General features: G+C 63.5%; 53 protein-coding genes (1 of these 53 only partly in view). 15 read left to right on the top strand and 38 right to left on the bottom strand.

Features of this window, described 5'->3' with window-relative positions:
• The 6 genes from addB to H2509_RS07555 form a co-directional block, all read right to left on the bottom strand.
• Positions 1-2,065, bottom strand: partial view of a double-strand break repair protein AddB gene (gene addB / locus H2509_RS07580; RefSeq protein WP_182163955.1) — the 5' portion only. The gene continues 1,046 nt to the left of window position 1, outside the view; only the first 2,065 of its 3,111 coding nucleotides appear in the window; it begins with the start codon at positions 2,063-2,065; its stop codon lies off the left edge, out of view.
• 73 nt (positions 2,066-2,138) lie between these two features.
• Positions 2,139-2,873, bottom strand: a complete 735-nt coding sequence (locus H2509_RS07575; RefSeq protein ID WP_209001862.1) for a nucleotidyltransferase family protein — start codon at positions 2,871-2,873, stop codon at positions 2,139-2,141.
• 5 nt (positions 2,874-2,878) lie between these two features.
• Positions 2,879-4,396, bottom strand: a complete 1,518-nt coding sequence (tsaE, locus tag H2509_RS07570) for a tRNA (adenosine(37)-N6)-threonylcarbamoyltransferase complex ATPase subunit type 1 TsaE (RefSeq protein WP_328805014.1) — start codon at positions 4,394-4,396, stop codon at positions 2,879-2,881.
• Between the two features lie 107 nt (positions 4,397-4,503).
• Entirely contained in the window at positions 4,504-6,927 is a 2,424-nt protein-coding gene (locus tag H2509_RS07565) for a sensor histidine kinase (RefSeq protein ID WP_182163951.1), read from the bottom strand.
• A 317-nt stretch (positions 6,928-7,244) separates the two neighbouring features.
• Complete coding sequence (gene ahcY, locus H2509_RS07560) at positions 7,245-8,642, bottom strand: adenosylhomocysteinase (RefSeq protein WP_182163949.1); 1,398 nt, start codon at positions 8,640-8,642, stop codon at positions 7,245-7,247.
• Between the two features lie 328 nt (positions 8,643-8,970).
• On the bottom strand, positions 8,971-9,453 hold the full coding sequence (locus H2509_RS07555) for a fasciclin domain-containing protein (RefSeq protein WP_182163947.1): 483 nt from the start codon (positions 9,451-9,453) through the stop codon (positions 8,971-8,973).
• 402 nt (positions 9,454-9,855) lie between these two features.
• On the opposite strand from H2509_RS07555, the gene H2509_RS07550 reads away from it, so the two are divergent.
• On the top strand, positions 9,856-11,043 hold the full coding sequence (locus tag H2509_RS07550; RefSeq protein ID WP_182163945.1) for a lytic murein transglycosylase: 1,188 nt from the start codon (positions 9,856-9,858) through the stop codon (positions 11,041-11,043).
• Between the two features lie 10 nt (positions 11,044-11,053).
• Here the strand turns inward: H2509_RS07550 and H2509_RS07545 are convergent, their stop codons facing one another.
• The 6 genes from H2509_RS07545 to H2509_RS07520 form a co-directional block, all read right to left on the bottom strand.
• Complete coding sequence (locus H2509_RS07545) at positions 11,054-11,353, bottom strand: HPr family phosphocarrier protein (RefSeq protein ID WP_182163943.1); 300 nt, start codon at positions 11,351-11,353, stop codon at positions 11,054-11,056.
• A gap of 4 nt (positions 11,354-11,357) precedes the next feature.
• Positions 11,358-11,762 carry a PTS sugar transporter subunit IIA gene (locus H2509_RS07540; protein ID WP_182163941.1) on the bottom strand — a complete coding sequence of 135 codons (405 nt, stop codon included), beginning with the start codon at positions 11,760-11,762 and terminating at the stop codon, positions 11,358-11,360.
• 216 nt (positions 11,763-11,978) lie between these two features.
• Entirely contained in the window at positions 11,979-12,443 is a 465-nt protein-coding gene (locus H2509_RS07535; protein ID WP_182163939.1) for an HPr kinase/phosphorylase, read from the bottom strand.
• Positions 12,440-14,254 (bottom strand): stimulus-sensing domain-containing protein, encoded by a 1,815-nt coding sequence (locus tag H2509_RS07530; RefSeq protein WP_182163937.1) that lies wholly within the window; start codon positions 14,252-14,254, stop codon positions 12,440-12,442. Before H2509_RS07530 ends, H2509_RS07535 begins: the two co-directional genes overlap by 4 nt.
• Positions 14,255-14,318: 64 nt before the next feature.
• The gene (locus tag H2509_RS07525; RefSeq protein ID WP_182164121.1) at positions 14,319-15,017 is read right to left on the bottom strand and encodes a response regulator transcription factor; all 699 of its coding nucleotides are present in this window, start codon (positions 15,015-15,017) and stop codon (positions 14,319-14,321) included.
• A 159-nt stretch (positions 15,018-15,176) separates the two neighbouring features.
• A complete protein-coding gene (locus tag H2509_RS07520) occupies positions 15,177-16,550 on the bottom strand; it encodes an MATE family efflux transporter (protein ID WP_182163935.1) in 1,374 nt (457 codons plus the stop codon).
• A gap of 521 nt (positions 16,551-17,071) precedes the next feature.
• Between H2509_RS07520 and H2509_RS07515 the strand changes: the two genes are divergently transcribed.
• The 7 genes from H2509_RS07515 (at position 17,072) to H2509_RS07485 (ending at position 23,503) form a co-directional block, all read left to right on the top strand.
• Positions 17,072-18,685, top strand: a complete 1,614-nt coding sequence (locus H2509_RS07515; RefSeq protein WP_182163933.1) for a phosphoenolpyruvate carboxykinase — start codon at positions 17,072-17,074, stop codon at positions 18,683-18,685.
• Positions 18,686-18,875: 190 nt separating this feature from the next.
• Positions 18,876-19,226: an XdhC family protein gene (locus H2509_RS07510; RefSeq protein ID WP_182163931.1), complete on the top strand. Its 351-nt coding sequence runs from the start codon at positions 18,876-18,878 to the stop codon at positions 19,224-19,226.
• Between the two features lie 3 nt (positions 19,227-19,229).
• Positions 19,230-19,925, top strand: a complete 696-nt coding sequence (locus H2509_RS07505; RefSeq protein WP_182163929.1) for an XdhC family protein — start codon at positions 19,230-19,232, stop codon at positions 19,923-19,925.
• Entirely contained in the window at positions 19,925-21,535 is a 1,611-nt protein-coding gene (locus H2509_RS07500) for an NTP transferase domain-containing protein (RefSeq protein ID WP_182163927.1), read from the top strand. The genes H2509_RS07505 and H2509_RS07500 overlap by 1 nt, the downstream gene beginning before the upstream one ends.
• Positions 21,536-21,723: 188 nt before the next feature.
• Complete coding sequence (locus tag H2509_RS07495) at positions 21,724-22,371, top strand: L,D-transpeptidase (protein ID WP_182163925.1); 648 nt, start codon at positions 21,724-21,726, stop codon at positions 22,369-22,371.
• Positions 22,372-22,495: 124 nt separating this feature from the next.
• Positions 22,496-22,930: an OmpA family protein gene (locus H2509_RS07490; protein ID WP_182164118.1), complete on the top strand. Its 435-nt coding sequence runs from the start codon at positions 22,496-22,498 to the stop codon at positions 22,928-22,930.
• Positions 22,931-23,296: 366 nt separating this feature from the next.
• Positions 23,297-23,503: a hypothetical protein gene (locus H2509_RS07485; protein WP_182163923.1), complete on the top strand. Its 207-nt coding sequence runs from the start codon at positions 23,297-23,299 to the stop codon at positions 23,501-23,503.
• Between the two features lie 163 nt (positions 23,504-23,666).
• Here H2509_RS07485 and H2509_RS07480 read toward each other — a convergent pair whose 3' ends face one another.
• From H2509_RS07480 to H2509_RS07455, 6 genes are all read right to left on the bottom strand, one after another.
• Entirely contained in the window at positions 23,667-24,074 is a 408-nt protein-coding gene (locus H2509_RS07480) for a F0F1 ATP synthase subunit epsilon (RefSeq protein WP_182163920.1), read from the bottom strand.
• Positions 24,075-24,102: 28 nt separating this feature from the next.
• Complete coding sequence (gene atpD, locus H2509_RS07475; protein ID WP_182163918.1) at positions 24,103-25,527, bottom strand: F0F1 ATP synthase subunit beta; 1,425 nt, start codon at positions 25,525-25,527, stop codon at positions 24,103-24,105.
• A 24-nt stretch (positions 25,528-25,551) separates the two neighbouring features.
• Positions 25,552-26,421, bottom strand: a complete 870-nt coding sequence (locus H2509_RS07470; RefSeq protein WP_182163916.1) for a F0F1 ATP synthase subunit gamma — start codon at positions 26,419-26,421, stop codon at positions 25,552-25,554.
• Positions 26,422-26,456: 35 nt separating this feature from the next.
• Entirely contained in the window at positions 26,457-27,986 is a 1,530-nt protein-coding gene (gene atpA, locus H2509_RS07465) for a F0F1 ATP synthase subunit alpha (RefSeq protein ID WP_182163914.1), read from the bottom strand.
• Entirely contained in the window at positions 27,986-28,546 is a 561-nt protein-coding gene (locus H2509_RS07460; protein WP_182163912.1) for a F0F1 ATP synthase subunit delta, read from the bottom strand. Before H2509_RS07460 ends, atpA begins: the two co-directional genes overlap by 1 nt.
• A gap of 277 nt (positions 28,547-28,823) precedes the next feature.
• Positions 28,824-31,028 carry a primosomal protein N' gene (locus H2509_RS07455; protein WP_328805013.1) on the bottom strand — a complete coding sequence of 735 codons (2,205 nt, stop codon included), beginning with the start codon at positions 31,026-31,028 and terminating at the stop codon, positions 28,824-28,826.
• 255 nt (positions 31,029-31,283) lie between these two features.
• Here H2509_RS07455 and fsa point away from each other — a divergent pair, with 255 nt between their 5' ends.
• From fsa to H2509_RS07430, 5 genes are all read left to right on the top strand, one after another.
• Positions 31,284-31,937, top strand: a complete 654-nt coding sequence (gene fsa, locus H2509_RS07450; protein WP_182163908.1) for a fructose-6-phosphate aldolase — start codon at positions 31,284-31,286, stop codon at positions 31,935-31,937.
• A 72-nt stretch (positions 31,938-32,009) separates the two neighbouring features.
• Positions 32,010-32,960, top strand: a complete 951-nt coding sequence (locus H2509_RS07445) for a tyrosine recombinase XerC (protein ID WP_182163906.1) — start codon at positions 32,010-32,012, stop codon at positions 32,958-32,960.
• A 133-nt stretch (positions 32,961-33,093) separates the two neighbouring features.
• Entirely contained in the window at positions 33,094-33,495 is a 402-nt protein-coding gene (locus tag H2509_RS07440) for a hypothetical protein (protein ID WP_182163904.1), read from the top strand.
• A gap of 301 nt (positions 33,496-33,796) precedes the next feature.
• Positions 33,797-34,042 carry a hypothetical protein gene (locus H2509_RS07435; RefSeq protein WP_182163902.1) on the top strand — a complete coding sequence of 82 codons (246 nt, stop codon included), beginning with the start codon at positions 33,797-33,799 and terminating at the stop codon, positions 34,040-34,042.
• A 280-nt stretch (positions 34,043-34,322) separates the two neighbouring features.
• A complete protein-coding gene (locus H2509_RS07430; protein WP_182163900.1) occupies positions 34,323-34,907 on the top strand; it encodes a hypothetical protein in 585 nt (194 codons plus the stop codon).
• A 73-nt stretch (positions 34,908-34,980) separates the two neighbouring features.
• Here the strand turns inward: H2509_RS07430 and lpdA are convergent, their stop codons facing one another.
• The 11 genes from lpdA to H2509_RS07375 all read right to left on the bottom strand — a co-directional run bounded on the left by lpdA (position 34,981) and on the right by H2509_RS07375 (position 48,144).
• A complete protein-coding gene (lpdA, locus tag H2509_RS07425) occupies positions 34,981-36,390 on the bottom strand; it encodes a dihydrolipoyl dehydrogenase (RefSeq protein ID WP_182163898.1) in 1,410 nt (469 codons plus the stop codon).
• 83 nt (positions 36,391-36,473) lie between these two features.
• A complete protein-coding gene (locus H2509_RS07420) occupies positions 36,474-37,238 on the bottom strand; it encodes an SDR family oxidoreductase (protein WP_182163896.1) in 765 nt (254 codons plus the stop codon).
• 41 nt (positions 37,239-37,279) lie between these two features.
• Positions 37,280-37,642 (bottom strand): tautomerase family protein, encoded by a 363-nt coding sequence (locus H2509_RS07415; protein ID WP_182163894.1) that lies wholly within the window; start codon positions 37,640-37,642, stop codon positions 37,280-37,282.
• Between the two features lie 20 nt (positions 37,643-37,662).
• Positions 37,663-39,165: a 2-oxoglutarate dehydrogenase complex dihydrolipoyllysine-residue succinyltransferase gene (gene odhB / locus H2509_RS07410; RefSeq protein ID WP_182163892.1), complete on the bottom strand. Its 1,503-nt coding sequence runs from the start codon at positions 39,163-39,165 to the stop codon at positions 37,663-37,665.
• A 130-nt stretch (positions 39,166-39,295) separates the two neighbouring features.
• Positions 39,296-42,280, bottom strand: a complete 2,985-nt coding sequence (locus H2509_RS07405) for a 2-oxoglutarate dehydrogenase E1 component (RefSeq protein WP_182163890.1) — start codon at positions 42,278-42,280, stop codon at positions 39,296-39,298.
• A 212-nt stretch (positions 42,281-42,492) separates the two neighbouring features.
• Entirely contained in the window at positions 42,493-43,401 is a 909-nt protein-coding gene (sucD, locus tag H2509_RS07400; RefSeq protein ID WP_182163888.1) for a succinate--CoA ligase subunit alpha, read from the bottom strand.
• Positions 43,401-44,600: an ADP-forming succinate--CoA ligase subunit beta gene (sucC, locus tag H2509_RS07395; RefSeq protein ID WP_182163886.1), complete on the bottom strand. Its 1,200-nt coding sequence runs from the start codon at positions 44,598-44,600 to the stop codon at positions 43,401-43,403. The genes sucD and sucC overlap by 1 nt, the downstream gene beginning before the upstream one ends.
• A 137-nt stretch (positions 44,601-44,737) precedes the next feature.
• The gene (mdh, locus tag H2509_RS07390) at positions 44,738-45,700 is read right to left on the bottom strand and encodes a malate dehydrogenase (RefSeq protein WP_182163883.1); all 963 of its coding nucleotides are present in this window, start codon (positions 45,698-45,700) and stop codon (positions 44,738-44,740) included.
• 166 nt (positions 45,701-45,866) lie between these two features.
• On the bottom strand, positions 45,867-47,045 hold the full coding sequence (zapE, locus tag H2509_RS07385) for a cell division protein ZapE (RefSeq protein WP_182163881.1): 1,179 nt from the start codon (positions 47,043-47,045) through the stop codon (positions 45,867-45,869).
• An 87-nt stretch (positions 47,046-47,132) separates the two neighbouring features.
• A complete protein-coding gene (locus H2509_RS07380; protein ID WP_182163879.1) occupies positions 47,133-47,558 on the bottom strand; it encodes a carboxymuconolactone decarboxylase family protein in 426 nt (141 codons plus the stop codon).
• A 52-nt stretch (positions 47,559-47,610) separates the two neighbouring features.
• Positions 47,611-48,144, bottom strand: coding sequence for a protease inhibitor Inh/omp19 family protein (locus H2509_RS07375; protein ID WP_182163877.1), 534 nt, complete (start codon positions 48,142-48,144; stop codon positions 47,611-47,613).
• A 434-nt stretch (positions 48,145-48,578) separates the two neighbouring features.
• On the opposite strand from H2509_RS07375, the gene H2509_RS07370 reads away from it, so the two are divergent.
• Entirely contained in the window at positions 48,579-49,139 is a 561-nt protein-coding gene (locus tag H2509_RS07370; RefSeq protein WP_182163875.1) for a GNAT family N-acetyltransferase, read from the top strand.
• Between the two features lie 12 nt (positions 49,140-49,151).
• Here H2509_RS07370 and H2509_RS07365 read toward each other — a convergent pair whose 3' ends face one another.
• On the bottom strand, positions 49,152-49,673 hold the full coding sequence (locus tag H2509_RS07365; RefSeq protein WP_182163873.1) for an arsenate-mycothiol transferase ArsC: 522 nt from the start codon (positions 49,671-49,673) through the stop codon (positions 49,152-49,154).
• Positions 49,674-49,857: 184 nt separating this feature from the next.
• Positions 49,858-50,205, bottom strand: a complete 348-nt coding sequence (locus H2509_RS07360; protein WP_182163871.1) for a carboxymuconolactone decarboxylase family protein — start codon at positions 50,203-50,205, stop codon at positions 49,858-49,860.
• Positions 50,206-50,389: 184 nt separating this feature from the next.
• On the opposite strand from H2509_RS07360, the gene H2509_RS07355 reads away from it, so the two are divergent.
• The gene (locus H2509_RS07355; protein WP_182163869.1) at positions 50,390-50,767 is read left to right on the top strand and encodes an MAPEG family protein; all 378 of its coding nucleotides are present in this window, start codon (positions 50,390-50,392) and stop codon (positions 50,765-50,767) included.
• 5 nt (positions 50,768-50,772) lie between these two features.
• On the opposite strand, the gene H2509_RS07350 is transcribed toward H2509_RS07355, so the two are convergent.
• From H2509_RS07350 to H2509_RS07320, 7 genes are all read right to left on the bottom strand, one after another.
• Positions 50,773-51,156 (bottom strand): VOC family protein, encoded by a 384-nt coding sequence (locus H2509_RS07350; RefSeq protein WP_328805019.1) that lies wholly within the window; start codon positions 51,154-51,156, stop codon positions 50,773-50,775.
• 146 nt (positions 51,157-51,302) lie between these two features.
• A complete protein-coding gene (locus H2509_RS07345; RefSeq protein WP_182163865.1) occupies positions 51,303-52,085 on the bottom strand; it encodes a succinate dehydrogenase iron-sulfur subunit in 783 nt (260 codons plus the stop codon).
• A gap of 130 nt (positions 52,086-52,215) precedes the next feature.
• Positions 52,216-54,033, bottom strand: coding sequence for a succinate dehydrogenase flavoprotein subunit (gene sdhA / locus H2509_RS07340; protein ID WP_182163863.1), 1,818 nt, complete (start codon positions 54,031-54,033; stop codon positions 52,216-52,218).
• Positions 54,034-54,038: 5 nt separating this feature from the next.
• The gene (gene sdhD, locus H2509_RS07335; RefSeq protein WP_182163861.1) at positions 54,039-54,422 is read right to left on the bottom strand and encodes a succinate dehydrogenase, hydrophobic membrane anchor protein; all 384 of its coding nucleotides are present in this window, start codon (positions 54,420-54,422) and stop codon (positions 54,039-54,041) included.
• Positions 54,423-54,433: 11 nt separating this feature from the next.
• Positions 54,434-54,832 carry a succinate dehydrogenase, cytochrome b556 subunit gene (gene sdhC / locus H2509_RS07330; protein WP_182163859.1) on the bottom strand — a complete coding sequence of 133 codons (399 nt, stop codon included), beginning with the start codon at positions 54,830-54,832 and terminating at the stop codon, positions 54,434-54,436.
• Between the two features lie 262 nt (positions 54,833-55,094).
• A complete protein-coding gene (locus H2509_RS07325) occupies positions 55,095-55,781 on the bottom strand; it encodes a sulfate transporter family protein (protein ID WP_182163857.1) in 687 nt (228 codons plus the stop codon).
• Positions 55,782-56,075: 294 nt separating this feature from the next.
• Complete coding sequence (locus H2509_RS07320; RefSeq protein WP_182162602.1) at positions 56,076-57,080, bottom strand: IS30 family transposase; 1,005 nt, start codon at positions 57,078-57,080, stop codon at positions 56,076-56,078.
• Between the last annotated feature and the right edge of the window lie 46 nt (positions 57,081-57,126).

The following is a 57,126-nucleotide window of genomic DNA, read 5'->3' as shown; positions in this document are numbered from 1 at the left end:
GTATGACCCGGGTCGCGCCCATGCCTTCGCAAAAGTCATGCGCTGCGGCACCGATACGCCGCTCCGGCGGTTCCAGTCCGATATCCCGCTTCATCGGCCGATTGAGCCAGGGATCGTTGCGCATGCGCTGCGGCCAGGTCCCCTCGTTGAGGCCGCCGAGAATGACGATATCGGGCCGCTGCAGGCGCGCTTCCAGCGGGCCGAGGATCGCGATCCTCGGATCGCCCGGCAGCCGGCGGCGCACGTTGATGCCGGAAATCAGCGCGGCGAAGACGGCGGGCCACTCAACTGCGGGAACCGTAAGGCCGGTGTCGCCGGCCTCGAGCAGCGAGGACATGGCAAGCGCGAGCGCGTCGCCGGCCTCGCCGGCATAGACCTCCGCATCGCTGCCCGTTTCGTCGCGCCCGATCCGCGACAGACACTCCAGATGCGCGCGCACAAGCTCTTCGACCGGCAGTTCCCCCGAGGCGGCAAGCAGCGTTTCGAGTGGAGACAATGCGTTCGCCAGGCGGTCGGCGAGTTCCTCGACAGCGAGCCAGTCGTCATCGACCAGTTTCTTCCAGCGCGGCGTATGCCGATCCTCGATCGCGCTGCGAGCCGCCGCGATTGCCGCCTTCAGGCCCGCCGTGCCGGGACGGGCGCGCGGCCCGCGCAGGACGCCACGCTCAAGCGCGCGCGCTGCGGCTCTCACCTCCTTTGCCTGCCAGCCGAAGCGCGCAAGCGGGTGTTTCAGGAGAGCGAGCAGATCGACCGGCTCCATGCCGCCGAGCGCCAGCCCTGCGGCAAGGGTAGCCAGGATCGCCGGAGGCGTCTGGTCGAGCGGGCGACCTGCGGAATCGTCGACGTTTATTCCCCAACGCGCGAGATCGACGGCCACGCGCCGGGCCAGGGTACGATCGGGCGAAACAAGCGATACCGTCAGGCCTGCTTCCACCGCTTCGCGCAGCGCCACAGATACCGCCAGCGCTTCCTCCGCCTCGTTGCGTGCGACGAGCAGGGAAACGTCCCCGAAGGCTCTGCTGCGCTCCGCCACCGGCACGCTCTTCAGAAAGCCGGGCCAGGCATCGGTCGTCTCCGCGGGAAGGAGCGCCTTCGACACCAGATTTTCGCGGCTGGCGAGCGGCGCACTTTCCGCCGTCGCGAGCGGCATCACATCGGCCCGCGTGGCTCCCAGCGCGGCAAGAAGCTGTTTCAGACTGTATTGCGGGTGACCGGGAACGGCGATTTCCTCGCCCGGGGCGCCCAAGGCCTCGTAGCTTCTGTCATCCAGGCCGAGATCGAGGCCGGGCAGGACAATTGCCCCTGTCGGCAAACTGGCGACAGCCTTCAGCAACGCCGCCGTCGCGGGAATGGAGCCTGTGGTTCCGGCCACAATGACGGGCCCGCGCGGAGGCGTGGCGGCGAGCCGCTCCGCCTCCCTGCGAATGAGCGCCGAGCGCCGCGCCTTCGGGTCCATCGCCCCGTGCTCTGTGAGATATGCCGGCCATGCCTCCATGGCGATCTTCAGGAAGTCGAGCGTGATCTGCCAGTAGCGGGCGTGGTCGTCCGGCACGAGCGAAAGAAGACCGGCCCAGCCCGCCTCTTCGGTTGCAACCTCGTCCATCAGCGACAGCAGGTCGCCGGCAAGCCACGCCGCATCGGCGGCGGAGGCTGGAAGGCGCAGCGGCTCGTCCGGCGATAGGCCAAGCACGTCCCTGCGCAGTGCCCCCTTCCAGCCGCGCACCAGCCGCGTCATCGCGAGCAGACGTTCCATCGGCGGGATGGGCGGCGGCAGGCCGGTCGCGTCCGGTGCGGCACGCAGCACATGCTCATCCTCATCCACGTCGCCGAGCGGTCGGATGACGGGGAGCAGGCTGGCCGATGTTCCAAGCCTCCGACGAAACAGGTCCGGCAGGGCGCGCGCCGCGCGCCGGGTCGGCAGGTAGAGCGTCACATCCGCGAGCGAGAGGGGATCGGATTTCGGATCGAAGCCCGGCACCAGGCGCCCCTCGACAAGGGCATCGACCAGCGTTTCCAGGAATGGTGCGGTCGGCGGAATGGTGAAAAGGCTCGGGCGTGCTGGCATCGGCTCTAATGAATAGATTCGTTCAGCCATTCTGACCGGAAAGCCGCCAGCCTCCAATGCCCGCGCAAAAAGATCAGTCGGCGCTTTCCAGGATCGCGCGCTCGGCCTCCGTAATCGCTTCCGGCGTGCCGACATGGAGCCAGACACCTTCCATCTGAACGCCATGAAGCCTGCCGGCCTCGATCGCCCGGTCGAAAAGCAGGTTCAGCGAAAAAGCCCCCTCCGGCGTATCGGCGAAGATGCGCGGATGCAGGATTGCGGCGCCCGCATAGGCAAACGGCGTCACTGAGCGTTCGATCCGGCGGGACAGCTTGCCGTCCTTTGCCATGTCGAAGTCGCCGCGTCCGTCATAGCCGACGCTTGCCACGATTTCCGAAAGCAGCAGGAGGATGTCCATTCTTTCCTCATCCCACTGATGGATCAGATGCTCCAGGTTGGGCGTCACGCCCTCGATCCAGGTACTGTCGGAATTCAGCAGCAGAAAAGCCTCTTCGCCGAGCAGTGGCAGCGCTTTCCGGATGCCTCCGCCGGTTTCGAGCAGGCTGTTCCGCTCATCGGAAATGACGATGCGCGGCATCTCGCGCTTCGCCATATGCACTTCGACCAGGTCGGCGAGATAATGGACATTCACCACGCACTGCCCGATGCCGGCGGCCTGTAGCTTGTCCAGCCCGTGGTCGATCAACGCCTTGCCGCCAATCTCGATCAAGGGCTTGGGTGTGGTCGCCGTCACCGGCCGCATCCGTTTGCCGAGGCCGGCTGCCAGCATCATCGCCCGCTTCGGGCGCCAGGAAGTCGCATTTGTCATGTGCTTCATCCGATCGAGGGGATGTTCAGACCGCGCGCCCGATACCAAGCCCGCAATTCTTCCAACAGCGGATGGGACAGCGCCTTGGCCATATAGGCCTCAAGACGAGGGAGATGGGCGAGATAGCCGGGCTTTCCGTCCCGCCGCGCCAGGCGTACGAAAATCCCGAAAATCTTCGACAATCGCTGGGCGGACAGAATGGCGTAGTCGCGCGCGAAACGATCCGCGTCGAAATCCGCATCGTGCAGACGTCGCCCGGCGACATAGCGCGCGAATAGCTCCCGCTCCAGCGGTGCGGGAACCGTCACCCTCGCGTCGAAAAGAAGGGAGCCGAGATCGTAGGCCGCCGGGCCGATCACGGCGTCCTGAAAGTCGATGAGGCCCAGGCGGCCGTTTCCGGTTCTTTCTTCCCGCCAGATCAGGTTCGGGGAATGGTAGTCGCGCAGCACCCAGGTCGTGTCGCTATCCGACATCATGGCCAGGGCGTTCCGCCAAAGCGCGATGAATTCCGCACGCAATCCTTCGTCCGGCGCGGCACCGGCATAGGGAAGGTACCAGTCGAAGAAAAGCTCAGCCTCGAAAAGCAGCGCCCGTTGGTCGTAGCGAGGCAGGCGGTAGAGCGTGCCATCAGGCAGCGGCGTTTCCTCCGGCATCGCAATGGCATGAAAATCCGCAAGGAGATCGACGGCCGCCGCATAGCGTTCGGCAATCGGCGCGCCTTCGCGGACCACACCTTCACGGCCCAGATCCTCCAACAGCAACAAGCCCGCATCGAGATCGGCGGCGTAAATCTCTGGCGCCGCGAAGCCCGCACGCCGAAGCCCTTTGCCAACGGCAACAAAGGGGCGCACGTCCTCCGCCAGATGCACGAGGCGACTATAGGGTAGTCCGTCGCGCACCGGAGGGCCGTCCGGCCTTGCCGGTGCGTTCATCAGGACGGCCGTTTCGCCGTTGCGATGGACCGTCTCGTAGGCCCGTGACGAGGCGTCGCCCTGCAGGGGCACGCGCCGGGCCGCAGGCCAACCGGCTTGGTCCAGAAATTCGCGAATTTCACGGCTGCGCGCGACGCGGCCGGCGAAGTCGTCGTCGGGCATGTGCAGTGAAATCCGCCGTCCTGTCGGATGGTCGAGCGGCTCGATGCGGATCACCGTGGCACGGGCCGGCAGATGCCCGCTTGCCCGCTCCGGCCACTCGATCAGCGCCGCACCGCCCTCCAGGGCTTCATCCAGCGCCAGTTCCTCGATTTCCTCCGCCTCTTCCAGACGATAGAGATCGAAGTGTGCAATGGGCAGCCGTGCGAGATCGTAGGTCTGGACCAGAGTGAAGGTCGGGCTCGGCACTTCCAGATCATCGTCGCCGGCAACCGAGCGGATCAGGGCGCGCGCGAAGGTCGACTTCCCCGCGCCCAGATCACCGACGAGAAGCAGGCAATCGCCCGGCTTCAGGACGGCTGCAAGGTCCTGCGCCAGACGCCCGGTTGCAGCCTCGTCTGCACAGTCGAAGTGTAGCGAAGTGTCGGTCACGAGAAGATGTGCTCCGGCGGAATTTCCCTGACCCGACATAGCCCAATTCCCCGAAGGACGCGAAGGCATTTGCACGGGTTTTCGCAGGAAACGGCTTTTCCGCACCCTTATTCGGCGGCGTGCCGGAGCGCCTGGGGCGACAGCAGGAACCGACAGATGACCTCCGTCCCCTCGCCTTCGGTGGAAGCGATGTCCACCGTCCCGCCGTGCAGTTCCACGAAGCTCTTGATGATCGACAGTCCCAGGCCGGCACCGCGGCGGCGATTGCCCGCGTCGCGACTGACAAACCTGGAAAAGACCTGATCCAGCAGATCCGCCGGAATGCCGCAACCATGATCGCGGACACGGAATTCCACGGCATCTGTCAGACGCTCGCAGGTGATATCGACCAGCCCGCCTTCATCCGAGTAGCGGACGGCATTGGAGAGCAGATTGTAGAGCACCTGCCGCAGGCGCCGCTCATCCGCCTGCAGCGTGCCGATATTCTCCGGCACATGCGAGCGAAGCGTGATGTGTGCTTCCGTCAGTCTGTCCTTGAGCCCTTCCACCGCCGCCGCAACGGTCTTGGCGACGTCAACGTCCGACAGATCGAGTTCCATGATTCCGGCGTCGATCGTCGCGAGATCTAGAATATCGTTGATAATCGCGAGAAGTGCCGAGGAAGATGACAGGATGTAGTTTGTGTATTCTGACTGCTTTGGCGTCAGCTCGCCAAATTTCGTATCGCCAAGCAACTGCGCGAAGCCGATGATATTGGTGAGCGGCGAGCGCAACTCATAGGAAATATGCTGGATGAAGGCGTTCTTCAGCTGATCCGCCTGCTCCAGCGCATCGTTCTTCTCAAGAAGCGCCCGTTCCACGTTCACCGAGTCGGTGACATTCACGAAAGTGACGAGCGTGCCGCCGTCAGGCAGCGGCACAGTGGCATAGTCGATCACCTCACCATCCGCGCATTCCATCCTGCCGTGGACGGGTTCGCGATTGTCGGCAAGGCCGGTCACGGCAAAGGCAAGCTCGCGCCAGATATCGACCACGCCTTCGTCGCCTTCGATCCAGTCGACGATGGCGTTGATATGCGGGCTGTCGCCGAGATTTTCCTCGGAAAGGTTCCAGATCGAACTGAAGGTCGGATTCCACAGCCGCAACCGGCCATCCGATCCGAACACGGCCACAGCTTCAGACAGGTGGTCCAGCGTTTCGCCCTGCACCCGGATCAGCGCGTTGTAGCGGCTCTCCAGGTCGAGGCGCTCGGTCACATTCTCATAAATGTAAGTGACGCCGCCCTGCGGATGCGGATTGGCAATGACCCGCAGCGTGCGGCCGTCGGGTAGATGCCACCAATGTTCGCTTGCATCGAGGGAGCGGTAACTTTCCAAGTTTTTCGCGCGCCAGCTTCGATAATCCGCCTGCTCGGGCAGCTTGCGCGCCGCGCGCAACTGGTCGAGCAACGCGCCGTCTTCAGGCTGGCTTTCCAGGAACGCGGGATCGAGATCCCAGAGGGCCCGGAAAGCCGCGTTGTAGAACTGAAGCCGCCGGTCGGGTCCGAAAATGGCAACCGCCGTCGCCAATTGGTCGAGCGTACGCGCGTGGAATTCAGCCGTACGCTTCAACTCTCGCTGAATCCGCTCCAGTTCGCTCACGTCGATGGCAATTCCGACACTGCCGCCGTCGGAGGATGCTTCCGTAACATCGAAAATGCGCCTTTCGCCTGCGGTCACGACGGGCAGGCGTGCGCTGGCCATACCCGCCATGTCACGCTGGCGTGCGACGCCCTTGCGACCGCTGTCGTCCAGGAACTCCGAGCCAGAAGCAACGACTTGCGCCGGATTGCCGGCATCGACCGCCGCAGCATAGGCGCCGTTGACCCAGACGAGCTTGCCGTCCGCGTCACGCTGCCATGCCGGCGCGCCCAACGCTTCGAAAAGGCGTTTCATGGCTTCGAGTTCGCGCGACAGTTCCTGGTGCCTTGCGCTCAGCGCAGCCTGCGCGCGACGCTCGCCGGTCAAATCACGCAGCCGCAGCACCGCCGCGCCCGCCGAGGTCCGGCCGCTCGCCTCGATCATGCCTCCCGATCGCGTCGCGAGGACAAGGGTAAAGCCTTCGCCTCGCTCTCGAAGATCGGCAAGGGACCCCTCGATTTCGCCCGCCGAACGGCCGTCGAGCCAGGTGCCAAAGGACAGCAGCTGTGAAGCAGAGCGCGGCACGCCACTTCCTTCGCCCATGGCGCCTGCCACCATCGGCGTCTCGTCTCCACCGCCCCAGATGACGATCCGGTGGTCTTCGCTGTCGAGGAGGCCTTCCAGGCGGTCAAGGCGCGCCTTGAGGCTCGCATTCTGCCCCATGACATCCTTGAGCGTCCCGGCGGACTTCTTGCGATTCGCAACCAGGACGGAAGCGGTCGTCACCGCGAAGGCAACGGCGCCAACCATTGCCGAGAACCAGACAACTCTGAAGGGATCAACTGAAGATGCCGCGTCGGCGATCGTGTCCATCGCAACGGCCGGCAGCGACCCGGCTGCCAATGCCAGCATGCTCACTCCGGCAAGCTCCAGAGCCTTTCGACTCCTTCTCCGCCATGACGCGCCAATGCGCGCATGTTGCAAGCCGCCAGACGGCATTCCCAATCCCCTATCGCCGCAATCCAACCTTCAGAGCGAAGGTTCACCGATCATTTCTGCCTCATGAAACGACCGATTCGCAAAACCATACCGCGTTTGAGAATCGCGAAAAAGAGTCTCTTGACAAAAAGTAAACGGGAGCCGTGTCGTCCACAGCTCCCGCCTAATCGGGCAAATATCGCCCGATATAGTATCAAAATACTATATGATGTAGCCGATCGACCTACACATCAGTACCTGTAGTGGTCCGGCTTGTACGGGCCGGCGGAATCGACACCGATATAGGACGCTTGATCGTCGCTCAGCTTCGTTAATTCCACACCGAGTTTGGCGAGGTGAAGGCGGGCAACCTTTTCGTCGAGGTGCTTGGGCAGGACGTAGACATCCTTGTCGTATTGCCCGCCCTTGGTCCAGAGCTCGATCTGCGCCAGCACCTGATTGGTGAAACTTGCCGACATGACGAAGCTCGGATGGCCGGTCGCATTGCCGAGATTGAGCAGTCGACCCTCCGACAGAAGCAGGATCCGCTTGCCGTCGGCGAACTCGATCATGTCGACCTGAGGCTTGATGTTGGTCCACTTGTAGTTGCGCAGGGCGTCAACCTGGATCTCGTTATCGAAATGGCCGATATTGCCGACGATCGCCATATCCTTCATGGCGCGCATATGGTCGAGCGTCACCACGTCGCGGTTACCTGTCGCGGTGATGACGATATCCGCGTTCGGAGCCGCCTTTTCCAGTGTGACGACCTCGAAACCGTCCATCGCCGCCTGCAGCGCGCAGATCGGATCGACTTCGGTCACCTGCACGCGCGCGCCGGCACCCTGCAGGGAAAGCGCCGAGCCCTTGCCCACGTCGCCATAGCCGCACACCACGGCTACCTTGCCAGCCATCATGACGTCGGTGCCACGGCGGATGCCGTCGACAAGGCTTTCCTTGCACCCGTACTTGTTGTCGAATTTCGACTTCGTGACGCTGTCGTTGACGTTGAAGGCCGGGAAGGGCAACTGACCCTTCTTCTTCAACTGGTAAAGACGATTGACGCCGGTCGTCGTCTCTTCGGAAACGCCACGGATCGCATCACGCTGCTTGGCAAACCAGCCCGGGCTCTGTTCCATGCGCTTGCGGATCTGGGCGAAAAGCACCTTTTCTTCGTCGGATTGCGGAGAAGACAGTACGTCTTCGCCGGCTTCCGCGCGCGCGCCAAGCAGGATGTAGAGCGTTGCGTCGCCGCCATCGTCGAGGATCATGTTGGCCGTACCTTCCTCGAAGTGGAAAATCCGGTCGCAGTAATCCCAATATTCCTCGAGCGTCTCGCCCTTTTCGGCGAAGACCGGAACACCGGCAGCGGCAATCGCGGCGGCCGCATGGTCCTGCGTGGAGAAAATGTTGCAGGAAGCCCAGCGAACGTCCGCGCCCAGCGCCACCAAAGTCTCTATGAGCACTGCCGTCTGGATCGTCATGTGAAGCGAGCCGGCGATCCGCGCTCCCTTCAGCGGCTTGGAAGTGCCGAATTCCTCGCGGCAGGCCATCAGGCCCGGCATCTCGGTTTCGGCGATCGCGATTTCCTTACGGCCGAAATCGGCAAGTGAAATATCCTTGACGTAGTAGTCCTTGGCGATCGTCATTTTGGTCCTTCCGATCGATGTCCGGCCGAGAAATGCAGCAGAAAACCGCCGCCTGGCACTGAAGGTTGCCGCCTTCGACCCTGTCGGGCGCGGCGCCTGCGAATTGAAGTGGGACAGGGGGCCAGAGCCGCCATCCGGGTGGCCTTATATCGCGGGGCGCGAAGTGAAACAATAACGATATAAAGATTTCTTTATATCTGCAGGATAGGTCTCGGCGCGCGCCCGGTTTCTGCTTGCCCGCGCCGCCCTGGGAATGCCGCAGGAATTTCAAAACGAAACAGAAGAGGGCGCCATTCGGCGCCCTCTTCGGCAGTCATGACTGTCCGGTTCAGTTGGACGGCAGGATCACCTTGTCGATGACATGAATGACGCCATTGCTCGCCTCGATATCCGCACTGATCACCCTGGCTCCGTCGACCGTAACGCCGCCGCTGCCCTTCTCGACGGTGATGGTCGTATCTCCATCGGCCTTGAGAGTTGCGACGTCCGTCGATCCGCTGGCGATTTGTCCGGACATGATCTTTTGCGGCACGACATGATAGCTGAGAATGGCGACCAGCTGCGCCTTGTTCTCGGGCTTCAGCAGATTGTCCACCGTGCCGGCCGGCAGCGCGGCGAAGGCTTCATCCGTCGGCGCGAACACGGTCAGATTATCCTGGCTCGACAAAGCATCGGCAAGGCCTGCCGCCTGGGCCGCAGCAAGCAGCGTATTGAACGTTCCTGCACCCTGCGCCGTTTCGACGATATTCGCCGCATACGCGGACGTCGCGAGCATAGTTGCCGTAGCTGCGACCAGAGCAAATTTCCTCATTATCTTCTCCCGTTTTGATCAGGACAGCGGCTTTCTTTTCGATCAACGCCTCATCGCCTTGAACGTGAGATGCTTTGCGCCGTCTGATGTGACTATCTACGTTTCGCTGAATGGGAGGATCACGCGGGAAAGATCACAAATAATTTTTTGAAAAATCGGAGAAGCATAAAATCCGCACGGCGATATTTCTCGTACCTGATCTTCTTTCGCGATAGGTCGGCCTTTATTGTCTGACACTGATTTTCAGACGAGGAACATCGAAAACCATATTCTTCTCGCTGCCATCATATTGCGTCACAATTTCAGGCTAGTCCCTATGGCCCTGCTTTAATTCATCCGTCGGTAACCGGAATGCAGGATTTTCCACGCATCGATATTGAGAGGCAATGCGAGAGGCGAACCATGAAATTCGGCAAATGGATCATAAGCGCGTGCAGCCTGCCCCTCCTGCTTTCCGTCCATCCGGCGAACGCCCGGGACTGCGGAGGAGACTTTAACGCATTCCTGAACGGCGTCGCGAAAGAGGCCCGCGAACAAGGACGGAGCCAAGCCGCTATCCGCGAAACCCTCTCGGGTGCGGCGGTCGATCCGAAGGTCCTGCGCCTCGATCGGGGGCAGGGCGTCTTCAAGCAGACCTTCCTTGAATTCTCCAGGCGCTCCGTCAACGGCTACCGTCTCAAGCATGGCGCTGCCAACATGCAGAAATACGCGTCGAGCTTCGCCCGCGCCGAACGTGAATACGGCGTCCCGGCCGCCGTGATCACCGCTTTCTGGGGCCTGGAGACCGACTACGGCGCCGTGCAGGGCGACTTCAACACGGTCAACGCCCTTGCGACCCTTGCCTATGATTGCCGGAGGCCTGACCTCTTCCGCCCGCAGCTTCTGGCCGCAATCGAGCTTGCCGAGCATGGAGACCTGGACCCGCGCCAGACAACCGGCGCCTGGGCTGGCGAGATCGGCCAGGTCCAGATGCTGCCGCGCGACATTATCGACTTCGGGATCGACGGCGACGGCGACGGACACGTCAGGCTGAAAACAAGCGCGCCGGACGTCATTCTCACCGCCGCCCATTTCATCTCCAGTCTCGGCTGGCGGCCCGGCGAGCCCTGGCTGCAGGAAATCGTCCTGCCTGCAGATCTTCCCTGGGAAGAAACGGGCCTTGCCTCCAAAAAGACGGTGGCCGAGTGGGCGAGGCTCGGCGTGCGGGCGCGTTCAGGCGGATTGCCGGAGGGCAATCTGCAAGCTTCCGTCCTGCTTCCCCAGGGCCGGAAGGGGCCGGCCTTCCTCTCCTATCCCAACTTCGGCGTTTATCTGGAGTGGAACCAGTCTTTCATTTACACCACGTCCGCCGCCTATTTCGCGACACGACTGGCAGGCGCGCCTGCCTATAATCCAGGCCAGCCCGAACCCGGTCTCTCCGATGCATCGATGAAGGCACTTCAAAAGAAGCTCAGCGAGCGCGGCCACGATGTCGGCAAAATCGACGGAATTCTCGGCAGCGGCACGCGGGCTGCCGTTCGCGCCGAGCAACTGCGGCTCGGCCTTCCCGCCGATGGCTGGCCGACAGAGGTCCTGCTCTCGCGACTGTAGCGTTGGTTGTTCAGTCCGTTTCGCCGAAGCCGTCGCCCACAAGTGCGGAAAGCGCGTCAACGACGGCTTCCGCCTGCGGCCCGCGCGCCTCGACCAGGATGGAACAGCCCGGCGACGCCGCAAGCATCATCAGTCCCATGATCGACGTGCCGCCGACGCTCTGGCCGTCCTTGGAGATTGTCACATCCGCGTCGAAGCCCTCGACGAGCTTGACGAACTTTGCCGATGCCCGCGCATGAAGGCCGCGCCGGTTGACGATCATCAACTCGCGCCGCAGCACCGCGCCTTCGTCATTTGCAGTCTTACCCATCGCCTCAGCCCTGCCCGGAGAGAACCTGGCTGGCCACGGAAATGTATTTCTGTCCGGCCTTTCGGGCTTCGTCGACCGCATCGGCTAACTTCAATTCCCCGCGCACGCTGGCGAGCTTGATCAACATCGGCAGGTTTACGCCAGCCACGACCTCGATTGACATGCCGTCCATCACGGAAATGGCCAGGTTGGAGGGAGTGCCGCCAAACATGTCCGTCAAAAGCACGACACCGCTGCCGTCATTCACAGCCTCAACCGCATTGAGGATATCCTGGCGCCGCTGCTCCATGTCGTCGTCCGGGCCAATGCAGATCGTCGCAATCTGGCTCTGGGGACCGACCACATGTTCGAGCGCGGCCTGAAATTCCTGTGCCAACTGGCCGTGGGTGACGAGTACCAGACCGATCATGCCCTGTCCGTGTCTTCCTCAACGCGCTTCTTGCGAGCGCTTTCGCGGCAGCGCGCGCTGCCTTGCCTGAATTGTGGCCGCTTATGCCCGGTCGAAGGTTAATCCGGCGTCAAGCCGCTGCTGCCTGGATCGAGCCCGCTCCCGGCCCTGCATGTCAGCGCACACTGTCGGCAAGGCAGCGCTGCAGTGCAAGGAAAATCGGCGCACTTTTCGCGATTATCCGCCAATGACAGCATGCGTGTCCTCGAAGACACGCGACAAGGCTCGGGTCGCGGCCAGTGAAATCTCACCCATCGGCACCCGGATCAACGGCAAGCCGATGCCACTGATCTCAGCTATCGGCACATCTTCCTCCGGCAGCCTCTCGATCTCTGCAATCGGCAGGATATCGATCACCAGACGCAAGACTGCGCGCGCCTCCCCCTGCACCCTGACAATCCCCGCGCCGCGCCTTTCCCAAAGTCCTGCAAGGGGCGACGGCGCTTCGGCAATCAGCCGCCCATGAGATTTGCCGGCAATGACGCGATCATCGGCGACATATGCCGCGAAGTGGCCCTGCGCCTTCGCCCTCGCCACCAATTCCTCGCCGAGAGAAGATTTGCCGCTGCCCGAAGCACCACGTATCAATATGCCGGAGCCTGCAATCACGACGCAGCTAGCATGGAGTGTACCGGCCGTCATTTCACGGTCTCCGCCGGCAGGCTGACGATGAAACGTGCCCCCTTTACGCAGATCTTGCCGGTGTTCGGATCCCGCTCTTGCCTGTTTTCAGCGGTAATCGAACCACGATGGGCCTCGATGATCTGCCGCGTGATCGACAGGCCGAGACCGGAATTGTTGCCGAAGCCCTCGCCATCCGGTCGGTCGGTATAAAAGCGCTCGAAAATGCGTTCCAACGCTTCCGGCCGGATACCGGGACCGTCATCCTCAACCGTGACGACGACCTTGTCGCCAGTCCGTTTCGCGATGATGCGGACATTGCCCCCCGCCGGCGAGAAAGAGCGGGCATTGTCGATCAGATTGTTGACCACCTGAGCCAGACGGCTGTCATGTCCGAGGATCCGGTAGGGATGCGGCTGCCGGGACGGCTCGACCGCAAGCTTGACCGGCGCAGCCTCGGTTCCGGCGCGCTCATTGGCAAAATCCGTGACCGTGCGAAGCAGCGTTGCAACATCGACCGGCGCGGCATCCGCCCGGGCAAGTTCGGCATCGAGGCGGGACGCGTCGGAAATATCGGTGATCAGCCGGTCAAGACGGCGCACGTCATGCTGGATCACCTCCAACAGCCTTTCGCGGGAATTCTCCGATTTGGCAAGCGGAAGCGTCTCGACCGCGCTTCGAAGGGAAGTCAACGGATTCTTGATTTCATGCGCTACGTCCGCCGCGAATGTCTCGATTGCGTCCATCCGGTTGTAGAGCGCGTTGGTCATATCCCGAATGGTGCCGGCCAAATGGCCGATTTCGTCCTGACGGTCGGAGAAATCGGGGATTTCCTCGCGCGACTTGATGCTGCGCCGAACCCGTTCGGCACCTGCCGCCAGGCGGCGCACGGGCCCGGCGATCGTGCCCGCCAGCAGGATCGAGAGCACCACCGTTACAACGGCGGCCACGAGAAAGACGCGCATGATCGCAAGTCGCTCTGCGCGCACGATGGCGTCGATATCGCCGCCCTGCGTGGAAAGCAGCAAGGAGCCGAGAACGGCCCGGAAGCGCTGGATGGGAACGGCGACGGAGACGATCAGTTCGCCGCGCGGCGATACGCGCACCACGCTTGCCGGCGACCCGGCAAGAGCGGCCTCCACCTCCGGATAGGCGCGGCCGTTGCCGGCCCCCACCTCCTCGTAGAGCGGCAGGTCGCCCCGCCGGAACCAGAGTTTCAGATCGGCCCAGATCTTGTCCATCAGGCCTGGTTCCTCGGCCGTCGGCGGCGGCAGGTCGAAGCGCAGGATCTGCCCGCGCGCATAGAGATGCCGCGAGTCGAGGATCAGAATGCCTTCCGGGTCGTAGATACGCGCCCGCGTCTTGGTTGGCGAGATCAGCCGCCTGAGAACCGGCGCGACCCTTTCCGGATTGATCGGGAAATCGAAAAGCCGTGCGTCGTCCGTCGGCGACAGGCTTTCGCCAGCCTGCAACTGCAGCAGCTTTTCCGGATCGACGGTCAGTCCGTCGGTTTCGACATTGGCGGAAGCGGCAATCGCACCGGCAATGATTTCGCCTTGCGTGAGCAGACTCTGGACACGCGCATCGATCAGCCCGGCACGGAACTGGTTGAGATAGAGAATGCCCGCCACCAGAGCGCAGAGACCGGCAAGGTTGAGGATGACGATACGCTTCGTCAGCGACGAAAAGACATAGGTGCCGAGAAACATGCCGATCCGTTTGAAGAAACGGCGCCGCATGCGCGGATTGCCGAGCCGGCGCAGCGCAACTGGCCGGTCGGCGGCAGGTTCTCCTTGCCGGCCTTCCACCTCGATTTCGGTCTCTATTGCCATTCCCTTGTCTCGCGCCGCCCCGTCAGGCAGCTTGCGCGATATCGCCACGCCGACCGTGCAAATCTCACGCCTCGCGGAAGCGATATCCCACGCCGTAGAGGGTTTCGATCATGTCGAAATCGTCGTCGACGACCTTGAACTTCTTCCTCAGCCTCTTGATGTGGCTGTCGATCGTCCTGTCGTCAACATAGACCTGATCGTCATAGGCGGCGTCCATCAGCGCATTGCGGCTCTTGACCACGCCTGGCCGCTGCGCAAGGGCGAAGAGGATGAGGAATTCGGTAACTGTCAGCGTCACCGGCTCGCCTTTCCAGGTGCAGGTGTGACGTTCCTGATCCATGACCAGTTGCCCGCGCTCCAGCACCTTGTCGCCCTGAGGCTTGGCGACCGTCGCATCGCGCGGCTGGATACGGCGCAGGACCGCGCGCACCCGCTCCACGAGGAGGCGCTGGGAGAAGGGTTTGCGGATGAAGTCGTCCGCTCCCATCTTCAGGCCGAAGAGCTCGTCAATCTCGTCGTCCTTGGACGTGAGGAAGATCACCGGCAGGTCGGATTGCTGACGCAGGCGGCGCAGCAGTTCCATGCCGTCCATGCGCGGCATCTTGATATCGAAGATGGCCAGATCCGGCGGATTGGCCGTCAAACCGTCGAGGGCCGAGGCGCCATCGGTGTAGGACTGCACGCGATACCCCTCATTCTCCAGTGCAATGGAGACGGAAGTGAGGATGTTGCGGTCGTCATCGACGAGGGCGATGGTCGGCATGGTGCGGGCCTTCGGTTTGGATCCAGTCATCGTCTTCGGTTGTTTGCCTTTGGCCCTTCAATTGCGCGCAAAATATGGCAGCGCTCCCGCTGAAGACTAGTCCTTCCCGCGCCCGTCAGCAACGTTGCGGCTCCCGAGATGCCGGCTCCCTGCTGTCGGCTATCGGGAGATGGAGAGAAAACGCCAGACGAGGGCGGCGAAGGAGACGTACACACCAGCCAGCAATCCGCCGATAAGACCTGGAGCGCCGATGCCAAGCCTGAGGCCGAACATATAGGCGGTCGGAACCGCCACGAGCCAGAAGGCCGCGACCTGAAGTAGCGTCGGCACCCAGACGTCCGCAAACCCGCGCAGCGCCCCGACCGTCACCCCCATCGCCGCATCCGCCGACAGCATGAAGGCGGCCACAATAAAGGCACCGGCGGCAACGGCGGCAACCTGCTCGTTGTCGGTCACGAATCCGGCAGCCGTTTCCGGAGACAGCAGGAAGAGACCGGCGATCGGCAACGGCAGCAAGGCGCCGAGCGCAATACCGGCAAAGCCTGCACGGCGGGCGCCCTGTCTGTCGCCGGCGCCGATAGCTCGCCCGACGCGGATCGCAGTCGCGCCGCCGGTGCCCACCGCCATCATGAAGGTCAGCGAAACCAGTGCCAGCACTGCCTGATAGCCGGCGAGTTCCATCGCCCCCAATCGACCGGCCATCAATACCACGGTCGCGAAGGCCGCGCTTTCAACGCCCTGCGCCAATCCCATCGGCAGGCCGAGGCGGCGCAGTTCACGGCCAATGTCTCCACCGAATGTCGCCAGGCTGAGCAGCCACGGCCGCCAGCCGCTCAGCAGGCCGTAGCGATCCTGTCCGAAGCTGGAGCGGGCGATCTCGCAGGCGATCAGGAGGCCTGCGACCGTTCTGAGGACGGAACTTCCCAGCATCGCTCCCTCGGCACCCATGGGGTCGACGATCCCGCCCCAGCCAAGCGCCAGAATGCCGTTCAACGGCACGTTCAGGAGATTGGCGACGATCATGATCGTCATGCCGACATGCGGCCGCCCGGTCGCCTCAAGGAAGAGGTTGCCGGCGATGAACAGGAGCATCCCGGGCATCCCGAAGCCGAAGATGACCGAAACCCCGGCAGCACCTTGCGCAAGATCAGGGGCCTGCCCGGTCGCCAGAAAGAAGTCCTCCGCAACAAACGAAAGACAGAGCACCACGACGCCAAGCGCGATGCCGTTGAAGAGCGAGGCACGCAACACGTCTCCCGCCCGTTGTTCGTCTCCGCTGCCTGCCGCCTGCGCCGTCATCACGACGGTCGCCTGAAGCGCACCGATTGCAATCATCATCAGCGTCAGTTGCGCCGCGATGCCGAGGCCGAAATAGGCGAGTTCCCGGGCGCCGGCCCAGCCGGTCATGATGGTGTCCACCGTCAGCATGACGACGATGGCCGCGCGCGACAGGATGATCGGCAGCGCGAGCTGGAATGTCCGCATCAGGTGATAGCCGATCGGCATCGGCATTTCGCTGGCGACCGCCGTCATTTCCGTTTCCGCCTCTTCCAGACCGGCCTTCCCATTTGCGCCGGAGGCTATTGCCTTTAGTAATTTCAGAAGCTTCCGGCAATTCAACACCACCTGTAACGGAATGCTGCGGAAGAGATTCACGAGAGATTTCTTCAGCCGGCCGCAAGCCTTTCCACGCAAAAATACTGAGTCACCGGCGGGAAACCCGTCTCCGTAGGCGACGAAGTTTACTTTCGCGGCTGAAAAATCGCGGCAAAGCAAGAAAAACGATGAGGTACGTATAGCAATACCTCAGGGGGCTTGCGAATTAAGGCAAAGCTTGGATTCCAATGGGCGAGGCGACCCGCTTTTCCGGCAAGTTAATCGATTGAATGGGCAGAATCGGCCCTTTGGCGACCTTGTTGGTCTGACGGCCATCCCGTAGGTTCGCCGGACTTCCAGTCAAGGAATCGTTCGGGCAAGTATGTGCCGACCTTTCGGGAAGTGGTCAGGGAGAACCGGCAAGAGACCGGTCGGGCGAAAACAGGGATTTGCGGGACATGAAAGAATATGGCGTGCGTAACCCCTCTGCAGGGGTTGAATCAGTTGGTCTCACCGGGCTTGCAGCCATCAATTTCAACTTGAGCGAGCCTGAACTTTACGAGCATGCCATCAAGCGCAACGAGGGCACCATTGCCGCAGGCGGTGCACTTGTCGTCGACACAGGCGTTCACACCGGACGCTCGCCGAAGGACAAGTTCGTCGTCCGCGACAGCCTCACCGAAGATGCCGTCTGGTGGGACAACAACGCCGAGATGAGCCTCGAAGCCTTCGAGCTTCTTCGCGCCGACATGCTTGCCCATGCCCGCGGGCGCGAGCTCTACGCGCAGGATCTCCACGGCGGCGCGGACCCCGCAGCCCGGATCGCCGTTCGCGTCTTTACCGAGTTTGCCTGGCACTCCCTGTTCATCCGCAACCTGCTAATCCGTCCGGAGGCAGGCGAACTTGCTTCCTTCGTGCCGGAAATGACCATCATCGACCTGCCGAGCTTCAAGGCCGACCCTGCGCGGCACGGCTGCCGCTCGGAAACGGTGATCGCCTGCGATTTCAGCCGCAAGATCGTGCTGATCGGCGGCACGTCCTACGCGGGCGAGATGAAGAAGTCCGTTTTCACCTTCCTCAACTTCCTACTGCCGCAGGCTGGCGTGATGCCGATGCACTGCTCGGCCAATGTCAACGATGCCGGCGAAACGGCGATCTTCTTCGGCCTCAGCGGCACCGGAAAGACGACACTCTCCGCCGACCCGACCCGCACGCTGATCGGCGACGACGAGCACGGCTGGAGCCCCGATGGCGTCTTCAATTTCGAAGGCGGCTGCTACGCCAAGACCATTCGCCTGTCACGCGAAGCCGAGCCTGAGATCTACGCCACGACCGAGCGCTTCGGGACAGTGCTTGAGAACGTCGTCATCGATCCGCGAACCCGCCTGCCCGACTTCGACGACGGCTCGAAGACGGAAAACACGCGCTGCGCCTATCCGATCCACTTCATTTCCAATGCCAGCGCGACGGGCCGGGCGCCCCAGCCGAAGAACATCATCATGCTGACGGCCGATGCCTTCGGCGTCATGCCGCCGATCGCCAGGCTGACGCCGGCCCAGGCTATGTACCACTTCCTGTCGGGCTACACCGCTAAGGTGGCCGGCACCGAGAAGGGTGTCACCGAACCGCAGGCGACTTTCTCCACCTGCTTCGGCGCGCCCTTCATGCCGCGCCACCCGTCGGAATACGGCAACCTGCTGCGCGACCTCATCGCCGAGCATGGCGTGGACTGCTGGCTGGTGAATACCGGCTGGACCGGCGGCGCCTTCGGCACCGGCCATCGCATGCCGATCAAGGCAACGCGGGCGCTGCTCTCCGCCGCTCTCGACGGGTCGCTGAAGGACGCGGAGTTCCGTACGGACCCCTATTTCGGCTTCGCGGTGCCTGTGGCTGTTCCAGGCGTCGACGGCAGCATTCTCGATCCCCGTTCGACGTGGGCGGACAAGGCGGCCTACGATCGTCAGGCCGCCCGGCTGGTGGAAATGTTCGTCGGCAATTTCGAGAAGTTCGAAACCCACGTGGACGGCACCGTCCTGCAGGCCGCGCCTGCCTTGAAGGCCGCCGCCGAATAAGGCGGAACATTTCCGGACGAAGTGCAACGGCCCCGGATCGCTTCCGGGGCCGTTGCCTATTACGATTTCGGACATACCTTTCACCCGACCCCGTCGCCGGCGCAAAATTAGCGTGCCGTCCCTGTCGCCGCCTGCGCTTGATGCCTATAATTCAAGGCAGATTGTCAAATCACCGAGACAGGACCGCGACATGCCACATGTAAACAGCGGACAGGACAACGAGGCGGTGCGGCTCGACCCGCTGAAGATCGCCGAAGCCTGGTCACGTGCGGGCCGCAAGGTGGCCCTTGCAACGGTCGTCGAGACTTGGGGCTCCGCCCCTCGCCCGGTCGGCTCGCATCTCGTCATAGACGAGGAAGGAGATTTCGAGGGCTCGGTTTCCGGCGGCTGCGTGGAAGGCGCCGTCGTCTCCGAGGCGCTCGACGTGATCGCCAGCGGCAAGCCGGCGATGCTGGAATTCGGCGTTGCCGACGAGACCGCCTGGCGCGTGGGACTTTCCTGCGGCGGCCGTATCCGCGTCTATGTCGAGCCGGTGGCCTGATCGATGGACCTCTCCCTGCTTGAAACGCTGAACGCCGACCGTGACGCCCGCCGGGCGGCGATCCTCGTCACCGATCTGGAGACGGGCGCCCAGCGGCTGGTCCGCCAGGGCGACGATCTCGCGGACGATCCGCTTGGCGAGGACCTGAAGAAGCGCTTCCGCTCTGCGAAGTCCGGTATCGTCGAGGATGCGGCGGGCAAGGCGCAGTTTCTCACCGTCAGCGTGCCGCCGCCGCGCCTCGTCGTCATTGGTGCGGTGCATATCTCGCAGGCTCTGGTGCCGATGGCGGAGGTCGCCGGCTTCGACGTCACCGTCATCGACCCTCGCACCGCATTCGCGACGCCGGAACGCTTTCCGGAGCGGGTGCTGAAGCCCGACTGGCCGCAGGACGTACTGAAGGCCGCCCCGCTCGACGGCTATACGGCGCTGGCTGCCCTCACCCACGACCCGAAGATCGACGACTATCCGATCCAGGCCGCGCTGGAGGCCGGGTGCTTCTATGTCGGAGCGCTCGGCAGCCGCAAGACGCATGGCAAGCGCCTCGACCGGCTGAAGGAGGCAGGCGTTGCGGACACAGTCCTGTCTCGCATCCAGGCACCGATCGGCCTCGATATCGGCGCCGCGTCGCCGGCGGAAATAGCCGTCGCCGTGCTCGGCGCCGTCATTGCCGCGTTGAGGAAAGAAGCAGAGACACGCTGATGCGTTTTGGCCGCACCCCCGTTTCGGAAGCCGAGGGGGCACTGATCGCCCATTCGGTCCGCCTGCCCGACGGTGCCCTTAAGAAGGGGCATTCGATTACGGCCGCGGATGTGGCCAAGCTCACGGAGGCTGGAATATCGCATGTCATAGCGGCGCGGCTGGAAGCCGGCGACCTGCACGAAGACCACGCGGCGGAGCGGCTGGCGCGCGCGGCCGACGGCGGCAATCTGCACCGCGAACCGGCTTTCACCGGCAGGGTGAACCTCTTTGCCCGCGAAGCCGGCGTCCTCGTCGTCGACAAGGCAGGCATCGACGCGGCCAACCGCATCGACCCGGCGATCACCTTCGCCACGCTGCCGAACTATGCTTCGGTGGCCAGAGGGCGGATGGTGGCGACAGCCAAGATCATTCCCTTCGCAGTCGCCGAAAGCCTGATCGAGGAAGCGGAAACGACGATCCTCGACGCAGTGTGCATCCATCCCTTCCGCCCACGCCGCGTCGGCCTTGTGGCAACGGAACTTGGCCACCTGAAGCCGTCGGTTATGGACAAGACGCGCCGGATCACAGAGGAACGGCTGGCGGCCTCCGGATCTTCGATCTTCCGCGAACTGCGCGTGCCGCATGACGAGGTGGCGGTGGCAAGCGCCTTTACCCGTCTGCATGCGGAGGGCGCGGAACTGATCATCGCCTTCGGCGCCTCCGCGATCGTCGATATCCAGGACGTCGTTCCGGCGGCGGTCGTAGCCGCCGGCGGACGTATCGTCCATTTCGGGATGCCGGTCGATCCCGGCAACCTGATGCTGCTTGGCGAGTTCGGCGGCGTGCCAGTGGTCGGCGCACCGGGCTGCGCCAGGAGCCCGAAGGAGAACGGCTTCGACTGGGTGCTCGACCGCCTGCTCGCCGACCTTTCCGTAGCGCCAGAGGATATCACCGGCTTCGGCGTCGGCGGCTTGCTGATGGAGATCGGCACCAGGCCACAGCCGCGCGAAGGCAAGGCAAAGCCCATCGACACGCCAGCCAACGTCGCCGGTATCCTGCTTGCGGCAGGTCAGTCCCGCCGCATGGGAAGCGGCAACAAGCTGCTTGCGACAATCGACGGCCGACCACTGGTGCGTATTGCTGCCGAGAACGCACTGGAAAGCGGACTTTCGAGCGTGCAGGTCGTGACCGGCCACATGCAGGCCGAAGTGGAAGCCGCTCTCTCGGGGCTCGGCCTTGCGACAACGCACAATCCCGACTTCGCCGACGGCATGGCGGGCTCCATCCGCGCCGGCATCCTCGCCCTCCCGGAGGACGCGGATGCTGCACTCATCCTGCTCGCCGACATGCCGGGCATCACGGGCGACGTGATCAACCGGCTGATCGCCGCCTTCGATCCGACTGAAGGAAGAACGATCGTGGTGCCGACCATGTCCGGCAAGCGCGGTAACCCGGTGCTGTGGGACCGGCGCTATTTCCCCGACCTGCTGCGGCTGGAAGGCGACACCGGCGCGCGCCACCTGATCGCCCGGCATGCCGACCAGGTGGCGGAAGTGGAAATCGGCGAGGCCGCGCGTCTCGATCTTGACACCCCGGAAGCGCTGGCCGGCGCGGGCGGTACGTTGCCCTGAACCGATTTATCGAAGCTCTCGCCGCGCCGGCTCGGAGGTGAGCCAGACGGCCATGTTGCCTCAAGGCAACAGGCTTGGCATTCCAGCAACAGGTGGATTGACGTTAGGTAAATTTTAACGGCTAATACAGACGCGGCTGGGGGGCCGCTCATTTATTTAAAAAAGACTGTCGCGAGGTGAAACCGGCCATGGATTTCACACGCCGATCCTTGATGGCGGGCACGGGCGCATTTGCAGCCGTCTCACTTTTGACCACGGCCGCAGGCGCCAACACCGAGTCGAAATGGTTCGCCGGAGTTGCCGAAGACAACGGCTTTGCCTATCGCCAGACCAATTTCAGCGTCATCAAGCCGCAATGGCGGCGGCAGATGGTCAAATACTATAGCGAGGAGCCGGCCGGCACCGTCGTGGTCGATACGCGCAACCACTTCCTCTACTGGGTCTGGGAGAACAACACGGCGCTGCGCTACGGCGTGGGCGTCGGCAAGGAAGGCTTCCAGTGGTTCGGCCGCGCGACGATCGACCGCAAGGCGCTGTGGCCGCGCTGGGTTCCGCCGCCCGAGATGATCCAGCGACGCCCGGACCTCCCGCGCCTGGTGGAAGGCGGCGCCGCCGACAACCCTCTCGGTCCCCGCGCCCTCTATCTCTACCGGGACGGCAGCGACCTCGGTTACCGGCTGCATGGGACACTGGAGCCATGGAGCATCGGCAACGATGTCTCCTCCGGCTGCATCCGCATGTTTCCGGAAGACGTGATCGACCTTTACCAGCGCTGCCCGGTCGGCACCAAGGTGCTGGTGCTTGAGCATCTGGGCGCCGGCAGCAACAACGGCTGACCGCCAACGTTACCTGAGGCAGAAATACGGGAGGCCGCACGTGCAGGCACTGTCATGGCGGGGGCTGATTGCAGGTCCGATTGCACTCGCAGCACTCGGACTGTCGCTTGGCGGCTGCAATACGATGGAGGCGGTCGCAACACCGGACGTGACGAATGCGGTTGCTCCGGGCTTTGCCTCGATCTCTTCTGGCAGCGAAGAAGATTTCATCATCAATATCGGCCGGCGGACCTATTTCGCCGCCAGTTCCGCGACTATCGACGACACCGCCAGGATGACATTGGACAAACAGGCGGAATTCCTGCGTGCGAACCCTGACTGGTATGCCAAGATCCAGGGCTTCGCCGACGATCCGGGTGATACGGCCGCGAACCGCAAGCTTTCACAGCAGCGCGCCGACGCGGTGATGGCCTACCTGGTCTCCAAGGGCGTGGAGCGCAACAGGCTCTGGGCCAAGGGATATGGCGAAGACCGCAAGGTACGCGATTGCGCCGAACTCGAATGCAAGGCGCAGAACCGGCGCGTCGTCACCAACCTGCGCGAGGAACGAGACAGCTGATCGGCCTCCCCCCGAAATTCCGGGGGAATAGGGCATGCAAGAGCGCGGCGGGCAAAGGATCTCCGCAGGAGATTATTGCAGTGCAGCATTTTCATATCACTTATGTGTGCACTGCAATTGCATTCAACGCATACGCTGTCTATAGTCCGCGCCGAGCAATTCAGCGCTCCGACCCGCCTCGCAGCCAATCGGGCTTGAGGCGGTTGCGAACCGCGGTGGGGACCATTCCCGGCATCTCGCAGGCTCCTGCGGGTCGGAGCCCGGCTCTTCCCGGTTCGGCGTGGGCGCGGCCACGCATCAGACAAGCAAAAACCACCCGCCGGCCGGCCATCCATCGGGCCAGGCACGGACAAGAAGGATATTGACATGAGCATGATCAGCCTGCCGCGCAGCGGCCAGTGCAAATGGGCCGAAGGCACTGGCGGAAATTACTATTTCCCCTGCAAGAACCGCGTGACGCCTGGCGTTTCCTACTGCGACGAACACCGTGCGCTCGTCTACATCTCGCCGGAAGAGCGCCGCCGGCAGCGCAGCGAAGCTCCGCAGCTGGTACAGCGCAAGGCTGCCGCCTGACCTGCCAGCGCCTTTCGCGGGACCATGAAGACCACGCCCCGGCCGTCGCGCCGGGGTTTCTTTTTGCGCGCAGCCTTCCTGCCCGTTTACTTCGATCCATCAACTCCAAAACAAAAAGCCCGGCTCGCGCCGGGCTTCACTGTTCGAAATCCTCGCAGCAGGTTCAGGCGGCCTTGATAGCCATCTCGACCTCGCGGAGTTGGCTCAGCACCGTCTCCGCCTTCTGCTTCATCTCATCGTCCTTGGCGTCAGCAACGTCTTCTTCGGCGTCGCGGATCTGCTGGGCGATCATCTCGGCATCCAGGTCGCCGACCGGCACCGCCTGTTCGGCAAGCACGGTTAAACCCGTCGGGGCCGCATCGGCAAAGCCCCCGCGCACGAAATATTCCTCGACCGAGCCGTTTGCACGGCTGACCTTGAGGATCCCCGGCCGGATCGTCGACATGAAGGGGGCGTGCCCCTTCAGAACGCCGAACTGGCCTTCGGAGCCGGGAACGACGACTTCGAGCACCTCACCGGACACCAGAAGGCGTGCCGGAGAGACGAGTTCGAACTGAAATGGCTCAGCCATTGGGCTTGTCCCCGTCTCTACTCAGATATTATGCGGCTTCGGCAGCCAGACGCTGTGCCTTCTCGATCGCTTCCTCGATGGAGCCGACCATGTAGAAGGCAGCCTCCGGAAGGTGATCGTATTCGCCGGCGACCAGGCCCTTGAAGCCCTTGATCGTGTCTTCCAGCGCGACCAGCTTGCCCGGCGAGCCGGTGAAGACCTCGGCCACGAAGAACGGCTGCGACAGGAAGCGCTCGATCTTGCGGGCGCGGGCCACCGTCAGCTTGTCCTCTTCGGAAAGCTCGTCCATGCCCAGGATGGCGATGATGTCCTGCAGGGCCTTGTAGCGCTGCAGCGTCGCCTGGACGGCACGGGCCGTCTCGTAATGCTCCTGGCCGATGATGCGGGCGTCGAGCATGCGCGACGTGGAGTCGAGCGGATCCACCGCCGGATAGATGCCCTTTTCGGCGATCGCGCGGTTCAACACCGTCGTGGCGTCTAGGTGCGCGAAGGTCGAGGCAGGCGCCGGGTCGGTCAGATCGTCGGCGGGCACGTACACGGCCTGCACCGAGGTGATCGAACCCTTGGTGGTGGTCGTGATGCGCTCCTGCATCGTACCCATGTCGGTGGCCAGCGTCGGCTGGTAACCCACGGCCGAAGGAATACGGCCGAGAAGCGCCGACACTTCCGAACCCGCCTGGGTAAAGCGGAAGATGTTGTCCACGAAGAACAGCACGTCCTGGCCCTGGTCGCGGAAATGCTCGGCGACAGTCAGGCCGGTCAGGGCGACGCGCGCACGCGCTCCCGGGGGCTCGTTCATCTGGCCGTAGACGAGCGCGGCCTTGGAGCCGTCGCCGCCGCCCTTCTTGTTCACGCCCGATTCGATCATTTCCCAATAAAGGTCGTTGCCTTCACGGGTACGCTCACCCACGCCGGCGAAGACGGAGTAACCGCCGTGCGCCTTGGCGACGTTGTTGATGAGCTCCATGATCAGAACGGTCTTGCCGACGCCGGCGCCGCCGAACAGGCCGATCTTGCCGCCCTTGGCGTAGGGAGCCAACAGATCCACCACCTTGATGCCTGTGACCAGGATCTGCGCTTCGGTCGACTGCTCGATGAATTCCGGAGCGTCCTGGTGGATGGCGCGCTTGGCTTCGTGCGGGATCGGGCCCGCCTCGTCCACCGGCTCGCCGATGACGTTCATGATGCGGCCGAGGGTGCCGTCACCGACCGGCACTGCGATCGGGGCGCCTGTGTCCGTCACCTCCTGACCGCGCACGAGACCTTCCGTGCCGTCCATGGCGATGGTGCGAACCGTGTTTTCGCCGAGGTGCTGGGCAACCTCGAGCACGAGACGCGTGCCCTGGTTGTCCGCTTCGAGCGCGTTCAGAATCTGCGGCAGATGGTCGTCGAACTGCACGTCGACAACGGCGCCGATGACCTGGGTGATCCGTCCGACTGTCTTGTCAGCCATTTATCTTTCCTCGTCTCGATCCGGTCAGAGCGCTTCGGCGCCCGAGATGATCTCGATCAGCTCTTTGGTGATCTGGGCCTGGCGCTGCCGGTTGTAGGTGATCGTCAGCTTGTCGATCATCTCGCCGGCATTGCGCGTCGCGTTGTCCATGGCCGTCATTTTGGCGCCCATCTCACCGGCGACATTCTCAAGAAGCGCCCGGAAGATCTGCACGGAAATGTTGCGCGGCAGGAGATCCGCAAGGATTTCCCCTTCCTCGGGCTCGTATTCATAGGCGACCTTGTCGGCCTCGCTGGCCTCGAAAGTCGCAGGTATGAGCTGCTGGGCCGTCGGAATCTGGCTGATCACCGACTTGAACTGAGCGTAGAACAACGTGCAGACATCGAAGCCGCCGTCCGCGAACTGGTCGCGGATATAGGCGCCGATCTCCTCGGCGTTGCCGAAACCGATCTGGCGCACGCTGCGCAGCTCGAAAGTCTTGACGATGTGCTGCCCGAGATCGCGCTTCAGCACATCGAAGCCCTTCTTGCCGACGCAGACGATCTTGACCGTCTTGCCCTCGGCGATCAGCGCCCTGGCCCGTTCGCGGGCAAGACGTGCGATCGACGTGTTGAAGCCGCCACAGAGACCGCGCTCGGCAGTCGCGACGAGCAGCAGGTGCACGCGGTTGCCACCGGTGCCGGCGAGAAGCCGGGGCGCATCGTCCCGACCCTCGAAGGCGGTTGCCAGATTGGCCAGCACCGCCTCCATGCGTTCCGCATAGGGACGGGCAGCCTCCGCTGCCTCCTGGGCACGACGCAGCTTTGCCGCGGCCACCATCTGCATGGCCTTGGTAATCTTCTGCGTCGCCTTCACCGAGGCGATGCGGTTTCTTAAGTCCTTCAGGCTCGCCATGGCCGCCCGTACTCCTTCGTCCGGTCAGCCAGCGTTCAAGCGAAGTTCTTGGCGAAAGCGTCGATAGCCGCCTTGAGCTTGGCCTCCAGCGCGTCGTCGAGCGCCTTCTTCTCCCAGATCGCGTCCAGGATGTCGGCATGCTCGCCACGCAGGTTGAGCAGCAGCCCTTCCTCGAATTCGCGGATCCGGTTGACCGGCAGCTTGTCGAGGTAGCCGTTGACGCCGGCGTAGATCACCGCGACCTGCTCCTGCGTCTTCAGCGGCGAGAACTGCGGCTGCTTCAGAAGCTCCGTCAGGCGCGCGCCGCGGTTCAGCAGGCGCTGGGTGGTGGCGTCGAGATCCGAGCCGAACTGGGCGAAGGCCGCCATTTCGCGGTACTGCGCCAGCTCGCCCTTGATCTTGCCGGCAACCTGCTTCATCGCCTTGATCTGGGCCGAGGATCCCACGCGGGACACCGACAGACCGACGTTCACGGCCGGGCGGATACCCTGGTAGAAGAGGTCCGTCTCAAGGAAGATCTGGCCGTCGGTGATCGAGATCACGTTGGTCGGGATATAGGCCGACACGTCGTTCGCCTGGGTCTCGATGACCGGCAGGGCGGTAAGCGAGCCGCGGCCGTGATCCTCGTTCAGCTTCGCCGAACGCTCCAGCAGGCGGGAGTGCAGGTAGAAGACGTCGCCCGGATAGGCTTCACGTCCCGGCGGACGGCGGAGCAGCAGGGACATCTGGCGGTAGGCCACGGCCTGCTTGGACAGGTCGTCATAGGCGATCACGGCATGCATGCCGTTATCGCGGAAGAACTCGCCCATCGCGGTGCCGGCGAACGGCGCGATGAACTGCAGCGGCGCCGGATCGGAAGCGGTGGCGGCGATGACGATCGAGTATTCGAGCGCGCCGGCATCTTCCAGGACCTTCACGAACTGGGCAACCGTGGAGCGCTTCTGACCAACGGCGACGTAGATGCAATAGAGCTTTGCATGCTCGTCGTCGAAGGCGTGGAGCGGCTTCTGGTTGAGGAAGGTGTCGAGAATGATGGCGGTCTTGCCGGTCTGGCGGTCGCCGATGACCAGCTCGCGCTGACCGCGGCCGATCGGGATCAGCGCGTCGATGGCCTTGAGACCCGTCGACATCGGCTCGTGCACCGACTTGCGCGGCAGGATGCCCGGAGCCTTGACGTCCACGCGGCGACGCTCGGTCGCCTCGATCGGACCCTTGCCGTCGAGCGGATTGCCCAGCGGATCGACGACGCGGCCAAGCAGCCCCTTGCCGACCGGGACTTCCACGATGGCGCCGGTCCGCTTGACCGTGTCGCCTTCCTTGATGTCGCGGTCGGAACCGAAGATCACGACGCCGACATTGTCGGTTTCAAGGTTGAGGGCCATGCCCTTGATGCCACCCGGGAACTCGACCATTTCACCGGCCTGAACCTTGTCCAGACCGTAGACGCGGGCAATGCCGTCACCTACGGAGAGAACCTGGCCGACCTCGGAAACTTCGGCTTCCTGGCCGAAATTCTTGATCTGCTCCTTGAGGATGGCGGAGATTTCCGCGGCCCGAATATCCATCAGCCGACCTCTTTCATCGCGAACTTGAGGGAATTGAGTTTGGTCTTCAGCGAGGTGTCGATCATGCGGCTGCCGATCTTCACGATGAGGCCGCCGATCAGATCGGGATCGACCTTCGCCGAAATATTCACAGTCTTGCCGGTCGATGCCTTGAGCGCGTCCTTGAGCGCTGCAACCTGATCGGCAGAGAGGGGAGCCGCGGAAGTCACTTCCGCGGTGGTTTCGCCACGCCGCTGGGCGAGCGCCACCCGGAAGGCCGCGATCATGCCCGGCACGGCGAAGAGACGACGGTTCTTCGCGGCGAGCTTGATGAAATTCGCGGCCAGACCGGTCATGCCGGCCTTGTCCAGGATGGAAGTCAGAGCCTTGAGCTGCTCGTCAGCTGAGAAAACGGGGCTGCGCACGAGACGGTCCAGATCCTTGCTCTCGGCAAGGAGCTTGTCGAAGGCATCGAGGTCCTTCTCAACCGCCGCAACGGCTTTCTGCTCCTCGGCCAAGTCGAGAAGCGCCGTCGCATACCGCGAGGCCACGCCTGAGATGAGAGATACGTTGTCAGTCACCGGGTCCGTGCTCTCTGAGGCAGGTTTGTGCCGGAGCTTTCAGCTTAGCTGACAGCAAGGCCTTGAAAATTCGTCATTATTTCCTGGATTTGAGGGCCGTGAATATGGTCAGATCCCCCGAAGCCGCGCTTCGCATAGCACAGGCTTTCAGACTCCGCAACAGCACCTGGCGCCACGTTTTCCGCACCATTGACGCCAAACTGTGCAGGGCTGTGGAAGCCGGGAAGCCGGAGGAGAGAAGGCGGCGCCAGGCTGGCACCTCGAAGTAGCGGATTTATCAGAGGAAACTCTGCGGATCGACGTCGACCTGCAGCCGCACGCCGCCTTTTGCCGCCGGAGCGGCCTTCAACCAATGACGCAGGTACGCCTGGAGATCGAAAGCGCGCGGTGCCATGACCAGAAGGCGGAAGCGGTGACGACCCCGGACGAGAGCAAGGGCCGCCTCCGCCGGGCCAAGCAGCGTGACTTCCCCTGCACGGGGCGCGGCCCTTGCGAGCGCGCGCGCATAGGCCTGCGCCTCCGAACGGTCGGGCGCGGAGACGACGAGAGCGGCCAGCCGGCCGAATGGCGGCAGGCGGCTCGACCGCCTGGCCTCGATCTCGCTGTCATAGAAGGCTTCGCGATCGCCGGTGAGAAGCGCACGGATCACCGGATGGTCGGGCGAATAGGTCTGCAGGAATCCCTTGCCCTTGCCGGTGATGCGCCCGGCACGCCCCGTCACCTGCGCCATCAACTGGAAGGTTCGTTCCGCCGCGCGCGGGTCGCCATGCGCCAGGCCGAGATCCGCATCGACCACGCCGACGACGCGCATCAGCGGGAAATTGTGCCCCTTGGCGACGAGCTGGGTGCCGATGACGATATCCGCCCCGCCCTCCTCGATGACCTTCATCTCGCGCTTCAGCCGCTCCTGGCCGCCCGGCAGATCCGATGAGAGCACCAATACCCTGGCATCCGGCAGCAGATCGGCGACTTCCTCAGCGATGCGTTCGACACCCGGGCCGCAGGCGACCAGCGTGTCGGTGGCATTGCAGCTGGGACAGGCGTGCGGAATCGGTTGCGAATGACCGCAGTGATGGCACTGCAGCTGTCCGCGAAAGCGATGCTCCACGAGCCATGTGGAGCAGTTGGGACACTGGAAGCGGTAGCCGCAGGTGCGGCAGAGGGTCAGCGGCGCATAGCCGCGCCTGTTGAGGAAGAGAAGCGCCTGGGCGCCATCCTCCACCGCCGCCTTCATCTCCCCGACAAGGGCCGGCGCCAGCCAACGGCCGCGTTCCGGTCCGTTGTTGCGCATGTCGATCGGAGTGATCTCCGGCAGTTCCGCCCCCGATGCGCGTTCGGGAAGCTCAAGGCGGACATAGCGGCCCTGCCGGGCGTTGACCTGCGATTCCACCGAAGGCGTCGCCGAAGCCAGCACGACGGGAAAGCCGGTGATATGGCCGCGCACCACCGCCATGTCGCGGGCGGAATAAGGCACGCGATCGTCCTGCTTGTAGGCAGCGTCGTGCTCCTCGTCGACGACGATGAGGCCAAGCTCGCGGAAAGGCAGGAACAGCGCGGATCGGGCACCGACCACGACCCTCACATCGCCGGTAGCGACTCCGCGCCACGCCCGCGCGCGGCGTCTGGGCGGCACCTCGGAATGCCATTCGGCCGGCCGCGCGCCGAAGCGGCGCTCGAAACGGTCGAGGAACTGGTCCGTCAACGCGATTTCGGGCAGCAGGATCAACGCTTGCCGCCCCTTGCGGATGGTCTCCGCGACCGCTTCGAAATAGACCTCCGTCTTGCCGGAACCGGTGACGCCGTCGATCAGGAAAGCCTTGAAGCCGCCACCGGCCGCAGCCCGCAATTGCGTGGCGGCCTCTTCCTGTGCGGGATTGAGCCGCGGCGCCGGCCGGTCAATCTCCGGTAAGGGGGGCGGAAGCGTCGCCGGCAATTCCACGGGCTCCAGCACACCCTGCGCCAGCAGACCATCCACGACGGAAGAACTGACGCCGGCGGTCGCGGCAAGGCCAGACTTCGTCCAGCCGAGGCCGTCCATCATGAGATCGAGGACACGGGCGCGGGCCGGCGTCATGCGTTCCGGCTGCGCTCCTTCGACGCGACGGACGCCGGAAACCGGCGGCTCCGGCTTCAGCGCCTCTTCGGAGCGCAGCACCATGCGCACCACCATCCCGGGAGCGGCAAGCGTCCAGCCCGCCACCCAGTCGACGAAGCGGCGCAAATCGTCCGACAGGGGCGGCACATCGTCATAGAGATGAAGAATGTCGCGCAGCTTGCGGCGCGAAACCCTGGGCGAGGTCTCGATTTCCCAGACGGCGCCGATGACCTCGCGTGGGCCGAGCGGCACGCGCACGACGGAGCCGGGGCGCACCTTCATGCCAGGGGGAACGCGGTAGCTGTAAGCGCCGGCGACGGCAACGGGCACGAGAACGGCGGCAACCGCCGCCTCGTTCTCCAGTTCCGTCCCTTCGTCGAACAACACCAATCTCACTCCTGGAAAACGCGATCCTCGGGCCGGCCCGCCAACACCCGAATCAGGACTGTCCCTTTGCGGCATCCTACGCTAAACAGACGGCGACCAGCGTGCCGCAGCCCGGCACGACGTCTGTCCCCGCGAGCTTGCCACGAGGTAGCGGCGCGGGTACAGGCAGGGCGTTCTTCCGTCAAAATGGCACCATTTCGCGGGACTACGCTCTAGAGCCAAGCGAAAAGTCCAGCACGGGAGCCCGTTTCCGACATGAAATTTTTCGTCGATACCGCCGACACCGCCGAAATCAGGGACCTTGCGGATACAGGCCTGCTCGACGGCGTGACGACCAACCCCTCCCTCATCATGAAGGCCGGCCGGCCGATGCTGGAGGTGATCAAGGAAATCTGCGCCATCGTCGACGGACCGGTTTCGGCCGAGGTCACCGCCACCGACTTTGCCGACATGATGGCGGAGGCCGAAATCCTGTCGGCAGTGGCCGACAATATCGCGATCAAGGTGCCGCTGACGCTGGACGGCCTGAAGGCCTGCCGCCACCTCACCGACAACGGCCAGATGGTGAACGTGACACTCTGCTTCTCGGCTAATCAGGCCCTGCTGGCGGCAAAGGCCGGCGCCACTTTCATCTCGCCCTTCATCGGCCGTCTCGACGACATCAATCTCGACGGCCTGGACCTGATCCGCGAGATCCGCCAGATCTACGACAATTACGGTTTCGAGACGGAAATCCTCGCCGCCTCCATCCGGTCGGCAAATCACGTGAAGGACTGCGCGCTGATCGGCGCGGATGTCGCGACCGTGCCTCCGGCAGTGCTGAAGGGCCTCGCCAGGCACCCGCTCACCGACAAGGGCCTGGAAGCCTTCCTGGCCGACTGGGCGAAGACAGGCCAGAGCATCCGCTAAGCCGGCCATTTGGAAATTCGGCCTTCGCGCGCACCTCGTGCGAAGGCTGCCCGCGCGCGCTATCCTATGGTCATGCAGGATGGTGATTCGCCCTTGGTCAACGCGAAGGCCGACGTCAACCGCGCCGTCGGCGACTGGCTTGACCATCTCGGCGGCGAACGGCGGCTCGCCGACAAGACGCTGGTCGCCTACGAGCGCGACGTCCGCCAGTTCCTCACCTTTCTCACCGGCCATCTCGGCGGACCTCCAGCCATGGCGGAGCTTGCCGAACTGAAGCCGGCCGACTTTCGCGCCTTTCTCGCGACGCGGCGACGCGGCGGCGTGCAAAGCCGCTCCATCGCCCGCTCGCTCGCCGGCATCCGCTCGTTCCTCGGATTTCTCGAGGATTGCGGCATGGTGAATGCGGCGGCGGCCGCCGTGATCCGCCCACCGCGCCAGCCCCGTTCGCTGCCAAAGCCCATTTCGGCCTCCGACGCCCGCCGTGTTGTCGATCCGGACATGGACCTTTCCGGCGAACCATGGGTCGCCGCGCGTAACGCCGCCGTGCTTTCACTGCTCTACGGCTGCGGCCTTCGGATCTCCGAGGCGCTGTCCCTCACCGGACGCACCGCCCCTCGACGCGGCGTGAAGACGCTGCGCATCACCGGCAAGGGTGGCCGCGAACGCATCGTGCCGCTGCTACCCGTCGTGAGCGAGGCGGTCGAAGCCTACCTCGCCCTTTGTCCCTATATGCCGGAGGACGAAGGGCCCCTCTTCCTGGGCGCAAGAGGCGGCCCGCTCAACCCGCGCATCGTGCAATTTGCAATGCAGCGTCTGCGCGGTGCGCTCGGTCTGCCGGATACTGCGACACCGCACGCCCTGCGCCATTCCTTCGCGACTCATCTACTCGCGCGCGGCGGCGACCTGCGCTCGATCCAGGAATTGCTGGGCCATGCGAGCCTTTCCACCACGCAGGTCTACACGGAAATCGACACGGCCCGGCTGCTGGAAGCCTATGACAAGGCCCATCCGCATGGCGGCTGACGCTGCGTTCGGCGCTTAACAATAGCTTAATACGATAGCTTCATTCTCAGTTTAGCTACTCCGGCCAGCGGGCGCGGGGTGAACTCGCATATCCGGCAAGGGATCGGATATGAACTGCGACACGGGGCCCAGGATGCGGGCAATAGTCTTTGCAGCACTCATGATCATGGCCGGCTCCACGGATGCGGTAGCCGAGGACAGGGCCTGCCGCGTTCCCGAGGCCGGCACCTGGAAAGCGCATAAGCCCGCGATGAAGAGCCTGTCACGCGTCGAGATCGAAGGCGAATGCCGGGGCGAGGACTATTTCCTGCGGGTGCGGATCTTTACCCGCTGCGCCCCGCGCGACTGCAAATGGGGCTGGAGCGAGGGCGTGCGCATCGGCTCGCGCGTGGTCGCAGATTTCACCGGACTGTTCGGCACGCGCAAGGTGACGCTGACGGCGATGGAGAGCCGGATGGAAGCCATGGTGAGCTCCTATCCGCACGACCCGACCAGCCCGGAAGAACATTACACGGTCATTCTCGGAAGGCACTGAGCGAACCCGAACGGCTGCTGATTCGGTTTTCCCCGCCACCAGGACGCGCGGCGCCGATTCGTTTCAAGCCACCGGCAGAAGCAAGCCAAGAAGTCGGATTTTGCCTCTTTTTGCGCCAAAGTGATGCATATTATCCACAGGTCGTGAGCCAAATTGCCCACAGTCAACTCGAATGACTGCTCAAACGTTTGATATCCACTGACATTCGTTTACACTTTTTAACGTCTAAGGCACGAGCGTTCGCACGCTCTTCGTTTGTTGCCTCCACTCATCGGGGAGGCCCCGTCACGGGAGAAACGACATGCGCCTGATCAATGGACTGACGCTTGCGGCCGCCATGGTCGCCTTTGTCCCCGGCACGGCTATCGCCTGCGAGTGGATGAAGACCACGAAAACCACGACCCCGACGACGACAGCCTCGACGACCGCGCCGGATGCGGCGGCAACGCCGGTCCCGCATATCCCCACGGCCATCAAGCTGCCGACGAAAGTGGCGTCAGCCGACGCGACACAGGAAGGCGCCGTTCCCGCCAAGGCTGCGGAGTAAACGCGCGTTCTCCAAAGATCGAGCCCGGCGCAAGCACCAGTCGGTTGCCGGGCTCGTTTGGGTGCCCTTCATTCGCGAAAGCAATCGCTTCGCAAGACGGTACGGCTCCCCTCTTCCCGCAGCCCCCTTTTGTGTCCACCTCATTGCATGAGCGAGATCGTTTACGATTCATAAAAGTTAGTAATTTGTTAACCCTTATGTAATGCAAATTGCATCTAAGCCCGTCGGCGACCGACGATTGCCGGCCAACAATTTCAAATCTTCAAATTGAGAGGCGAGCATGGTCAGCCCGCTTGGCTTGAACAACAATTTCTTAGGCAGCATCTTCGGGACATCTTCCGGCGACCGGCAGCCTCTGGATGCCAATTCCCCGGTCATCCAGCGAGCTCGCAAGCAGGCGGAGGAAATCGTGCCGCGCCTGCTGCTGAAGAGTGCACTGCAGTCGGATTCGAAGCTCGGCCAGCCGCCCGGCGAAGCCCCGACCGACCCGGACCACGTCTCGAACGTGCATAGCGAGGTCAAGGTCAACGGCAAGACCGTGGCCCGTGCCTACAATGACGGCAATGTCGAGCTTGCTCCGCAATACAAGCTGATCGAACAAGTGCTTGAATTCGACCAGGATACGAGCAAGGGGCCGGCGCTCGCCGAGGACCGGATCGCCCGCATCCAGGCATTGCTCCAGGATCTTGGCGCAACCTTCGCCCAGAATGGCGACGGTCCGAACGAGTCGGCGTTCCGGCCCTCCGATAGCGTCATCGTGCAGGTGGAGCGGGCGGAAACCGCCCAGAGCCTGGAGGACTATCTGGCCGAGAAGGTGAAGAACGGCGAGACAGAACCAGGCCTGCTGATTTCCACCCGGATCTGAACCGCTCGCCAAACTGAAAAAGCGGCGAGAGAACCCGCCGCCTTTCCGAATTGCCTCGTCGATATGCGTCCGATCAGATGTGGATCGGCTTGGCGAAGGTGGCCAGCGCCGCTTCCTTGACCGCTTCGCTCATCGTCGGATGCGCGTGGCAGGTACGGCCGAGATCTTCCGACGAGCCGCCGAACTCCATCAGCACCGCAGCCTCGTGGATCATCTCGCCAGCGCCGAAGCCGACGATATGGACGCCGAGCACCCGGTCCGTTGCCGCATCCGCCAGGACCTTCACGAAGCCGTCCGAATGCAGCATCGCCTTGGCGCGACCATTGGCGGTGAAGGGGAACTTGCCGGCCTTGTACTTGACGCCGTCCGCCTTCAGCTCCTCTTCCGTCTTGCCGACAGAGGCGACCTCGGGCTGCGTGTAGACGACGCCCGGAATGACATCGTAGTTCACGTGCCCTGCCTGGCCAGCGAGCATTTCGGCAAGTGCCACACCCTCGTCTTCGGCCTTGTGGGCAAGCATCGGCCCTGCGATCACGTCGCCGATCGCATAGATGCCGTCGACGTTGGTGCGGTAATGTGCGTCCGTCTTCACCCGGCCGCGCTCGTCAAGCGCCACGCCAGCTTCCTTCAGGCCGAGACCGTCGGTGTAGGGTTTGCGGCCGATTGCGACCAGCACCACGTCCGCTTCCAGCGTTTCGGCTGCGGCTTCGCCGCCCGCCGCCGGCTCGACAGTCACCTCAAGCGACTTGCCCTTCTTCGAAACCGCCGTGACCTTGGACGAGAGCTTGAAGTTCATGCCCTGCTTTTTCAGCATGCGCTGGAACTGCTTGGAGACGTCACCGTCCATCGGCCCCAGGATCTTGTCCAGGAATTCCACGAAGACGACCTCGCTGCCGAGCCGGGCGTAGACCGAGCCAAGTTCCAGGCCGATGACGCCGGCGCCGACCACAACCATCCGGCCGGGCACCTTGTCCAGCGCCAGCGCGCCGGTGGAGGAGACGATCTGCTTCTCGTCGATCTCAACACCCGGCAGCGGCATCACTTCGGAGCCGGTGGCGATGACGATGTTCTTCGTCTCCAGCACGGTGGTCGAACCGTCCTCCGCCTTCACCTCGACGCGGCCAGTACCCAGGATACGGCCGGTGCCGCGATGGGCGTCGATCTTGTTCTTCTTGAACAGGAAGGCGATGCCGGAGACGTTGCTGTCGACCGTCTTGTCCTTGTGGGCAAGCATCTTGGCCCAATCGACCTTCGGCTTTCCGACCTTGATGCCGAGTTCCTCGAAGGAGTGCTCGGCCTCGGCCAGCATCTCGGAAGCATGCAGCAGCGCCTTGGAGGGAATGCAGCCGACATTGAGGCAGGTGCCGCCATGGGTCGCCCGCTTTTCGACGACCGCCACCTTGAGGCCAAGCTGGGCGGCTTTGATGGCACAGACATAGCCACCGGGGCCGGTTCCGATGACGACGAGATCGTATTGGGACATTTAACGCGCCTCTTTATCCTCGAACATCCCTGGAGGGCGGGAGATCGCTTGGCTTTCGGTATCGGGTGAAATGGCGCCCCGGGTCAGGGCAGCGTGGCACGACCTCCCGAAACGTCGAGAATCGCGCCGGTGGAATAGGACGCCTCGTCGGAAAGGAGCCAGAGGATGGCCTTCGCCACTTCTTCGGCACTGCCCTCCCGCTTCATTGGCAGTTGCCCGCGCATCTCGGCCACCCGGTTGGGCAGGCCGCCGGACGCATGGATTTCCGTATCGATAATGCCGGGTCGCACCGCCATGACGCGCACGCCCTCGCTCGCCACTTCGCGCGACAGGCCGACGGTGAAGGTGTCGATGGCGCCCTTGGCGGCGGCATAGTCGACATATTGCGCGGCGGCACCGAGTTTGGCGGCGGCCGAGGACAGATTGACGATCGCCCCGCCCTTGCCGCCGTGTCTGGTCGACAGGCGTTTGACCGCCTCGCGCGCACAAAGGAAGGAACCGAGGATATTGACGGCGAACATGCGGCTGAGCCGCTCGACGCTCATCTCGTCGACGCGGGCCGGCCTGTCGACCACGCCCGCATTGTTGACGAGGCCGGCAAGGGGGCCCAGCCTGTCAGCCTCGGCGAAGAGGTGCAGCACATCGGCTTCGTGCTGAACGTCCCCTCTGACCGCATGCGCCTTGCCGCCGGATGCGACGAGTTCCGCAACCAGCGTATCGGCAGCCGCCTGGTTGGCAACGTAATTGACAACGACCGTGTAGCCTTCGCGCGCCGCCAGCCGGCAGACGGCGGCACCGATACCGCGGCTGCCGCCGGTGACGATCAGGACGCCCTTGTCTCCCGCCATGTGCTGCCCTTCCCCTGCCTTTTCCTGTGCACCGGCCTTCCTCAGCGATCCGCCGGGACCCAGGCCGGCAACGGCGTGCCACCGCAATAGTGGTTCTCCGACGGAGTTTCGCGGAAAAGCACATAGAGATCGGCGGGGGGAGCACCGAGCTCCCGCTCCATGATCTCCGCGATAGCATCGACCAGCGCCTTCTTTCGCTCCGGCTCGCGGCCGGGACGCAGATCGACCTCTACGAGCGGCACGCCGTCGCCGATTTCGGCGACAGCTTCACGCACTCCCACATAGTCGTATTTCGTCTCTTTCGGCGCGAGAGTGCGCAGGACAGCGTCCTTGACGCCCAGGCGGATACGCTTCTGCACGTCTATCGGCGTGCCACTCGGAACGTCGATCCGGATCACCGGCATGGCTGCCCCCTCGGTTTATCTCAGAGATCGAGCACGAGGCGCTGGATATCTTCCAGGCTTTCCTTGACGCGGACCAGGAAGGTCACCGCTTCCTTGCCGTCGACGATGCGGTGATCGTAGGAGAGCGCCAGGTACATCATCGGCCGGGCGACGATCTGCCCGTTGACCACCATCGGCCGTTCCTGGATCTTGTGCATGCCGAGGATGCCCGACTGCGGCGCGTTGAGGATCGGCGAGGACATCAGCGAACCGTAGACGCCACCATTGGAAATGGTGAATGTGCCGCCCTGCATCTCGTCGAGGCCGAGCTTGCCGTCGCGGGCCTTTCGGCCGAATTCGGCGATCTTCTTCTCGATCTCGGCAATCGACATCTGGTCGGCATCGCGTACCACCGGCACGACGAGGCCCTTGTCCGTGCCAACGGCGACGCCGACGTGGCAGTAGTTCTTGTAGATGATATCGGTGCCGTCGATCTCGGCGTTGACCGCCGGGATTTCCTTCAGCGCATGGCAGACTGCCTTGGTGAAGAAGCCCATGAAACCGAGCTTCACATTGTGCTTCTTCTCGAAGAGATCCTTGTACTGCTTGCGCAGTTCCATCACCGGGCCCATGTCCACCTCGTTATAGGTGGTGAGCATTGCGGCCGTGTTCTGCGCATCCTTGAGGCGGCGGGCAATGGTCTGGCGCAGCTTCGTCATGCGAACCCGCTCCTCGCGCACCTCGTCGGAAGGAGCGCTCGGTGCGCGGACCGTGACGGCAGGAGCCGGAGCGGACGTCTGCTGGGTGGCGCCGCCGGAGATTGCGGCCATAACGTCGCCCTTGAGAACCTGGCCGCGCTTGCCCGTGCCTTCGACCTGGGCGGCGGAAATGCCGGATTCAGCCATCATCTTGGCAGCGGACGGCGCAGGAGGCATGCCGCCGTCGCCCTTGGCGGCGGACGGAGCCTTGGCCGGAGCGGCAGTGGCGGCGGCAGCCCCCTCACCGGCCGCGATGCGGCACAGCAGCTCGCCGGGATGGACGGTGGTGCCGGTCTTGACCGCGATCTCGACGATCTTGCCGGCGGCGGGTGCGGGGATTTCCTGCGCGGCTTTGTCGGTCTCAAGCTCGACGAGGATGTCGTCGGCCTTCACCATGTCGCCGACCTTCACCATCCATTCGCCGACTTCCGCCTCGGTGACGCTTTCGCCGGCGGAGGGCACAACCACGTCGACGGTTTCGGCAGACTTCGCGGACGCCGCAGGCGCCGCCTCGGCCTTTGCCGCGGGAGCAGTCTTGGCACCGCCTGCTCCCTCGGAAATCTGACCGAGCAGAGCGCCGACCTCGACAGTGTCGCCTTCCTTGACGAGGATTTCCTGCAACGTGCCGGATACCGGCGCCGGCACTTCGACCGTCACCTTGTCCGTCTCAAGCTCGACGATCGGTTCATCGACATTGATCGCATCGCCCGGCTTCTTGAACCACTGCGCGATGGTCGCTTCGGTCACGGATTCGCCCAGCGTGGGCACTCGGATTTCGGTCGCCATGATCGTATCTCTTTGCCTTTTTCGGGGCCTTCTTCGGAGCTTCTCCCGGACCGGCCGCCGCCTTCTTCGGCGAACCTACGGCAGGCCCGGGCTCCTCATGCATCAACGGTAACTGGAAATGACCTCCGCCTCAGGCGGCGAAGGCCTCGTCGAGGAATGCCTGGAGCTGGGCCAGGTGCTTGGACATCAAGCCGGTGGCGGTCGCCGCCGAAGCCGCGCGCCCCACATAGCGCGGACGGTCGCACTTCGCGCCGATCTGACCAAGAACCCATTCCACATAGGGCTGGATGAAGGTCCACGAACCCATGTTCTTGGGTTCTTCCTGGCACCAGACCATGTCCGCGTTCTTGAAGCGCGACAGTTCCGTCACCAACGCCTTGGTCGGGAACGGATAGAGCTGCTCGACGCGAAGCAGGTAGACATCGTTGATGCCCCGCTTCTCGCGCTCCTCCAGCAGATCGTAATAGACCTTGCCGGTGCACATGACGACGCGGCGGATCTTGTTGTCCGGCGCGAGCTTGATGCCCTCGCCCGGATTGAGCTGCGCATCGTCCCACAGCAGGCGATGGAACGAGGAACCGTCGCTGAACTCCGAAAACTTCGAAATCGCCCGCTTGTGGCGCAGCAGCGATTTCGGCGTCATCAGGATTAGCGGCTTGCGGAAATCGCGCTTCAGCTGCCGGCGCAGGATGTGGAAGTAGTTGGCCGGCGTCGAGCAGTTGGCGACCTGGATATTGTCTTCGGCGCACATCTGCAGGAAGCGCTCCAGACGTGCCGAGGAATGCTCCGGCCCCTGGCCCTCGTAGCCGTGCGGCAGCAGGCAGACGAGGCCCGACATCCTGAGCCACTTGCGCTCGCCGGAAGTCAGGAACTGGTCGAACACCACCTGCGCGCCGTTGGCGAAGTCGCCGAACTGGGCTTCCCACATCGTGAGCGCGTTCGGCTCACTCAGCGAATAGCCATATTCGAAGCCGAGCACCGCCTCTTCCGAGAGCATCGAGTTGATCACCTCATAGCGGGCCTGGCCCTCCTTGAGGTTGTTGAGCGGGATGTAGCGGGATTCGGTCTCCTGATCGTAGAGCACCGAATGGCGCTGCGAAAAGGTGCCGCGCTCGCAGTCCTGGCCGGACAGGCGCACGGGATGACCCTCACTGAGCAGCGAAGCGAAGGCCAGCGCTTCGGCAGTCGCCCAGTCGAAGCCCTCGCCCGACTCGAACATCTTCTGGCGGTTTTCCATGAAACGGCGGATGGTGCGGTGGACGTTGAAGCCCTCCGGCACGTGAGTCAGCCGTTCGCCAAGGGTCTTGATCTCGGCGGGAGCGAGACTCGTCATGCCGCGGCGGGGATCGTCATTGTCCTGAGCCTGGCGCATGCCGGCCCACTTACCGTCCAGCCAGTCCGCCTTGTTGGGCTTGTAGGCCTGTCCCGCCTCGAACTCGTCGTCGAGCCGCTTGCGATAGTCGGCCTTCATCTGCTCCACGCCGTCGGCGGTCACGACGCCTTCGCGGATCAGCTTTTCGGCGTAAATCTGCAGGGTCGTGGGATGGCTGCGCACCTTTCGGTACATGATCGGTTGCGTGAACGCCGGCTCGTCGGACTCGTTATGACCGAAGCGGCGGTAGCAGATCATGTCAATCACCACCGGCTTGCCGAATGTCTGGCGGAATTCGGTCGCGATCTTGGCGGCAAACACAACCGCTTCCGGATCGTCGCCGTTGCAGTGGAAGATCGGCGCCTCGATCATCTTCGCCACGTCCGAGGGATAGGGCGACGAGCGCGAGAAGCGCGGATTGGTGGTAAAGCCGATCTGGTTGTTGATGATGACGTGGATCGAGCCGCCGGTGCGATGGCCGCGCAGCGCCGACAGGCCGAAGCATTCGGCAACGACGCCCTGGCCGGCGAAGGCCGCGTCGCCGTGCAGCAGCAGTGGCAGCACCTTGGAGCGATCGACTTCGGTCGTCTCCACCCAATGTCCGTTCACCGCCGACAGCTGATCCTGCTTGGCGCGCGCCTTACCGAGCACCACCGGATCGACGATCTCGAGGTGCGACGGGTTGGCGGTCAGCGACAGGTGGACGTTGTTGCCGTCGAAGGCACGGTCAGCGGAAGCGCCGAGGTGGTATTTCACGTCACCCGAGCCTTCCACGTCGTCCGGGTGGAAGGAACCGCCCTTGAACTCGTGGAAGATCGCCCGGTGCGGCTTCATCATCACCTGGGAGAGCACATTCAGACGGCCGCGATGGGCCATGCCCAGCACGATGTCCCGCACACCCAGGGCGCCGCCCCGCTTGATGATCTGCTCGAGCGCCGGGATCAGCGACTCACCGCCGTCGAGGCCGAAGCGCTTGGTGCCGGTATACTTGACGTCGATGAACTTCTCGAAGCCTTCCGCCTCGATGAGCTTGTTGAGGATCGCCTTCTTGCCTTCCGGCGTGAAGGTCACCTGCTTGTCCGGCCCCTCGATGCGCTCCTGGATCCACGCCTTTTCCGTCGGATCGGAAATATGCATGAACTCGACGCCAAGCGTGGAGCAATAGGTGCGCTTCAGGATCGCCAGCATCTCGCGGATGGTCGCGAATTCGAGGCCGAGCACGTGATCTATGAAGATCTTGCGGTCCCAGTCGCTCTCCTTGAAACCGTAGGAAGCCGGGTGCAGTTCCTCGTGATCGCCGCCGGAACTCAGCTGCAGAGGATCGAGATCCGCATGCAGGTGGCCGCGCATGCGGTAGGCGCGGATCATCATCAGGGCGCGCACGGAATCCCGCGTCGCCTGCTGAACCGCGGCGTCGCTCATGTCGACGCCCTTGGCCTTCGCCTTGTTCCTGATCTTGTCGCCGATGACCTTTTCGGTCGCGCCCCAGTTGCCGTCAAGCGCGCTGACCAGTTCGCCATTGGCCGGGATCGGCCAGTCCGGGCGAGCCCAGGTGGCGCCGCGCGCCTCCTTCAGCACGTCGTCGCGATTGTCGTGGAGCTCAGAGAAGAACGCCCGCCACTCCTCGTCGAGAGAGGTGGGGTTTTCCTGATATTGTGCGTAGAGGTCTTCGATATAGCCTGCGTTGGCGCCGTAAAGGAACGACGTCAGCGCGAATTGTGCGTTCGCGTCTTGCCGAGCCATTGTCCTGATAGCGGAGAAACTCCGCCTGCTCCTTGTGGGGTGCCCTTTCACGCAGCGCCCCTAAAGCCGAATTTAAAAGATCAGCGCGGGGCGTGTCCCGCGCCAACCCCGTCCTTCAAAGGTCGGCAGCTTCCGCAACGAAAGCCAAACCGAGCTTACTATGGTGTCCGGCGCACGGTTTAAAAAGGGAAAACTCGCGCGCCGAAACAGTTTTATCCCTTCAAAACCTCGACAAGCGTCTCGCCAAGCTTGGCCGGCGACGGGGAAACGCGGATGCCCGCCGCTTCCATCGCTGCGATCTTGTCCTCGGCGCCACCCTTGCCGCCGGAGATGACGGCGCCCGCGTGGCCCATGGTCCGGCCCGGAGGAGCGGTGCGGCCAGCAATGAAGCCGACCATTGGCTTGCTGCGCCCGCGCTTGGCCTCGTCCTTGAGGAACTGGGCGGCATCTTCCTCGGCCGAGCCGCCGATCTCGCCGATCATGATGATCGACTTGGTTTCGTCGTCGGCGAGGAACATCTCGAGCACGTCGATGAACTCGGTGCCCTTGACCGGGTCACCGCCAATACCGACGGCCGTGGTCTGGCCGAGGCCCGCATTGGTGGTCTGGAACACCGCTTCATACGTCAGCGTGCCGGAGCGCGAGACAACGCCGACCGACCCCTTCTTGAAGATGGAGCCCGGCATGATGCCGATCTTGCACTCGTCCGGCGTCAGCACACCCGGGCAGTTCGGGCCGAGCAGGCGCGACTTCGACTTCTCGAGCTTCGCCTTGACCTTGACCATGTCCATCACCGGAATGCCTTCCGTGATGCAGACGATGAAGGGGATTTCCGCCTCGATCGCCTCGATGATCGCGGCCGCAGCTCCTGCCGGCGGCACGTAGATCACCGACGCGTTGGCGCCGGTCGCTTCCTTTGCCTCGCCGACACTGGCATAGATGGGCAGTTCCGCCGCGCCTTCCAGCCCGCTCGTCCAGGTCTCGCCACCCTTCTTGGGATGAACGCCGGCCACCATCCTGGTGCCGTTATAGGCGAGCGCCTGTTCCGTGTGAAAGGTGCCGGTCTTGCCCGTCAGGCCCTGGACGATGACCTTGGTGTCCTTGTTGACCAGAATGGACATCAGTTCTTCCCCTTCACAGCGGCGACGATCTTCTGGGCGGCATCGTCAAGGTCGTCGGCGGCGATGACGTTGAGCCCCGAATTGTTGATGATGTCCTTGCCAAGCTGGACGTTGGTCCCCTCAAGGCGAACGACCAGCGGCACCTGGAGGCCGACTTCCTTCACGGCCGCAACGACGCCTTCCGCGATCACATCGCAGCGCATGATGCCGCCGAAGATATTGACCAGGATGCCCTTCACATTCGGATCGGCGGTGATGATCTTGAACGCCGCCGTCACCTTTTCCTTGGAGGCGCCGCCGCCGACATCGAGGAAGTTCGCCGGCTCGGAGCCGTAGAGCTTGATGATATCCATGGTCGCCATGGCAAGGCCGGCGCCATTGACCATGCAGCCGATGTCGCCGTCGAGCGCCACATAGGCGAGGTCGTATTTGGAGGCCTCGATTTCCTTCTCGTCTTCTTCCGTCTTGTCGCGCAGCGCGACGATGTCCGGATGGCGGAAGAGCGCGTTGCCGTCGAAGGAGACCTTGGCATCGAGCAGGCGCACCCGGCCGTCCTTCATGACGATCAGCGGATTGACCTCGAGAAGGCTCATGTCCTTCTCGACGAAGGCCTTGTAGAGAATCGGAAAGATCTTCAGCCCGTCGGCGCGGGCCTCGCCCTCCAGGCGCAGCGCATCGCAAAGCCTGCCCGCATCTTCCGCCGTTACGCCCGTTTCCGGATCGATCGGCAGGGTGACGATCTTTTCCGGCGTTTCCTCGGCGACCGTCTCGATGTCGACGCCGCCCTCGGTGGAGACGACGAAGGCCACGCGCCCCACGCTGCGATCGACCAGCAGCGACAGGTAGAGCTCGCGGTCGATGTCGGCGCCGTCCTCGATATAGAGGCGGTTCACAACCTTGCCGCTCGCGCCCGTCTGCTTGGTGACGAGCGTGTTGCCCAGCATCTCGCGCGCATTCTTGACGACGTCCTCGACGGAGAAGGCAAGCCGCACGCCACCCTTCGCGTCGGGGCCGAGTTCCTTGAACTTGCCCTTGCCGCGTCCGCCGGCATGGATCTGGGACTTCACGACCCAAAGCGGGCCAGGCAGCTTCTTCGCCGCCGCTTCCGCCTCGTCGGCCGAGAATATGGCGACGCCCTCGGCAACCGGCGCGCCATATTCCTTCAGCACCGCCTTCGCCTGGTATTCATGAATGTTCATGCGCGTGATCCCTCAAGCTGGAGATGTGCCGCAGGATCGGCCCGCGCATGAGCCATTGCATCGACGCGGGCCAAACCGGTCCCCGGGAAAAGGCCGCCCGGGGCGCGGGGCCCACCGGCCCCGCGATGGAGCGAAGATCAGGCGAGAGCCGGCTGGATCTTCTTGCAGGCCTGAATCAGGCCGTCGACGGCGGCGACCGACTTGTCGAACATCGCCTTCTCGTCGTTGTTCATGTCGATCTCGATGACGCGCTCGACGCCACCGGCACCGATCACGACCGGAACGCCGACATAGGTGTTGGACAGGCCATATTCGCCGGCAAGATGCGCGGCGCAGGGCAGCACGCGCTTCTTGTCCTTCAGGTAGCTTTCGGCCATCGCGATGGCGGAGGCCGCCGGCGCGTAGAAGGCCGAGCCCGTCTTCAGCAGGCTGACGATCTCCGCACCGCCGTCACGGGTGCGCTGAACGATCTGCTCCAGCCGCTCGGCCGTGCACCAGCCCATCTTGACGAGGTCGGTCAACGGAATGCCGGCAACGGTGGAATAGCGGGTCAGCGGCACCATGGTGTCGCCGTGGCCGCCGAGCACGAAGGCCGTCACGTCCTCGACCGAGACGTTGAACTCCTCGGCCAGGAAGTAGCGGAAGCGCGAGCTGTCCAGCACGCCGGCCATGCCGACGACCTTGTTGGACGGCAGGCCCGAAAACTTCTGCAGCGCCCAGACCATGGCGTCGAGCGGGTTGGTGATGCAGATGACGAAAGCGTCCGGGGCATGCTTCTTGATGCCCGCGCCGACCTGCTCCATCACCTTGAGATTGATCTCGAGCAGATCGTCGCGGCTCATGCCTGGCTTGCGCGGCACGCCGGCCGTCACGATCACCACGTCGGCACCGGCAATCGCCTCGTAGGAATTGGCGCCGGAAAGCTTGGCGTCGAAACCGTCGACAGGCGAGGATTCGGCAATGTCCAGGGCCTTGCCCTGCGGGGTGCCCTCGGCAATGTCGAAAAGGACGATATCTCCGAGTTCCTTCAGACCAGCGAGGTGGGCGAGCGTGCCGCCGATCTGTCCTGCGCCGATCAATGCGATCTTGTTTCGAGCCATGTCCTTAGGTTTCCCTTTACGTAAACTGGAGCATGCGCCATGCTGCGATGACCGGGCACCGCACTACTCCCTTTGTTCGTCACGTGCAACCTGAACAAAAGATTATTGCGCCCGGCGCAGCGGTTTTTGATGCCTTTTACCTGCCCGGCGGAGTCAACCGGCGCATTCAGGAAGCAGTGTCGACTTCGGAGCCCGCAAGCCAGGCCTCGGAGCGCATTTCGATGAGGCGCGAGGCGGTGCGGGCGAACTCGAAGGATTCCGCACCCGTGGTGGCGGTGTAAAGCCCGTCCGGCTCGGCGGCGGCCGACACGACCAACTTGATGCGATTGTCATAGAGCGCATCGACCAGATTGATGAGACGCTTGGCGGCATTGCGCTGTGCCAGCGCCATAACGGGCACGCCTTCCAGGACGATGGTATGATAGGCGTGCGCGATGCGCAGATAGTCTGCCGCCGACAGCGGCCGCTCGCAAAGTTCCGCAAACGTAAACCTCGCGACGCCGGCGACCGTGCGGGGAACTGCGATCTTGCGCCCCTTCGCCTCCAGTTCTTCCGCATGCGCCGTCATTCCATGGGTGAGCTTGCGCCAGAGGCCTTCCATGGCCGCATCCGCTTCGGCCCCCAGCGGCGTCACGTAGACGGCGGCGCCGGCAAGCTTTTCCAGCCGGTAATCAGTCCTGGCATCCAGGCGCATGACATCGACCCTGGCTTGAAGCAGCGAGATGAACCCCATGAAATGGCCGCGATTGAGCCCATCCCTGTAAAGATCCTGCGGATCGACATTCGACGTTGCAACCACCACGACGCCGAGATCGAAAAGATGGGTGAACAACCTCCCAAGGATCATCGCATCGGCAATGTCGGTCACGGCGAATTCGTCGAAGCACAAGAGCCGGGTTTCTTCGGCAATCTCCGCGGCAACCGGCGGAATGGGATCGCTGCCCTTGATCGTGCCCGCCTTGATGGCAAGCCGGGTGCGGTGGACCCGATCGTGCACGTCTTCCATGAATTCGTGGAAATGCACCCGCCGCTTGCGCCGCACGGTCGCCACCTCGAAGAACAGGTCCATCAACATGGTCTTGCCGCGCCCGACGGAACCCCAGATGTAGAGCCCCTTCACCGGATCGGCCGGCGCGCGCCGCTTGCCGAACAGCCAGCCGAGCGAACTCTTCTTGGAGGCAAGCTCGACATCGCCGAGCACGGAATTCAGATGATCAAGGCGACCGACGACCGCCTGCTGTGCCGGATCTGCATCAATTTCCCCCGCCGCAACCAGAGCCGCATAGCGACCGGCGACGGAGGGAGCCATGGGCAGGGTGCCCGGCTGTATTGAACTGTCATTCATGAGCTTCTACGCGCCTGAACGTGGGCTAAGCGCCGTGCAGCTTCGCAATTGCCAAGGGAGCCGGCAAAAGGCAAGAGGGCCCTTCGTTCAATTGCCTGCGTTCCCGGAAGCGGAAACTGGGGCCAAGAATGCTTCGTCGACCGGAACCTGCAACCCGGCGGCCAGCTTGTTGGTTTCGCTCGCCATGCCGACTACGCCCAGAAGCTCGCCAAGCTGAGCCTCGCTCATGCCCTTCGCGCGCGCGGCAGCCGTATGAGAGCGAACGCAATAGTCGCAGGAATTGGCGAGCGAGACGGCGAGATAGAGCATTTCCTTGGTCAACGGGTCCAGCGCGCCGGGCGCCATGACGTCCTTCAGGCTTTCCCAGGTCCGCTTCAGAAGCGCGGGATCGTTTGCCAGAACCCGCCAGAAATTATTGACGAAGTCCGTGTTCCTGGTCCGGCGGATATCATCCAGGACCGCACGGGAGGCGGGCGACATTTCCTCGTCTTCGAGGACGGGCCAAAGCGACATTCCACCGCCTCCCTTTTCCAGATTGGCACCGGGCGAGCCCCGGCACGATCGCTCAGCGATAGACCGAGATCGCCTGACCGCCCGAAGTCTGGCCGCTGAACTGTTCGGCGCCCGCCGAATAGAGCTGGGCGACGGTCGCGCCGGACTCATCCTTCAGCACCACCTGCTTGCCGCTCAGATCCCAGGCCGAGATCCGCTGCAGGTCGGAAGAGTTGCAGCCGCGCGAATTCGCCCGGTAGCCGCCGCTCCAGGTGGTCAGCGTCATGAACAGCTTGCAGTTATCCGCACCGGAGGCGATGGACCAGCCGCCGAGAAGGTCGGAACGACCGATTTCCTTGGCATCCGCCGGTGGTTCGAGCGGAGCGGCAGCCACCTGCTGCTCCTCGGTGCCGAATGGCTGCTGCTGATCGGAGGGAAGCCCCGTCTGCTCCGTGCCCGGCAGCGGGGCCAGAGGTTCGCTCGCGACGGGCGGCGTCGGCGTCGCCGGCAGGGGCGCGGGGCGCGAACTGCTCCATCCAAGCCTTTGGCAGCCCGCAGCCGCAATCGCCAAGGCGACGACAAAAGCGAGGGAGAGATGACGATTCATCGCTTGCGAGTCCTTTCCTGGAGCATAGTCCATCCCGATTGGGCCGGTTGGAATGAAACAAGCTCGAAACTTAGATCCTTTAGCGCCCCTGATATCCTTGGCATCTTCCCGGTGGCAAGCCCGGGCTCCCACGGCGCACGCTCCGTTATGGTGTATGAAACCTTGATAAACCTGAAACAGGCAATATCGTGACCATGGACATTTCGCACCGCACAATTATATAGGGGCCAACGTTGCTGCGATGCGGTATAATCGCCTACCGTTTGGCTGGCAGATTCGAAAACATTCGCCCGCACCTCGAAAAAAAAGCGCAGATTCCTGCGGGTTCAAGGCACAATCCCGAATAATCGCCGACTTTTCGGGCAAGATCGGGCCAAGGGAAGACCAAGGAGCGGCTCGCACCATGGATCGTTGAGGATCGGAAGGAGCGAGACATGCCGCGTGAAATCGACAACGGGCATATCCGAAAACTGACTTATGCGGAACTGGCGCAGTTCCGCGACCATTTGCTCAGGCTGTCGCCGGAAGCCCGTCGCAGCCGATTCGCAATGAAGGCAAGCGACGCCTTCCTACGCAGCTACGCGGAAACGAGCCTAACGCTCGGCACCGTGATCCATGGCTTCTTCGTTGGCGGGACGTTGCGCGCCGTCGCGGAATTGCGGCCAATCGACAACCGGACCATGGCGGAAGCCGCCTTCTCGGTGGAAGACGGCTGGCAGAAGTCGGGGGTCGGTACGAAGCTGATGGAGCTGACGCTGATTGCCGCGCGCAATCGGGGGCTTTCGCACATCTACATCAACTGCCTGGCAACCAATCGCGCCATGCAGGTGCTGGCACGCAAGTTCGCCGCCGAACTGACCTTCGAGGCAGGCGACGTGATCGGCCGCCTGGAACCGACGAGTCCCTCCTTCTTCAGCCTGTTCCGCGAAGCGATGAGCGATGGTTTCGCCTTTGCAGAAGCGGTGGTGGAGGCAGGCCGCAAGAGGCGGGCCTGAGGGCGAATATCCTCATCCGGTCGCCACGAGGTCGCCGAAGCCGGCTCTCCCGTCAAAGGGCGCCCTGGCGACCTTGTTCATCCTGGTCTGGCGCAGCGTGGCCACGGTCTCGAAGACGCCGGTGAGCAGCGCGCGCTCGATATCGGCACGGATGCGCCTCAGGCTGGCCCTGAGACGCTGGCCCGCCGGAAGCCCTTCGGTATCAGCCGCAACCGGCCAGACAAGGCTGACCGGCGGCACCGGCCAGGAAGGAATTGGGTGACGGGCCGCGGATTCGCAAAGGAAGACCAGCGCATCGGGCGCCGGCGCGTGCGGCAACGCGAAGAACTCCCAGGACTTGGGTGAGAGCCCAGCAGCGCCGATGCCGATTTCGCCGAGCAGGCGGGGAACCGCAGGGTTGGCCTTGCTGGATGGGCGCGGACCGGCGGAAAATGCGCGGAGCCGACCATCGGAAGCCGCGTTCATGCAGGCCTCGGCCATCAGGCTGAGGCTGGCATTGTCCTCGCACACGAACAGCACAGTCGTCGCCGTCATCGTTTTCTTCTCCTCGCACTTTCCGCGACGTGCGATTCGCACGAATCATCGTTTGACATCATCTGGATACGATGTTCCGTGGACGGCCGTGTGACAGGAATTGGACACCTTTGCGGCACAGCCTGAAATTGTGCAATGCAACAGTGCACCGCAATACGGATTTGCGATGCTCAGTGCGCCGGTTTCAGCCGCCTGAGAGCGCATCGAAGGCGGCGAGCGCCTCGGCGCCGTAGATCATCGACGGCCCGCCGCCCATGTAGACGGCGACGCCGATCGCCTCCATCACCTCCTCGCGCGTGGCGCCCAGTTTCGCGGCCGCCTTGGCATGATAGGCAAGACAACCGTCGCAGCGGGCCGTGATGCCGATCGCCAGCGCGATCAGTTCCTTCGTCTTGGAATCGAGTGCGCCCTCGCCGATCGACGATCTCGCGATTTCATGAAAACCCTTGGCAACGCCCGGTATGCCCTTGCGCAACGCCGCCATGCGCGCGTCCGTCTGCTCAATGAAATTCTGCCAATCGCCGACAGCCATAGCGATAACCCTCTCCTGGAGAACGCGGCAGCCTGACCCGTCGGCGGCCGCCGCCTGTCGGTTCTGTCATGCGCGAAGACACCGGTTCACTCCTTGAGCAGGATCAAATTGACGGGAAAGCGCAAACACAGCAGAACCGTTGCGGTATTCCTGCCGCGACCACTCACTGACAGGGCCTACCCGCATGCCGATAGCCGTCTGGTGCATCCTCGTTGCCGCCTTCCTGCCGATCCTTGCGGTCTATCCGGCAAAGATTTCCCGCGAATTCGACAACGCCAGACCGCGCGACCCCGACTACTGGAAGGCGGGGTTCCGCTCGCGCGCGCAGGCGGCGCAGGCAAACGGCTTCGAGGCGTTTCCCTTTTTCGCGATTTCGGTGATCGTCGCGCTGGGACATGGCGGCGACGCCGCCTGGATCGACAGGCTGGCCGTCCTGTTCGTCGGACTCAGGATCATCTACACCGCCTGCTACTGGGTCGACCGGGCCACGCCCCGCTCGATTGCCTGGATAGCGGCGACGGCCAGCACCCTTGCCATCTTCACCAGCCCGGTCTGGGGGTGAGCCAGTCAGGTTGCCTTGTGGCAGACCGCCTCGATATTGTGCCCGTCCGGGTCAAGAATGAAGGCGCCATAGTAGCTTGGATGATATTGCGGTCTAAGGCCCGGCGCGCCATTGTCGCGGCCGCCGGCGGCAATTGCCGCGCGATGGAACGCGTCGACCTCCGCGCGCGTGTCCACCGTGAAAGCCACGTGCAGACACCCGGCAAGCGGCTTGCCCGTTCCGATCCAGAATTCGGGAAACTGCCGACCGAAGCCGCAATGGCTCTCGCCGCCAGTTGCCTCGGCGCCCACCTCCATCAGGAGAGTAATGCCGATCGGCTCGAACGCCTTTTCATAGAAGGCCTTGGAGGCAGCATAGTCGCTGACGGCAAAACCGATGTGATCGAGAATACCCATCACGTCCTCCTTCGAATGACACTGAGAACGTAAAAGGAACGGCGATCAGGAGGCAAGCTGCATCCGGAAAGAATGAAAAAAAGGGCGCGGAGGCCGTGCCTTCCGCGCCCTGAAATCTGGCTTGCCGGAGACGAAGCGGTTCAGACTCGCCGTTCCACCATCATCTTCTTGATCTCGGCAATCGCCTTGGCCGGGTTCAGGCCCTTCGGGCAGACATGCGCGCAGTTCATGATGGTGTGGCAGCGATAGAGCCGGAACGGATCCTCGAGATTGTCGAGCCGCTCGCCCGTCGCCTCGTCGCGGCTGTCGATCAGCCAGCGATAGGCCTGCAGCAGGATGGCGGGGCCAAGATAGCGGTCGCCATTCCACCAATAACTCGGGCAGGACGTCGAACAGCAGGCGCACAGGATGCACTCGTAGAGACCGTCGAGCTTGGCGCGATCCTCGCGGCTCTGCCGCCATTCCTTTTCCGGCGCCGGAGACTCGGTCTTCAGCCACGGTTCGATGGAGCGATGCTGGGCGTAGAAGCGCGTCAGGTCGGGCACCAGGTCCTTCACCACCGGCATATGCGGCAGCGGGTAGATCTTGACCGTCTCGCTCTTGACCTCGTCCATGCCGCGCGTGCAGGCGAGCGTGTTCGTGCCGTCGATATTCATCGCGCACGAACCGCAGATGCCTTCCCGGCAGGACCGGCGGAACGTCAGGGTCGGGTCGACCTCGTTCTTGATCTTGATGAGCGCGTCGAGCACCATCGGCCCGCAATCGTCGAGATCGACATAGAAGGTGTCGACGCGGGGATTGCGACCGTCATCCGGGCTCCAGCGATAGATCTTGAACTCCCGGACATTAGTCGCGCCGGCCGGCTTGTCCCAGACCTTGCCCTCGGTCATTTGCGAATTCTTCGGAAGCGTCAGCTGAACCATTTTCCATTTCGCTCCGCTTTGACGCCCGCGCCGCCTTCAAGGCCGGCTGCGGGCCCAAATCCATGCAGGCTGATCGAGGCCGGCGTCGGACAACGGACCTGCGGTCCGACCATCCGGCGCCATGCCGAAATCAATACACTCGTTCCTTCGGCAGGATCTTCTTCGGATCGATACCGCCCTGCTCGACGGGAAGCAGCGTCTCGGTGATCACCGGACGATAGTCGAGCGTCACCTTGCCGGCCTCGTCCACCCAGGCAAGCGTGTGCTTGCGCCAGTTTTCGTCGTCGCGCTTGGAGAAGTCCTCACGGGCATGCGCGCCGCGGCTCTCCTTGCGCGCCTCGGCGCTGTAGACGGTGGTGATGGCATTGGCCATCAGGTTGGTGAGCTCGATCGTCTCGACGAGATCCGAATTCCAGATCATCGAGCGGTCGGAGACCTTGATATCGGCCATCTCGTCCCAGATCGTGCTGATGCGCTTGCAACCCTGGTCAAGCGTCTCGCTGGTGCGGAACACGGCCGCATCCTCCTGCATCGCGCGCTGCATGCGGTCGCGAAGCTGGTAAGTGGGCGTGCCGCCATTGGCATGACGCAGACGGTCGAACCGGTCCATGATCGCATCGCACGAAGCCTCGTCCGGGCTCGGCACCGACGCCTTGCGGTCGACGACCTCACCCGCCTTGATCGCAGCCGCGCGGCCGAACACCACAAGGTCGATCAGCGAGTTGGAGCCCAGGCGATTGGCGCCGTGCACCGAGGCGCATCCCGCCTCGCCCACAGCCATCAGGCCGGGCTGAATGGCATTCGGATCGTTCTTGGTCGGGTTGAGCACTTCGCCCCAGTAGTTCGTCGGCACGCCGCCCATGTTGTAGTGGACGGTCGGCAGGACCGGGATCGGCTCCTTGGTCAGGTCCACGCCGGCGAAGATCTTCGCCGATTCGGAAATGCCGGGCAGACGCTCGTGCAGCAGCGCGGGATCGAGATGGTCGAGATGAAGGAAGATGTGGTCCTTGTTCTTGCCCACGCCACGACCTTCGCGGATCTCGATCGTCATGCAGCGCGACACCACGTCGCGCGAGGCGAGGTCCTTGGCCGACGGTGCGTAACGCTCCATGAAGCGCTCGCCCTCGGAATTGACCAGATAGCCGCCTTCGCCGCGCGCGCCTTCCGTGATCAGGCAGCCCGACCCGTAGATACCGGTCGGGTGGAACTGCACGAATTCCATGTCCTGCAGCGGCAGGCCCGCGCGCGCCACCATGCCGCCGCCGTCGCCGGTGCAGGTATGGGCCGAGGTCGCCGAGAAATAGGCGCGGCCGTAGCCGCCCGTCGCGAGCACGACCATCTTGGCCGAGAAGCGGTGGATGGTGCCGTCGTCGAGGTTCCAGGCGATCACGCCTGTGCAGATGCCGTCCTTCGACATGATAAGGTCGAGGGCGAAGTACTCGACGTAGAATTCCGCGTTGTGACGCAGCGCCTGGCCATAGAGCGTGTGCAGGATGGCGTGGCCGGTCCGGTCAGCCGCCGCGCAGGTGCGCTGTACGGGCGGGCCGTCGCCGAAATTCTGCATGTGGCCGCCGAAGGGGCGCTGGTAGATCTTGCCTTCCTCGGTGCGCGAGAAGGGCACGCCGTAATGCTCAAGCTCATAGACGGCGGCCGGCGCCTCGCGCGTCATGTATTCCATGGCGTCGACGTCGCCGAGCCAGTCCGACCCCTTGACGGTGTCGTACATGTGCCACTGCCAGCTGTCCGGCGTCATGTTGGTCAGGCTCGCCGCGATGCCGCCCTGGGCCGCCACCGTATGCGAGCGCGTCGGGAAGACCTTGGTGATGCAGGCCGTCCGCAATCCCTGTTCGGCCATGCCGAGCGTCGCGCGCAGGCCCGCGCCGCCGGCGCCGACCACAACGACGTCATGCGAATGGTCGACGAAGGAATAGGCTTTTCCGGTCGCCATGTAATTCAGCCTCCGAAGCTGATCTTGAGCACCGCGAAGATCGATCCGAAGCCGATCAGCGCGCAGAAGAAGGTATTGGCCATGAGTGCGGCGAACTTCACGCCCTCGCCGTGAACGTAATCCTCGATAATCACCTGCATGCCGAGCTTCATGTGATAGACGGCGGAGGAGATCACCAGCAGGAGCAGGATCGCCACGACCGGGTTCGAGAGGCTCTCGACCACGCCGGCATGGCTTTCGCCCTGCATGGCGATGATGAAGATCACGAAAAACGAGATCAGGAAGACGTTGGCGACCGCCGTAACGCGCTGGCGCCAGAAATGCTGGGTGCCGTCCTTGGCGGAGCCGAGGCCGCGAACCTTGGCAAGGGGTGTGCGCATATCGCTCATGTCACTCTCCCTCAGCGAACGGCGTAGCCGATGATCCAAAGCAGGATCGTCAGCGCGATGGAGCCTGCGAGGTTGGCCTTGGCCATCCACTCGCGCGCCTGCCGGTCGAAGCCGTAGCCCATGTCCCAGGCCAGGTGCCTGAGGCCGCCGAGCATGTGATGCACAAGCGCCCAGGTGAAGGCGAAGAGCACGAGCCGGCCGATGAACGAACCGTAGATCTCGCTGACGAAATCGAAATATGTCGGCCCCGAGGCGGCGGCGATCAGCCACCAGGCCACCAGTGCGGTGCCGAAATAGAGCGCGGCGCCGGTAATGCGGTGCACGATCGACATGACCATGGTCAGGATCGGCTTGTAGATCTGAAGATGCGGCGACAGCGGCCGATTGGCCTTGATATCGGCGTTCGACATGGACCCTTTTCTCCCGTCCGCCTCACAAAGCTCACGCTTACGTAAACGTTAGCTACATCAAGGCGTTGTCTGATCGCGTTCTAACGCCAGAAGTTCGGCGCGTCAAAGTATCAGAAGGGTGTAGCCGATTATGCAGCCAAAAAAATTTCGCGCACGCGTCCCTACAACCTGCGGGACGCGCATTGTATGCGGACTTGATAATGAAATGCCCGCCAGCGAAACACCGCGTGGATCCGTGTGGAGGCGAGACTCTACCTTACGTTTACGTAAGATTTGACGATGGGGCCGCGCTCGTCCGGCGCGCGCCCTTATACAGATGCACCATGAAGATCGTGGCGAAGATCGGCGTCAACAGGTTGAGAAAGGGAACTGCGAGGACGCCGGCGATCACCAGCCCGGCCAGGAAAACCGTGCCGGCCTTGGCCTTGCGCAGGGCCCGTGCCTCGGCCGGCGAATGAAAGCGCATGGCCGCGAACTCGAAGAACTCCCGACCGAGCAGATAGCCGTTCACCAGGAAGAAGGCGACGAGGTTGATGCCGGGTATCAGCAGGAGCAGCAGCGCCAGGATATTGCCGAGGATCACGACGCCGGTGAACTTGAGCGTGATCGCGATCGATTGCGCAATGGGCATTGCCCGGCCGATACCCTCGGCCGGATAGTCCTCCGCCTCCACGATCGCGGCGACGTCATCCTGGAAGAAGGCGGCGAACAAGGCGGTGACCGGCGCCACCAGGAATCCAAGCCCGATAAAGGCACCGATCCCGGTCAGGATCGACAACGCGGTGTCGAGCCAGGCATAGGGGAGTGTCAGAAAACTCGAGACCACACCGTTCAGCAGCAGCCAGATCAGGAAGAGTGCGGCAAGCGTGAAGCCCAGCGATTTCCAGAAGATCGCCCGGAAGGGCTGCTCGAAAACCTGGGAGGCGGCGCGGAAGGCTGCAGCGATCATCGTCTTTTCATGCTTCCCGGAGTTTCGTCGACACGAAGAGACAGGTAGGTGACGCCTGCGCCCGGCACAAGGAGCATATGTGTGGACGGAACTCGCCCCGCTCTCAGCCGTCAAATGAAGGCACCGCTTTTCCGCTCGTCTTCGCCGGGCCCAGACCCGGCGATCCATCGGAAGTCTGCGGCAAGGGGAGACGCAGATTGGATACGCGGGTCGAGCCCGCGTATGACGAGCCAAAGGGTACGGCAGAGAGGCAGCCGCATGCCCTGTCATGCCTGCGCAGCTGCACAGGTGGGTTCACGTTTGAAGTGCAACACGGTTGAGGAGTTCCGAGAAGACCTCATTCGGCGTCCTGAAGGCAAGGCATTTGCGCGGGGTATTGTTGTAGTGCTCGACCAACTGTCGGATTTGGCCTTGATCGATGGTTGCCAGATCCGACTTGCGCGGCAAGATCTTGCGCATGCGGCCGATGGCATTCTCGATGCCACCCTTCTGCCAGGGGGCGTGCGGATCGCAGAAGAAGGTGGCGAGGCCGAGCCTGTCCGTGAGTTCGAAATGCAAGGCGAATTCCGTGCCATTGTCGAAGGTGAGCGACCGGCGCAACAGGCGGGGCAGCGGACCGAAGCGCTGAACCAGGGCCTGGACGACGGCGCGCGCGGTCTTTCGCGACAGCCGATCGATGGTGAGGATGCGCGAGCTGCGCTCATGGGTGACCAGCACATACTGGCCATAGCGGGAAAAGGCCATGAGGTCGGCCTCCCAGTGGCCCGGCGTGGCCCTGTCGTCGGCCTCGGCGGGACGTTGGGCCAGCGGGCGGCGCAGCTTGATGAAGCTGACGGACGAGCCGCCGCGCAGGCCCAGGCGGCCCCTGCGGTTCTTGGCGCGCGGCAGTAGGCGGTGCCAGTAATCCTTTTGCGCCGAGCGGTGATAAACGAAGCGGTAGATGGACTCATGGCTGATGAGCGTGCCACCGTGCTCGCGCGCCAGCCGGCCGGCGATCTGTTCGGGTGACTGTCCCATCGCAAGGCGTTGCCTGACCATGTCGCGCAGCGCCGGCTGGCGTGCCAGCTTGTAGCGGGCATCCCAGCGCCGGCGCCGGAGGGCCAGTCCGTGCGCCCGTTCCCCGTCATAGCTGCCGCACCACTGCTTGGTCGGCCTGGCATTGCGCCGCAACTCGCGGCTGATCGTGGCAGCCGAACGACCCAGTTGCCGTCCGATCCAGCGCAGCGAGCGCCCTTCCCGGTGCCACAGCTCTATCTTTACCCGCTCCCGCAGGCTCAACTGATCGTAACTTTGTCCCATCGCGGCAACACCTTAGCAGGTGTTGCACTTGTTTCGTGAATTCAGC

Source organism: Stappia albiluteola (assembly GCF_014050225.1).
Lineage (GTDB): Bacteria > Pseudomonadota > Alphaproteobacteria > Rhizobiales > Stappiaceae > Hongsoonwoonella > Hongsoonwoonella albiluteola.
The sequence above is the reverse complement of the archived record's forward strand: the minus strand, read 5'-3'. Positions and strand labels throughout refer to the sequence as shown.

Excerpts from the sequence above, each read along its gene's own strand:
- H2509_RS07575 (WP_209001862.1), bottom strand. The coding sequence starts at position 2,873 with ATGACAAATGCGACTTCCTGGCGCCCGAAGCGGGCGATGATGCTGGCA.
- H2509_RS07565 (WP_182163951.1), bottom strand. The coding sequence starts at position 6,927 with ATGCTGGCATTGGCAGCCGGGTCGCTGCCGGCCGTTGCGATGGACACG.
- ahcY (WP_182163949.1), bottom strand. The coding sequence starts at position 8,642 with ATGACGATCGCCAAGGACTACTACGTCAAGGATATTTCACTTGCCGAT.
- H2509_RS07555 (WP_182163947.1), bottom strand. The coding sequence starts at position 9,453 with ATGAGGAAATTTGCTCTGGTCGCAGCTACGGCAACTATGCTCGCGACG.
- H2509_RS07550 (WP_182163945.1), top strand. The coding sequence starts at position 9,856 with ATGAAATTCGGCAAATGGATCATAAGCGCGTGCAGCCTGCCCCTCCTG.
- H2509_RS07545 (WP_182163943.1), bottom strand. The coding sequence starts at position 11,353 with ATGGGTAAGACTGCAAATGACGAAGGCGCGGTGCTGCGGCGCGAGTTG.
- H2509_RS07540 (WP_182163941.1), bottom strand. The coding sequence starts at position 11,762 with ATGATCGGTCTGGTACTCGTCACCCACGGCCAGTTGGCACAGGAATTT.
- H2509_RS07535 (WP_182163939.1), bottom strand. The coding sequence starts at position 12,443 with ATGACGGCCGGTACACTCCATGCTAGCTGCGTCGTGATTGCAGGCTCC.
- H2509_RS07530 (WP_182163937.1), bottom strand. The coding sequence starts at position 14,254 with ATGGCAATAGAGACCGAAATCGAGGTGGAAGGCCGGCAAGGAGAACCT.
- H2509_RS07525 (WP_182164121.1), bottom strand. The coding sequence starts at position 15,017 with ATGCCGACCATCGCCCTCGTCGATGACGACCGCAACATCCTCACTTCC.
- H2509_RS07520 (WP_182163935.1), bottom strand. The coding sequence starts at position 16,550 with ATGACGGCGGTCGCCAGCGAAATGCCGATGCCGATCGGCTATCACCTG.
- H2509_RS07515 (WP_182163933.1), top strand. The coding sequence starts at position 17,072 with ATGAAAGAATATGGCGTGCGTAACCCCTCTGCAGGGGTTGAATCAGTT.
- H2509_RS07510 (WP_182163931.1), top strand. The coding sequence starts at position 18,876 with ATGCCACATGTAAACAGCGGACAGGACAACGAGGCGGTGCGGCTCGAC.
- H2509_RS07505 (WP_182163929.1), top strand. The coding sequence starts at position 19,230 with ATGGACCTCTCCCTGCTTGAAACGCTGAACGCCGACCGTGACGCCCGC.
- H2509_RS07500 (WP_182163927.1), top strand. The coding sequence starts at position 19,925 with ATGCGTTTTGGCCGCACCCCCGTTTCGGAAGCCGAGGGGGCACTGATC.
- H2509_RS07495 (WP_182163925.1), top strand. The coding sequence starts at position 21,724 with ATGGATTTCACACGCCGATCCTTGATGGCGGGCACGGGCGCATTTGCA.
- H2509_RS07490 (WP_182164118.1), top strand. The coding sequence starts at position 22,496 with ATGGAGGCGGTCGCAACACCGGACGTGACGAATGCGGTTGCTCCGGGC.
- H2509_RS07485 (WP_182163923.1), top strand. The coding sequence starts at position 23,297 with ATGAGCATGATCAGCCTGCCGCGCAGCGGCCAGTGCAAATGGGCCGAA.
- H2509_RS07480 (WP_182163920.1), bottom strand. The coding sequence starts at position 24,074 with ATGGCTGAGCCATTTCAGTTCGAACTCGTCTCTCCGGCACGCCTTCTG.
- atpD (WP_182163918.1), bottom strand. The coding sequence starts at position 25,527 with ATGGCTGACAAGACAGTCGGACGGATCACCCAGGTCATCGGCGCCGTT.
- H2509_RS07470 (WP_182163916.1), bottom strand. The coding sequence starts at position 26,421 with ATGGCGAGCCTGAAGGACTTAAGAAACCGCATCGCCTCGGTGAAGGCG.
- atpA (WP_182163914.1), bottom strand. The coding sequence starts at position 27,986 with ATGGATATTCGGGCCGCGGAAATCTCCGCCATCCTCAAGGAGCAGATC.
- fsa (WP_182163908.1), top strand. The coding sequence starts at position 31,284 with ATGAAATTTTTCGTCGATACCGCCGACACCGCCGAAATCAGGGACCTT.
- H2509_RS07445 (WP_182163906.1), top strand. The coding sequence starts at position 32,010 with ATGCAGGATGGTGATTCGCCCTTGGTCAACGCGAAGGCCGACGTCAAC.
- H2509_RS07440 (WP_182163904.1), top strand. The coding sequence starts at position 33,094 with ATGCGGGCAATAGTCTTTGCAGCACTCATGATCATGGCCGGCTCCACG.
- H2509_RS07435 (WP_182163902.1), top strand. The coding sequence starts at position 33,797 with ATGCGCCTGATCAATGGACTGACGCTTGCGGCCGCCATGGTCGCCTTT.
- H2509_RS07430 (WP_182163900.1), top strand. The coding sequence starts at position 34,323 with ATGGTCAGCCCGCTTGGCTTGAACAACAATTTCTTAGGCAGCATCTTC.
- lpdA (WP_182163898.1), bottom strand. The coding sequence starts at position 36,390 with ATGTCCCAATACGATCTCGTCGTCATCGGAACCGGCCCCGGTGGCTAT.
- H2509_RS07420 (WP_182163896.1), bottom strand. The coding sequence starts at position 37,238 with ATGGCGGGAGACAAGGGCGTCCTGATCGTCACCGGCGGCAGCCGCGGT.
- H2509_RS07415 (WP_182163894.1), bottom strand. The coding sequence starts at position 37,642 with ATGCCGGTGATCCGGATCGACGTTCCGAGTGGCACGCCGATAGACGTG.
- odhB (WP_182163892.1), bottom strand. The coding sequence starts at position 39,165 with ATGGCGACCGAAATCCGAGTGCCCACGCTGGGCGAATCCGTGACCGAA.
- H2509_RS07405 (WP_182163890.1), bottom strand. The coding sequence starts at position 42,280 with ATGGCTCGGCAAGACGCGAACGCACAATTCGCGCTGACGTCGTTCCTT.
- sucD (WP_182163888.1), bottom strand. The coding sequence starts at position 43,401 with ATGTCCATTCTGGTCAACAAGGACACCAAGGTCATCGTCCAGGGCCTG.
- sucC (WP_182163886.1), bottom strand. The coding sequence starts at position 44,600 with ATGAACATTCATGAATACCAGGCGAAGGCGGTGCTGAAGGAATATGGC.
- mdh (WP_182163883.1), bottom strand. The coding sequence starts at position 45,700 with ATGGCTCGAAACAAGATCGCATTGATCGGCGCAGGACAGATCGGCGGC.
- zapE (WP_182163881.1), bottom strand. The coding sequence starts at position 47,045 with ATGAATGACAGTTCAATACAGCCGGGCACCCTGCCCATGGCTCCCTCC.
- H2509_RS07380 (WP_182163879.1), bottom strand. The coding sequence starts at position 47,558 with ATGTCGCTTTGGCCCGTCCTCGAAGACGAGGAAATGTCGCCCGCCTCC.
- H2509_RS07375 (WP_182163877.1), bottom strand. The coding sequence starts at position 48,144 with ATGAATCGTCATCTCTCCCTCGCTTTTGTCGTCGCCTTGGCGATTGCG.
- H2509_RS07370 (WP_182163875.1), top strand. The coding sequence starts at position 48,579 with ATGCCGCGTGAAATCGACAACGGGCATATCCGAAAACTGACTTATGCG.
- H2509_RS07365 (WP_182163873.1), bottom strand. The coding sequence starts at position 49,673 with ATGACGGCGACGACTGTGCTGTTCGTGTGCGAGGACAATGCCAGCCTC.
- H2509_RS07360 (WP_182163871.1), bottom strand. The coding sequence starts at position 50,205 with ATGGCTGTCGGCGATTGGCAGAATTTCATTGAGCAGACGGACGCGCGC.
- H2509_RS07355 (WP_182163869.1), top strand. The coding sequence starts at position 50,390 with ATGCCGATAGCCGTCTGGTGCATCCTCGTTGCCGCCTTCCTGCCGATC.
- H2509_RS07345 (WP_182163865.1), bottom strand. The coding sequence starts at position 52,085 with ATGGTTCAGCTGACGCTTCCGAAGAATTCGCAAATGACCGAGGGCAAG.
- sdhA (WP_182163863.1), bottom strand. The coding sequence starts at position 54,033 with ATGGCGACCGGAAAAGCCTATTCCTTCGTCGACCATTCGCATGACGTC.
- sdhD (WP_182163861.1), bottom strand. The coding sequence starts at position 54,422 with ATGAGCGATATGCGCACACCCCTTGCCAAGGTTCGCGGCCTCGGCTCC.
- sdhC (WP_182163859.1), bottom strand. The coding sequence starts at position 54,832 with ATGTCGAACGCCGATATCAAGGCCAATCGGCCGCTGTCGCCGCATCTT.
- H2509_RS07325 (WP_182163857.1), bottom strand. The coding sequence starts at position 55,781 with ATGATCGCTGCAGCCTTCCGCGCCGCCTCCCAGGTTTTCGAGCAGCCC.
- H2509_RS07320 (WP_182162602.1), bottom strand. The coding sequence starts at position 57,080 with ATGGGACAAAGTTACGATCAGTTGAGCCTGCGGGAGCGGGTAAAGATA.